Annotated in this window: 54 protein-coding genes and 1 pseudogene (1 of these 55 cut by a window edge); 32 read left to right on the plus strand and 23 right to left on the minus strand. The window is 73.9% G+C overall.

Features of this window, described 5'->3' with window-relative positions; genetic code table 11:
* Window positions 1–13 precede the first annotated feature (13 nt).
* The 6 genes from AB0G79_RS14130 to AB0G79_RS14155 all read right to left on the minus strand — a co-directional run bounded on the left by AB0G79_RS14130 (window position 14) and on the right by AB0G79_RS14155 (window position 4565).
* Window positions 14–358, minus strand: coding sequence for a hypothetical protein (locus AB0G79_RS14130; RefSeq protein ID WP_360805466.1), 345 nt, complete (start codon window positions 356–358; stop codon window positions 14–16).
* A 68-nt stretch (window positions 359–426) separates the two neighbouring features.
* Entirely contained in the window at window positions 427–846 is a 420-nt protein-coding gene (locus AB0G79_RS14135) for an FKBP-type peptidyl-prolyl cis-trans isomerase (RefSeq protein WP_360805469.1), read from the minus strand.
* A 93-nt stretch (window positions 847–939) separates the two neighbouring features.
* The gene (locus tag AB0G79_RS14140) at window positions 940–1785 is read right to left on the minus strand and encodes an aldo/keto reductase (protein WP_360805472.1); all 846 of its coding nucleotides are present in this window, start codon (window positions 1783–1785) and stop codon (window positions 940–942) included.
* Window positions 1786–1905: 120 nt separating this feature from the next.
* Window positions 1906–2343, minus strand: a complete 438-nt coding sequence (locus AB0G79_RS14145; RefSeq protein WP_360805475.1) for a heme-binding protein — start codon at window positions 2341–2343, stop codon at window positions 1906–1908.
* 46 nt (window positions 2344–2389) lie between these two features.
* Complete coding sequence (locus AB0G79_RS14150) at window positions 2390–3658, minus strand: MFS transporter (protein ID WP_360805478.1); 1269 nt, start codon at window positions 3656–3658, stop codon at window positions 2390–2392.
* A gap of 439 nt (window positions 3659–4097) precedes the next feature.
* Entirely contained in the window at window positions 4098–4565 is a 468-nt protein-coding gene (locus tag AB0G79_RS14155) for a MarR family transcriptional regulator (protein ID WP_360805481.1), read from the minus strand.
* 187 nt (window positions 4566–4752) lie between these two features.
* On the opposite strand from AB0G79_RS14155, the gene AB0G79_RS14160 reads away from it, so the two are divergent.
* The gene (locus AB0G79_RS14160) at window positions 4753–5712 is read left to right on the plus strand and encodes a LysR family transcriptional regulator (protein WP_360805484.1); all 960 of its coding nucleotides are present in this window, start codon (window positions 4753–4755) and stop codon (window positions 5710–5712) included.
* Between the two features lie 454 nt (window positions 5713–6166).
* Window positions 6167–6604 carry a hypothetical protein gene (locus AB0G79_RS14165; RefSeq protein WP_360805487.1) on the plus strand — a complete coding sequence of 146 codons (438 nt, stop codon included), beginning with the start codon at window positions 6167–6169 and terminating at the stop codon, window positions 6602–6604.
* Between the two features lie 99 nt (window positions 6605–6703).
* On the opposite strand, the gene AB0G79_RS14170 is transcribed toward AB0G79_RS14165, so the two are convergent.
* Window positions 6704–7492, minus strand: coding sequence for an NUDIX domain-containing protein (locus AB0G79_RS14170; RefSeq protein ID WP_360805490.1), 789 nt, complete (start codon window positions 7490–7492; stop codon window positions 6704–6706).
* A 98-nt stretch (window positions 7493–7590) separates the two neighbouring features.
* Between AB0G79_RS14170 and AB0G79_RS14175 the strand changes: the two genes are divergently transcribed.
* From AB0G79_RS14175 to AB0G79_RS14205, 7 genes are all read left to right on the plus strand, one after another.
* Complete coding sequence (locus AB0G79_RS14175) at window positions 7591–8352, plus strand: DeoR/GlpR family DNA-binding transcription regulator (protein ID WP_360805493.1); 762 nt, start codon at window positions 7591–7593, stop codon at window positions 8350–8352.
* A 72-nt stretch (window positions 8353–8424) separates the two neighbouring features.
* Window positions 8425–8766: a hypothetical protein gene (locus tag AB0G79_RS14180; RefSeq protein WP_360805496.1), complete on the plus strand. Its 342-nt coding sequence runs from the start codon at window positions 8425–8427 to the stop codon at window positions 8764–8766.
* 558 nt (window positions 8767–9324) lie between these two features.
* Window positions 9325–10050 (plus strand): HD domain-containing protein, encoded by a 726-nt coding sequence (locus AB0G79_RS14185; protein WP_360805499.1) that lies wholly within the window; start codon window positions 9325–9327, stop codon window positions 10048–10050.
* Window positions 10051–10133: 83 nt separating this feature from the next.
* A complete protein-coding gene (locus tag AB0G79_RS14190) occupies window positions 10134–10784 on the plus strand; it encodes a hypothetical protein (protein ID WP_360805502.1) in 651 nt (216 codons plus the stop codon).
* 239 nt (window positions 10785–11023) lie between these two features.
* Window positions 11024–11221, plus strand: a complete 198-nt coding sequence (locus AB0G79_RS14195; protein ID WP_360805505.1) for a hypothetical protein — start codon at window positions 11024–11026, stop codon at window positions 11219–11221.
* 8 nt (window positions 11222–11229) lie between these two features.
* Window positions 11230–12099, plus strand: coding sequence for a hypothetical protein (locus AB0G79_RS14200; RefSeq protein ID WP_360805508.1), 870 nt, complete (start codon window positions 11230–11232; stop codon window positions 12097–12099).
* 11 nt (window positions 12100–12110) lie between these two features.
* On the plus strand, window positions 12111–12701 hold the full coding sequence (locus AB0G79_RS14205; protein ID WP_360805511.1) for a hypothetical protein: 591 nt from the start codon (window positions 12111–12113) through the stop codon (window positions 12699–12701).
* Here the strand turns inward: AB0G79_RS14205 and AB0G79_RS14210 are convergent.
* Both AB0G79_RS14210 and AB0G79_RS14215 read right to left on the minus strand, forming a co-directional pair.
* Complete coding sequence (locus AB0G79_RS14210) at window positions 12589–13968, minus strand: cytochrome P450 (protein ID WP_360805514.1); 1380 nt, start codon at window positions 13966–13968, stop codon at window positions 12589–12591. The genes AB0G79_RS14205 and AB0G79_RS14210 overlap by 113 nt on opposite strands.
* Complete coding sequence (locus tag AB0G79_RS14215; RefSeq protein ID WP_360805517.1) at window positions 13965–15326, minus strand: wax ester/triacylglycerol synthase domain-containing protein; 1362 nt, start codon at window positions 15324–15326, stop codon at window positions 13965–13967. The genes AB0G79_RS14210 and AB0G79_RS14215 overlap by 4 nt, the downstream gene beginning before the upstream one ends.
* A gap of 36 nt (window positions 15327–15362) precedes the next feature.
* Here AB0G79_RS14215 and AB0G79_RS14220 point away from each other — a divergent pair, with 36 nt between their 5' ends.
* The 5 genes from AB0G79_RS14220 (at window position 15363) to AB0G79_RS14240 (ending at window position 20415) form a co-directional block, all read left to right on the plus strand.
* The gene (locus AB0G79_RS14220) at window positions 15363–16673 is read left to right on the plus strand and encodes a cytochrome P450 (RefSeq protein WP_360805520.1); all 1311 of its coding nucleotides are present in this window, start codon (window positions 15363–15365) and stop codon (window positions 16671–16673) included.
* Window positions 16670–17203, plus strand: a complete 534-nt coding sequence (locus AB0G79_RS14225; protein ID WP_360805523.1) for an NUDIX domain-containing protein — start codon at window positions 16670–16672, stop codon at window positions 17201–17203. The genes AB0G79_RS14220 and AB0G79_RS14225 overlap by 4 nt, the downstream gene beginning before the upstream one ends.
* A gap of 94 nt (window positions 17204–17297) precedes the next feature.
* Entirely contained in the window at window positions 17298–18959 is a 1662-nt protein-coding gene (locus AB0G79_RS14230) for a prenyltransferase/squalene oxidase repeat-containing protein (protein WP_360805526.1), read from the plus strand.
* Window positions 18956–19189, plus strand: a complete 234-nt coding sequence (locus AB0G79_RS14235; RefSeq protein ID WP_360805529.1) for an acyl carrier protein — start codon at window positions 18956–18958, stop codon at window positions 19187–19189. Before AB0G79_RS14230 ends, AB0G79_RS14235 begins: the two co-directional genes overlap by 4 nt.
* Complete coding sequence (locus AB0G79_RS14240; protein ID WP_360805532.1) at window positions 19189–20415, plus strand: beta-ketoacyl-[acyl-carrier-protein] synthase family protein; 1227 nt, start codon at window positions 19189–19191, stop codon at window positions 20413–20415. The genes AB0G79_RS14235 and AB0G79_RS14240 overlap by 1 nt, the downstream gene beginning before the upstream one ends.
* Window positions 20416–20587: 172 nt before the next feature.
* On the opposite strand, the gene AB0G79_RS14245 is transcribed toward AB0G79_RS14240, so the two are convergent.
* From AB0G79_RS14245 to AB0G79_RS14265, 5 genes are all read right to left on the minus strand, one after another.
* Window positions 20588–21445: a universal stress protein gene (locus tag AB0G79_RS14245; RefSeq protein WP_360805535.1), complete on the minus strand. Its 858-nt coding sequence runs from the start codon at window positions 21443–21445 to the stop codon at window positions 20588–20590.
* A complete protein-coding gene (locus tag AB0G79_RS14250) occupies window positions 21442–22137 on the minus strand; it encodes a CBS domain-containing protein (protein ID WP_360805538.1) in 696 nt (231 codons plus the stop codon). The genes AB0G79_RS14245 and AB0G79_RS14250 overlap by 4 nt, the downstream gene beginning before the upstream one ends.
* Window positions 22138–22319: 182 nt before the next feature.
* A complete protein-coding gene (locus AB0G79_RS14255; protein WP_360805541.1) occupies window positions 22320–23747 on the minus strand; it encodes an MBL fold metallo-hydrolase in 1428 nt (475 codons plus the stop codon).
* A gap of 51 nt (window positions 23748–23798) precedes the next feature.
* Window positions 23799–24815, minus strand: coding sequence for a nitroreductase family protein (locus AB0G79_RS14260; protein WP_360805544.1), 1017 nt, complete (start codon window positions 24813–24815; stop codon window positions 23799–23801).
* 19 nt (window positions 24816–24834) lie between these two features.
* Window positions 24835–25458: a CBS domain-containing protein gene (locus AB0G79_RS14265; RefSeq protein WP_360805547.1), complete on the minus strand. Its 624-nt coding sequence runs from the start codon at window positions 25456–25458 to the stop codon at window positions 24835–24837.
* 339 nt (window positions 25459–25797) lie between these two features.
* On the opposite strand from AB0G79_RS14265, the gene AB0G79_RS14270 reads away from it, so the two are divergent.
* The gene (locus AB0G79_RS14270) at window positions 25798–27531 is read left to right on the plus strand and encodes a GAF domain-containing protein (protein ID WP_360805926.1); all 1734 of its coding nucleotides are present in this window, start codon (window positions 25798–25800) and stop codon (window positions 27529–27531) included.
* A 6-nt stretch (window positions 27532–27537) separates the two neighbouring features.
* On the opposite strand, the gene AB0G79_RS14275 is transcribed toward AB0G79_RS14270, so the two are convergent.
* The 5 genes from AB0G79_RS14275 to AB0G79_RS14295 form a co-directional block, all read right to left on the minus strand.
* On the minus strand, window positions 27538–28260 hold the full coding sequence (locus AB0G79_RS14275; RefSeq protein ID WP_360805550.1) for a response regulator transcription factor: 723 nt from the start codon (window positions 28258–28260) through the stop codon (window positions 27538–27540).
* 118 nt (window positions 28261–28378) lie between these two features.
* Complete coding sequence (locus tag AB0G79_RS14280) at window positions 28379–30229, minus strand: NAD-binding protein (RefSeq protein ID WP_360805929.1); 1851 nt, start codon at window positions 30227–30229, stop codon at window positions 28379–28381.
* 125 nt (window positions 30230–30354) lie between these two features.
* A complete protein-coding gene (locus AB0G79_RS14285) occupies window positions 30355–31884 on the minus strand; it encodes an SPFH domain-containing protein (protein WP_360805553.1) in 1530 nt (509 codons plus the stop codon).
* A 52-nt stretch (window positions 31885–31936) separates the two neighbouring features.
* Window positions 31937–32443 (minus strand): hypothetical protein, encoded by a 507-nt coding sequence (locus AB0G79_RS14290; protein ID WP_360805556.1) that lies wholly within the window; start codon window positions 32441–32443, stop codon window positions 31937–31939.
* Between the two features lie 171 nt (window positions 32444–32614).
* Window positions 32615–33676 carry a helix-turn-helix domain-containing protein gene (locus tag AB0G79_RS14295; RefSeq protein ID WP_360805559.1) on the minus strand — a complete coding sequence of 354 codons (1062 nt, stop codon included), beginning with the start codon at window positions 33674–33676 and terminating at the stop codon, window positions 32615–32617.
* Between the two features lie 331 nt (window positions 33677–34007).
* Between AB0G79_RS14295 and nhaA the strand changes: the two genes are divergently transcribed.
* The gene (gene nhaA / locus AB0G79_RS14300) at window positions 34008–35306 is read left to right on the plus strand and encodes a Na+/H+ antiporter NhaA (protein ID WP_360805562.1); all 1299 of its coding nucleotides are present in this window, start codon (window positions 34008–34010) and stop codon (window positions 35304–35306) included.
* Window positions 35307–35454: 148 nt separating this feature from the next.
* Here the strand turns inward: nhaA and AB0G79_RS14305 are convergent.
* Together AB0G79_RS14305 and AB0G79_RS14310 are read right to left on the minus strand one after the other, a co-directional pair.
* Window positions 35455–35613: pseudogene (locus AB0G79_RS14305) on the minus strand (CBS domain-containing protein); the annotation flags it as partial.
* Window positions 35610–36704 (minus strand): Lrp/AsnC family transcriptional regulator, encoded by a 1095-nt coding sequence (locus AB0G79_RS14310; RefSeq protein ID WP_360805565.1) that lies wholly within the window; start codon window positions 36702–36704, stop codon window positions 35610–35612. The pseudogene AB0G79_RS14305 and the gene AB0G79_RS14310, both read right to left, overlap by 4 nt.
* A 130-nt stretch (window positions 36705–36834) precedes the next feature.
* Between AB0G79_RS14310 and AB0G79_RS14315 the strand changes: the two genes are divergently transcribed.
* The 3 genes from AB0G79_RS14315 to AB0G79_RS14325 all read left to right on the plus strand — a co-directional run bounded on the left by AB0G79_RS14315 (window position 36835) and on the right by AB0G79_RS14325 (window position 40554).
* On the plus strand, window positions 36835–38043 hold the full coding sequence (locus tag AB0G79_RS14315; protein ID WP_360805568.1) for a M20 family metallopeptidase: 1209 nt from the start codon (window positions 36835–36837) through the stop codon (window positions 38041–38043).
* The gene (locus AB0G79_RS14320) at window positions 38040–39587 is read left to right on the plus strand and encodes an MFS transporter (RefSeq protein ID WP_360805570.1); all 1548 of its coding nucleotides are present in this window, start codon (window positions 38040–38042) and stop codon (window positions 39585–39587) included. The genes AB0G79_RS14315 and AB0G79_RS14320 overlap by 4 nt, the downstream gene beginning before the upstream one ends.
* A 127-nt stretch (window positions 39588–39714) precedes the next feature.
* Window positions 39715–40554: a PhzF family phenazine biosynthesis isomerase gene (locus AB0G79_RS14325; RefSeq protein WP_360805573.1), complete on the plus strand. Its 840-nt coding sequence runs from the start codon at window positions 39715–39717 to the stop codon at window positions 40552–40554.
* Between the two features lie 46 nt (window positions 40555–40600).
* Here the strand turns inward: AB0G79_RS14325 and AB0G79_RS14330 are convergent, their stop codons facing one another.
* Complete coding sequence (locus AB0G79_RS14330; protein ID WP_360805575.1) at window positions 40601–41266, minus strand: NAD(P)-binding domain-containing protein; 666 nt, start codon at window positions 41264–41266, stop codon at window positions 40601–40603.
* 182 nt (window positions 41267–41448) lie between these two features.
* Entirely contained in the window at window positions 41449–42222 is a 774-nt protein-coding gene (locus tag AB0G79_RS14335) for a DUF4232 domain-containing protein (RefSeq protein ID WP_360805578.1), read from the minus strand.
* Window positions 42223–42576: 354 nt separating this feature from the next.
* Here AB0G79_RS14335 and AB0G79_RS14340 point away from each other — a divergent pair, with 354 nt between their 5' ends.
* The 13 genes from AB0G79_RS14340 to AB0G79_RS14400 all read left to right on the plus strand — a co-directional run.
* Window positions 42577–43239: a hydrolase gene (locus AB0G79_RS14340; RefSeq protein WP_360805581.1), complete on the plus strand. Its 663-nt coding sequence runs from the start codon at window positions 42577–42579 to the stop codon at window positions 43237–43239.
* 5 nt (window positions 43240–43244) lie between these two features.
* The gene (locus tag AB0G79_RS14345) at window positions 43245–43769 is read left to right on the plus strand and encodes a DoxX family protein (RefSeq protein WP_360805584.1); all 525 of its coding nucleotides are present in this window, start codon (window positions 43245–43247) and stop codon (window positions 43767–43769) included.
* Window positions 43770–43814: 45 nt separating this feature from the next.
* Window positions 43815–44393, plus strand: coding sequence for a DNA starvation/stationary phase protection protein (locus tag AB0G79_RS14350; RefSeq protein ID WP_360805586.1), 579 nt, complete (start codon window positions 43815–43817; stop codon window positions 44391–44393).
* Window positions 44393–45817 (plus strand): NAD(P)/FAD-dependent oxidoreductase, encoded by a 1425-nt coding sequence (locus AB0G79_RS14355; protein ID WP_360805589.1) that lies wholly within the window; start codon window positions 44393–44395, stop codon window positions 45815–45817. Before AB0G79_RS14350 ends, AB0G79_RS14355 begins: the two co-directional genes overlap by 1 nt.
* A 101-nt stretch (window positions 45818–45918) precedes the next feature.
* Window positions 45919–46761, plus strand: coding sequence for an alpha/beta hydrolase (locus AB0G79_RS14360; RefSeq protein ID WP_360805592.1), 843 nt, complete (start codon window positions 45919–45921; stop codon window positions 46759–46761).
* Between the two features lie 44 nt (window positions 46762–46805).
* The gene (locus tag AB0G79_RS14365; RefSeq protein WP_360805595.1) at window positions 46806–47759 is read left to right on the plus strand and encodes an alpha/beta hydrolase; all 954 of its coding nucleotides are present in this window, start codon (window positions 46806–46808) and stop codon (window positions 47757–47759) included.
* Window positions 47756–49699 (plus strand): amidohydrolase, encoded by a 1944-nt coding sequence (locus AB0G79_RS14370; RefSeq protein ID WP_360805598.1) that lies wholly within the window; start codon window positions 47756–47758, stop codon window positions 49697–49699. The genes AB0G79_RS14365 and AB0G79_RS14370 overlap by 4 nt, the downstream gene beginning before the upstream one ends.
* Window positions 49700–49712: 13 nt before the next feature.
* Complete coding sequence (locus tag AB0G79_RS14375; protein WP_360805601.1) at window positions 49713–50417, plus strand: GPR1/FUN34/YaaH family transporter; 705 nt, start codon at window positions 49713–49715, stop codon at window positions 50415–50417.
* A 45-nt stretch (window positions 50418–50462) separates the two neighbouring features.
* A complete protein-coding gene (locus AB0G79_RS14380) occupies window positions 50463–50822 on the plus strand; it encodes a GNAT family N-acetyltransferase (protein WP_360805603.1) in 360 nt (119 codons plus the stop codon).
* 124 nt (window positions 50823–50946) lie between these two features.
* Window positions 50947–52278: an extracellular solute-binding protein gene (locus AB0G79_RS14385; RefSeq protein WP_360805606.1), complete on the plus strand. Its 1332-nt coding sequence runs from the start codon at window positions 50947–50949 to the stop codon at window positions 52276–52278.
* Window positions 52275–53243 (plus strand): sugar ABC transporter permease, encoded by a 969-nt coding sequence (locus tag AB0G79_RS14390; RefSeq protein WP_360805609.1) that lies wholly within the window; start codon window positions 52275–52277, stop codon window positions 53241–53243. The genes AB0G79_RS14385 and AB0G79_RS14390 overlap by 4 nt, the downstream gene beginning before the upstream one ends.
* Window positions 53240–54127, plus strand: a complete 888-nt coding sequence (locus AB0G79_RS14395; protein WP_360805612.1) for a carbohydrate ABC transporter permease — start codon at window positions 53240–53242, stop codon at window positions 54125–54127. Before AB0G79_RS14390 ends, AB0G79_RS14395 begins: the two co-directional genes overlap by 4 nt.
* Window positions 54124–56401: the 5' portion of an AAA family ATPase gene (locus AB0G79_RS14400; protein ID WP_360805615.1), read on the plus strand. Its footprint extends 494 nt past the window's final position; only the first 2278 of its 2772 coding nucleotides appear in the window; its start codon is at window positions 54124–54126; the stop codon falls past the right edge of the window. Before AB0G79_RS14395 ends, AB0G79_RS14400 begins: the two co-directional genes overlap by 4 nt.

The raw sequence follows: 56401 nt of genomic DNA on the forward strand, positions 1-56401 counted from the left end.
CGAATTCGCAAGGTCAATCTGCCCGGAGTCCGGCGATCTGGGTGTGCGCCGGACCTGAGTCGTAGCGGTCGAGGAACGCGTTCACCGGGACCTCGAGTGCGTGCAGTTGGGAGAACACCTCCGTACCCGCGCCCAGCTCCTCGTCGCCGTCGGCGATCCGGTAGGCCTGCACCAAGTCGAGGACTTCGAGGCCTCCTTCCCTGGCGTACGCGGCCGACTCCCGCTCGGCCAGGTCGATGGCCTCGTCGAGCGACCGGGCGCGGAACAGCACGACACGCTCCTCGAAGGGGCGGTCCTCCCAGGTCAGCCACCTGTAGAAGGTTCTGGCGCTGTACCACGCCTTCGGCTCTTGCCTCATCGCCGGTCCGCCGTCCCCTCGTGCGAAAAGCGTGATCATCCCACAGGCGGATCCGCCCCGGCGCGGTGTCAGACCGCCACCGACAGGAGGTCCACGACGAAGACCAGCGTCGAGCCCGGCGGGATCGCCGGGGTGGGGGACTGGTTGCCGTAGCCCAGGCGCGGGGGGACGACGATCTCCCGCCGGCCCCCGACCTTCATGCCCCTGATGCCCCGGTCCCAGCCCTTGATGACCCGGCCCCCGCCCACGGCGAACTTGAACGGCTCCCCGCGGTCCCAGGAGGCGTCGAACTCCTTGCCCGACGCGAACGTCACCCCCACGTAGTGCACCCGTACGACCCTGCCGGGCTTCGCTTCCAGGCCGTCGCCGACGACGAGGTCGCGGACGGTCAGCTCGGTCGGCGCCTCGCCCTCCGGGAGAATGATCTCGGGCTTCGTCGGCTCGTGGGGGTCGGGGGCGGGGTCGTGGTTGTGGTCGTGTTCGGTCATCGCTGCGGCCTCGCTTCTCGGTGCGCCTGGTCGCGCCACGCGGCCAGGTGCACACGCTAACCGCCCCGACCCCTCCCGTGCCGGACGGTCGGGTCAGTTGAGGTCGTCCGGGTGCGGGCCCGTCCGCAGGTCGTCGTCGAGGGCGGACAGGGCCCGCATCTCCTCGTCGGCGAGCGTGAAGTCGAAGACGTCGAAGTTCTCGCGGACGCGTGCGGGGGTGACCGACTTCGGGATGACGATGTTCCCGAGCTGGAGGTGCCAGCGCAGGACGACCTGCGCGGGCGACTTGCCGTGGCGGGCTGCCAGTTCGCCGATCGCGCGGTCGTCGAGGACCGCACCCTGCGCGAGCGGGCTCCACGCTTCCGTGGCGATGCCGTGCTCGGCGTGGAAGGCGCGCAGTTCGGCCTGCTGGAGGGCCGGGTGCAGTTCGATCTGGTTGACGGCCGGGGTCAGCGTCGAACCGGAGAGGAGCCGCTGCAGGTGGGCCGGCTGGAAGTTGGACACGCCGACGGCGCGGACGCGGCCTTCCTGGGCGAGGCGTTCGAGGGCGCGCCAGGAGTCGGCGTACTGGTCGCGGGCGGGGGCCGGCCAGTGGATCAGGTACATGTCGACGTAGTCCAGGCCCAGCTTGGCGAGGCTGTCGTCGAAGGCGCGCAGCGTGGCCTCGTACCCCTGGTCGGCGTTCCACAGCTTGGTGGTGACGAAGAGTTCCCCGCGCGGCAGCCCGGAGGCGGCGAGGGCGCGGCCGACGCCGGTCTCGTTGCCGTAGATGGCGGCGGTGTCGATGCTGCGGTAGCCGGTCTCGAGCGCGGTGGTGACGGCGGCGGTGGTCTCGTCGTCGGGGACCTGGAAGACGCCGAAGCCGAGCTGGGGGATCTCGACACCGTTGTTCAAGGTGACGGTGGGGACGGCGGGGGTGGTGGGCGTGGTGGAGGTCATGGGGGTGCCTTCTCGGGTGCTGGGCGAGGGGGAGGGGGAGGGGGGAGGGAGAGGGGGAGGAGGTGGAAATGGAGGGGGTACAGGCTTCCGCGCGGTGCGGGGTTCCCGCGCGGTACGGGGCTACCGCGCGAGGCCCTCCAGGGCGGTGGCGGCGAACGCGTCGTCCTGTTCGGGCGCGCCGCCGCCCACGCCGATGGCCCCGACGAGACGGCCGTCGCGGTGGATCGGGATGCCGCCGGCGATGAACAGCAGGGGCCGGTCGAGCGCGGTGGGCAGGGAGTGGAACGGACCGTCGGGCTTGACGAGGTCGACGAGCTCCGCGGTCGGGGCGCCCAGCTGGAGCGCGGTGTACGCCTTGCGCGTGCTGGTCTCGCCCGATATCAGGACCGCCCTGTCGTCGCGGCGGAAGGCGAGCAGGTGACCACCCGCGTCCAGGACGGTGACGCTGACCTGTACGCCGGCCGCTTCGGCGGCGCGGTGGGCGGCGTCGACCAGGACGTCGGCCTCCACCGTCGTGAGGGGCGTGACGGATGCGACGGAGGCGAGGGGCGTGGACATGGCGCTTTTCCTTCGAAGGGGGAGAGGGGGGGAAGGGTGGGGGTGGTCAGTGGCGTACGGGGATGCGGGCGGAGCGGACGGCACCGTCGGTGCCGGTAGCGGTGCCGGTAGCGGTAGTGGTGCGGGCACCCGCGCTGTTCCGCGCGTCCGCCGCCCTGTCGCGGCGCTCCAGCGCGGCGGACAGGAACGCGAGGCCGAGCGCGGAGGCGGCGAGGAGGGCGCCGACCCAGTTGGGTGCGGTGTAGCCGAGACCGGCGGAGATGACGAGCCCGCCCAGCCAGGCGGCGAGCGCGTTGCCGAGGTTGAAGGCGCCGATGTTGACGGCCGAGGCCAGGGTCGGAGCGCCGTGCGCCTGGTCGAGGACACGCTTCTGCAGCGGCGGTACGGTCGCGAAGCCGAGCGCCCCGACGAGCAGGACGGTGATCGCGGCGAGCACCTTGTTGTGCGCGGACACGGTGAACAGTGCGAGGACGAGCGCGAGGCCGCCCAGGGTGACGTACAGGAGGGGCATGAGCGCGCGGTCGGCGTACCGGCCGCCGAGCAGGTTGCCGAGGAACATGCCGACGCCGAAGAGGACGAGCAGCCAGGTCACGGCGCCGTCGGAGTAGCCGGCGGCGTGGGTCATCATCGGCGCGATGTAGGTGATCGCGGCGAAGACACCACCGAAGCCGAGGACGGTCATCGCCATGGCGAGCAGCACCTGCGGGTTGCGCAGGGCGGCGAGCTCCGCCCGGACGTGCGCGCCCTCGGGACGGGGCATGGCGGGGATGAGCCGGGCGATGCCGAGCAGCCCGACGAGGCCGAGCGCGGCGACGATCGCGAAGGTGGTGCGCCAGCCGACCGTCTGCCCGATGTACGTGCCCAGGGGAACGCCGACGATGTTGGCGACGGTCAGGCCGGTGAACATGGTCGCGATGGCGGCGGCCTTCTTGTTCGGGGCGACCAGGTCGGCGGCGACGACGGAGCCGATGCCGAAGAACGAGCCGTGGGCGAGGGAGGCGACCACGCGGCCGGTGAGCATGAGGCCGAAGGTCGGGGCGAGCGCGGACAGCAGGTTGCCGAGCACGAACAGGCCCATGAGCAGCATGAGCATGCGCTTGCGGCTGACCTTGGCGCCGAACACGGTCAGGAGGGGCGCGCCGACGACGACGCCGAGCGCGTAGCCGGTGACCAGCAGTCCGGCGGTGGGGATGGTGACGCCGTAGTCGGCGGCGATCTCGGGCAGCAGGCCCATGATCACGAACTCGGTGGTCCCGATGCCGAAGGCCCCGATGGTCAGCGCGAGGAGAGCGAGGGGCGTGGAGGGCCCCTTCACGGAATTGCTTGAACGATCCCTTTGCATGCTTCGACAATAGTTGCATACGCGCTATAAAAGCAAACGCGGGTCAGTGGTCCGGGTCGCGCGGGAGGCGGTGGGTGGGAGGCCGGACACGGGACGCAGCACGCACTCCCTCCCGCGCCCGGGCGGGCGCCGGGCGGGGGTACGGGCGACGCCTCCCCGGCGGTCCGAGGGGTGCGGGGGAGGGGGATCACGTTGCCGAGGGAGCTGCTGGCGGCTACTGGGGCCTGGCACGGCCGGAAAACGGCACGACTGAACCGTCGACCGCGCTGTGCGGCGATCGGCGGTCAGCGGTCAGCGGTCGGCGGTCGGCGGTCTGCGATGCGAGCGGGCTCGCGCCAGGAGCGCCGGCGGGCTCGTGTCAGGAGCGAGTCGCGGTCGGCGGCGACGACGTCGCCGGGGCGGCGGGACCGTGTCAGGCGCGGAGCGACGGGGCCTCGACGGCCTCGACGGCGGCGACCAGGGAGGCCAGCTCGGGGTTCTTCGCGGCCTCGTCGAGGGCCTCGCGGAGGGCGGCGTCGTTGGTCGGCCGGGCCTCGTCGAGGAGCTTGAGCCCGGCGTCGGTGACGTTGGTGTAGATGCCGCGGCGGTCGGTCGGGCACAGGTAACGCGAGAGCAGTCCGCGGTCCTCGAGGCGGGACACGAGACGCGTGGTGGCGCTCTGGCTCAGGACGACCGCGTCCGCGACCTGCTTCATCTGCAGGTGTCCGCCGTCGCCGTCGTGCTGGCGGCTGAGCACGTCGAGCAGGGAGTACTCGCGCACGCTCAGGTCGTGCCGGGACTGCAGGGCGCGCTCGATGTGCGACTCGATCCGGCCGTGCAGCAGGAAAAGGGCACCCCAGCCACTGGCGAGGGCGGTGAGCGCGGGGTCCGTGGCGGTCATGGGGCCTGTCTCCTCTCTCGTACGACGCCACCAGCATAAGCTGCCGACGCAAATACAGGCCAGTGTCAATAGAAGGCGGCTGCAAACAATCGCGGCGGGGAAGGAGCCGGCTCGGGCGGGGCGGCGTCGGGCCCCGAGCGGTGACCAGCCCCGTCGGGCGTAACCGCCGCCTGCATATGCTGCTGAAGTGCAGCTGGAATTGAGACATCTTGAAGCTGTCTGCCGGATAGCGGAGGCAGGCAGTCTGAGCCGTGCGGCGGCCCTGCTCGGGGTGTCCCAGCCGGGTCTTTCGGCCCAGCTCCGGCGGATCGAGCGGGTCGCGGGCGGTGAGCTGTTCGTGCGCGGCCAGCACGGTGTGGTGCCGACTCCTCTCGGCAAGTTCGTGCTCTCCAAGGCGGAGCGGGTCCTGCGCGAGATGGACGCGCTCGCGGCCGGCACCCGGGCGGCCGTCCCGCATCCGACCCTGAGGCTCGGCTCCATCCTGCTCGTCCTGACCGACGGGCTCTTCGGCCACCTGGAGCGGGAGCTTCCGGGGCACGAGATCGAGTTCAGCATCGAGCAGTCGGTCACCACGCTCACCCGCATGCTCGGCGCGGAACAGTACGACGCGATCATGTACGGCGAGGTCGCCGAGTACGAGGTGCCGTTGCCCGACGGCATGGCTGTTCGCACCCTCATCCCCAAGGAGCCGGCCTGCGTGCGCGTGGCGGCCACCCACCCCCTGGCGGGGCGGGAGCAGGTCGCCCTCGCCGAGTTGGCGGAGGAGACCTGGCTGTCGTCCGCCGAGGACGACGACGGCAGTCCGGAGGCCATGGTCGAAGCCTGCCGCAGGGCCGGCTTCGTGCCGAGGTTCCGCTACCGGATCGCCGACCGCAAGATGCGCTACGACCTGATCGCCACCGGACGGTTCGTCTCCCTGAGCCAGCCGACCTCACCGTACGCCGAGGGCACGGTCCTGCTCCCGCTGGCGGGCGACCCGATCACCGGCCGCATCCGCGTCGCCTGGAACCGTGCCGCGCTTTCCGACGACCGAGCCCGCCTCCTGTACCGCGCGGCCGGACGCGCGTACCTCGACGGCGTCCCGTACAACACCTTCTACCGCTCCTGGTGGGCGTCCCGGCCGGAGCTGCACCCGAACCTCGACTGACGGGGAGAGCCGCGCCGCCCGCCCCGGCGCGCACGCTCCGTCGGCGGCGACCCGCCTGGCCGGGAGGGAGAGCGGCCCGCTTAGTGTGGCGCTGTCGGCCAGGCGGTGAGCGCCGGCTCCACGGCCGCGGCCAACTGGTCGGCGGTGGCGCCGTCCTGGGCCCCCTCCGAGAGTCCCTGCAGGACGACGGCGAAGTGGTCGGCCGGCGCCCGAGGGCCTGCTCGGGCGGGTAGTTCTCCCGCTCGCCGCGCCTCCCGCAGGCGGGGTTTGGGACCTCTTGTCCCCGAAGGCCGCGTAGAGGCTCCCCGAGCGGATCCCCGTCGCCTCGGTCAGGTCGCCGATGGACACGCGCACGCGGCCTCCCGCCCGCGGGGACTCGCCGGTCGGAACGCTCGGAAGCCTGGGACGGACGCCCCGCTTGCGCCGACTCCGCCGAGCCCCGCCGGTCCTCGACGTGGACGACGTGGACGACGTGGACGACGTGGACGACGTGGACGACGTGGAGTTCGGTGCCGTCCTGGTGCCGCCTGGCGCGACCGAGCAGCCCGACAGCGAGCTGGGACTGATCCCTGGGCTCGTCGGGCGGGCGCCGGGGACGGCCTCACCGAGTCCACTCGATGAAGCGCGGTCGCTCAGGTCCGCACGCACCGCCGGCGAGGGCTTCCTCATGACTTCGCTGCACGGCGGCGTCGACCGCGGCCTTCGGTGCGCCCACGGGGATGTACGACCCGGAGTAGGCGACGCACGCCGAATCGCGGACCGGCCACAGCGCCCACGACCCGAACGCGACGACGACGGCCGTCAGCGCGAGCGCGACTGCGATGCGGCGGCCTGGTGCGGGGAGGAGACGGGATGTCACCAGCGAATGGTACGGAGTGAGGCGTCGGGCTGAGGGGCTCACCGGCAGACGATGGCGTCTGAGGGAGGGCGCTCGATGTCTCAGCGGGTGCTCGCGGGTGCGGGCATGGTTCTCTTCCCCCTCGGTGGCCGGTCAGGCGTCGTGCCTCGCGAAGGGGCCGTGGAGTGCCGCCCATTGCAGGAGCAGGATCGTCTTTCCGTCGGTGATGCGGCCGTCGCGCGTCATGTCGAGGGCCTCCGTGAAGGGGAGTTCGAGGACCTCGATGTCCTCGCCGTCCTCTTCGAGTCCGCCTCCCGCACCGGTCCGGTCCGCCGGTGTGTAGGGCGCGGCGAAGAAGTGCAGGCGTTCGGTGACCGAGCCGGGGCTCATGTAGGCGTCGAGTACGTGCGTCAGCGCGCCGAGGGTGACGCCGAGTTCCTCGGCGCTCTCGCGGCGGATCGCCGTGTACGGGTCATCCGCGTCGAGCAGGCCCGCCGCGGCCTCGACGAGCATGCCGTCGGGGTGGTCGTTGACGTAGGCCGGGTAGCGGAACTGGCGGGTCAGCAGCACCCGGCCGCGCGCGGTGTCGTACGGCAGGACCACGGCGCCGTTGCCCCTGTCGTAGGTCTCGCGCTGCTGGGTTTCCCACCGGCCGTCGGACCTGCGGTAGTCGAAGGTGGTGCGCCTCAGGACGTGCCAGCCCTGTGAGGTGACCTCGACGTCGCGCACGCGGACGTGGGGGTTGCGGTCCAGGTCCCGTCCGGCGCGGTCGAGGCCGGTGCGTCCGCGGTGGTCGGGGGTGTCGACGCCTGGGCTACCGGCGGGGCTGGGGCAACTGGGGCGGCTCAGGTGGCTCGGAGCGCCCGGATCGAGCGGAGCGCTCGGAATGCTCGGAGCGCTCGGGTCGGTTGCAGCGCTCGGATCGTTCGGATGGCGGGTCATGCGTTCTCCTGCGGTGTGTGCGTGGGGCGGGGCTCCGTCGCGTACGACGGAGCCGCTAAACTACACGCATAATCGTGCAAGAACAGGAAGGAACGTGCATGCTCGCTGCTGAACGGCGTGACCACCTGCTCGATCTCCTCGCCCGCCAGGGAAAGGTCGTCGCCAAGGACGTCGCCGCCGAACTGGGCATTTCCGAGGACAGCGTGCGGCGCGACCTGCGCGATCTCGCCGCGGAGGGTCTGTGCCAGCGGGTGTACGGGGGCGCTCTCCCCGTCTCCCCGGCGGTCGCCGACTACGCCGCGAGGCAGACCGTCGCCCTGGACGGGAAGCGGAAGGTCGCGCAGCTCGCCGTCGGGCTCGTGCGGCCGGGCGCCGCGCTGATCCTCGACGGCGGCACCACGGCCCTCGCCGCGGCCCGCGCCCTTCCGCGCGATCTCGCCTGCACGGTGATCACCCACAGCCCGACGATCGCGGCGGCGCTGCTCGACCATCCCCAGGCGGAGCTGTTCCTGCTCGGAGGCCGGGTCTTCAAGCACTCGGCGGTCACGTGCGGCGCCGCCGCCGTCGAGGCCGCGCAGAACGTCTCCGCCGACCTCTGTCTGCTCGGCGTCACCGGCGTCCACCCCGAGGCCGGCCTGACGACGGCGGACGCCGACGAAGCCGCGATGAAACGCGCGCTGTCCGCCCGCGCCGCGGACACCTACATCCTCGCCTCCTCCGAGAAGATCGGCACGGCCTCCCGCTTCCGGGTCCTGCCCTGGGAGAACGTCACGGCTCTCCTCACCGACGCCGACGCCCACGACCCCGTGGTCGAGCAACTCGTCGCGTCGGGTGTCGCGGTGCTGACGGCCGACGCCTGACGTGTCAGGGCCTTCCCGACCTGCGCCCTGGGCGTCAGCGAGCCCGTGATCTACGGCGTGACGCTGCCGCTCGTGCGACCCTTCATCACCGCCGACATCGGAGCCGCGGTCGGCGGTGGCCTGGTCGGACTCTTCAGCCGGCTCGGCGTGACCACCGGTTCGACCGCCATCGGCCCGGCCGGCCTGGTCCTCGTCCCGCTCCTGGACGGCAGGAAGGGCATCGGCCCGGCCGCGCTCGTCTACACGGGCGCGTGGTTCGTGGCGGCGGGCGTGGCCTGCGCCGTGACGTACTTCTTCGGCTTCTCGAAGTCGATGCTCGCGGACCTGAACACGGACGCGCCGGAGACGGCGAAGGACGCGACGGACACGAGGAGCACGACGGGTACGAAGGAACGCGAACCGGCCGCCGTCTGACCCCACCGGCCGCGCATCCGACGCCCGCCCGCCGGCGCCGGATGCCCGGCCCGGCCACGTACCCGACCCGAGGACGGAGCGGCCGAGACGGCTTCGCCCACGACCCCCCCACCGACGCCTCCCGAGCCTCCGAGGCTCCTCACGCCTCCGCCGATTCCGCGTCCCCTACGACAGTGGCGAGGAACCGGACCCCCGCTTCCCCGTTTCCGCGCGGCCCTGGTCATCCCCGCCACGATCCTCGGCGCCGGGGTGCTCGTCGTCCTCATGGCCGTACGGTGAAGGGCGCACCGCCCGGCCCCTGGGACCCTGGCCTCCGGCCGGAGCGCACGGCACTCGCCTGGCACCGTACGGCGCTGGCCACCGCGGTCGCCGCGCGGTGCGGAGCGCGGTCAGGAGTTCGTTCTCGTACCGTTGTGCGCCCCGCTCACCGGGACGAGGGTTTTCCCGTCGCGCGCTACGACAATCGAGTGAACGCGACGGGCCCCTTAGCGATCTTCCTGATGGCATGAGCAGCCGTGGTGCCCTTCCTCGGCGGCGCCTCCAGGAGGAAGGCAGTACGTGTCTCACGGCCAGCACGAGCATGTCCGGGTCATCTGTCCGCCGGCGGTCGCGACCCTCGGTACCGCCCGCCACCGGTCCGGCGACGGATGGCTGGCCTCACGCGGACCGGGACAGGTGTTCATGATGGGCGACAACACCACCCTCCCGGCCATGCCGGAACGCCCCACCCTCGCCGACTTCTTCCGCCGGCGGCTCGCGCTCGACCCGTTCACCACGCGGCACATGCTCCAGAGCGCGCGCCGGGCGCGCGAGCAGGGGATGGACGACAGGGTCGTGCTCGCCTGCCTGTTGCACGACATCTCGGTCGCGGTCCTGATGCGCAGCCACCACGGCCACTGGGGCGCGCAGCTCGTGGAGCCGTACGTGGACGAGGAGGTCGCGTGGGCCGTCCGGGAACACGAGACCCTGCGGTACTTCCCCGACGAGAGCGTGGGCTACGGCTACCCCGAGGCCTACAGCGACTTCTTCGGCGCCGAGTACCGGCCGCCGGCGCACACGAGGACCGCCTACGAGGCGGCCCGCCGCCACCGCTGGTACATGTCGGCCCGCATGGTCACGGTCAACGACCTGTACACCTTCGATCCCGAGGCCGAGGTCGACTTCCAGGAGTTCGAGGACGTCGTCGGCCGCCACTTCCGCCAGCCCGCCCAGGGCCTGGGCTTCGACGGCTCTCCGGTGGCCCACATGTGGCGCACCATGATCTGGCCGAACAACTTCCTCTGAGGGGAGGCGTCCCGGCGGCCCCGGCCACTACCCTGTCGTGATCAACCCGCCGGGGCACATGCCGCGTCAGCAGGAGGACAGCGATGGGCACGGACGCGTCGAGCGCGGCGGACGGTGGTGACGTCGTCCGGGCCAGGGCCCGCACCAACCCCTACGCCTACATGTTCAGCGACAGCGAGCTCGACCAGCTGTTGCTGGACCTGGGCCGCCGCAGGGCGGCGAGCATCCGGCGCAACCGTACGGCGGCCGGCTCGGTCCCGTCCCGGGGCGTCTACCCCGAACCCGGCATGGGCTTCGTCATCATGGACCCGACCGCTGACCCGTGGGTGCCGCACGACGCCGCCGTGCTGGGCGTCGTCACGGTCGGCGCCGACGGCCACCGCTGGCTCGTCAACGCGGCGGCGAAGGCCGCCGGCCACCGCCGCCTGGGCCGCAACTACGGGGAGGCGGTCCTCACCGACCCGCACCTCTGCGGGTCCGGCGCGTTCCGCTGGGGCCACTCGGTCGAGGTCCGCGGCGTGATCGTCGGCGCGAGTTCGCAGACCTCCGACCAGGACGCCTTCGAATCGACGCACCTGGCAAGCGAGTTCGTGGCGGCCGTCACCGCACGCCACCTCGCGTGGGAACAGCAGGCGAAGGGCGAGGACTGGCTCTCCCCGGACGACCGCCCGTCGTCCGGGTTCAGGAGGATGGTGGCGGAGTTCCTCCCCGCCGAGGAACCCCTCACCGACTGAGCCAGGAGCCAGCAGCCAGAAGCGAGGAGGCGACCCCCGACCGCCGTCAGTCCGTCGCCCGCAACCGGTCGACGGGGGAGACCCGGGCCGGCCGGTCGCGCCGAGCCCGAATCCCGCCCGTCGGGTCCGGGCTCCGACTTGCGGCACCTGACTCAGGACCACATCCTGAAATGAGGGCGGTGGACTTATCCCAGTCAACGCCCACTGCCCCGACGGAGGCAGGAATGTCTGGACAGCGCTTGACCGAGGAACACGTCGCAATCCTCAGGAAGTCCGGGCTCATCAACTCGGACATCACGATCGATCAGCTCCTGCAGGCCGCGGTCGAACTGGACAAGCTCAATCCGATCGACGAGGTCGCCGTCCCGACGCTGATCGGGAACTGGTACGTCTACCACACGATGAAGGCCGGCGAAGCCGCCGTCCTGGAGCGGTAGTCGCAGCCGTGGCCCCGGAGCTCCCGGTCGGTCTCGCCGCGACCCTGGCCGGGTGGGTCGACCGGGAGCTCGAAGAGTTCACGCCGTGGGCGGGGCCCGGCGTGACGACCTCCCGCTCGTTGCAGAGGTTCGCGGAGCTGGCGATCCTCTACGACGTGCTGGACCGCTCGCCTCTGGACTTCGCCGTGCTCGAGGACCACTGGCGGCCGTTCCTCGAACGGCACCTCGCCGACCCGGCGTTCGGACAGCTCGCCCGGACACGGCTCCCGTGGGCCTGGGCCCTGCTGGTGCCCTACCTGATCCTCCGTCGACGTGGCCTGCGCAGCGTCTATCACGAGGCGACGCTGGCCCACGCGACGCGGGCCGGCTTCCCGTACGCCGCCGAAGTCGTCCCGTACCGGGTACTCGACCAGGCCTACTTCGCGCGCGCCAGCGGCTCCGCCGACGTGCCCCAAGCGGTCTTCGACGAGCTCCTCGGCCGGACCTTCGCCGCCCGCTCGGCGTGCCGCCTGCTGCTGGACCGCGAGGCGACGTACGCCCTCACGCACGCGCTGCTGTACGCGAGCGCGTTCGGTCAGGAGCCCGTGCCCCGGGACGCGTTGCCGAACGTCGCCGCGATCGTCGACAGCATGACCATCGACTGCGCCGTGCACGAGGAGTACGACATGCTCGGCGAACTGCTCACGTGCGGTGCCGTGGTGGAGGGCTGCCGGCCCGAGGTGCGGGCGCTCGCGCTGCCGGTCTTCCTGCAGAGCCTCGACGACACCGGCAGCCTGATGCCGAACGGCCGGGAGACCGAGCGGTCGTTCGCCGCCTGCTACCACACCACCATCGTGGGACTGATCCTGTGTGCATCGTTGACCCGCATGACCTCCTGACCCGACTCGACGTGACCGCCCGCGCGACGCTCCGGTCGCTGGCCGGCGCCCCGCCGGAGATCGCGGCGACCGCCGGGCAACTCGCGCACCTCCTCGCGGAGTCCCGGCCGCTCGTCGCGCCGCTGCCGGGCCCGCGGCCCGGCCAGCTCACGCCCGCCGCCGTGCTGCGCCGCGAGATCCGCGACTACCCGCGGCTCCTCGACGAATCGATCGGAGCGGTCGGCCCCGACCCGGTACTCGGCTACGTGACCGCCGAGTGCGCCCTGGCGGCGTTGCGCCACCAGGACCTGCAGGGAGCCCTCGCGATGCTCTTCCTGTCCACCCTGTGCTCGCGGGAGTGGGAGGAAGGCGCCGTCGAGGCGCTGCACCACGTGCTGGTGTCCACGGACGCCGACGGCGCGGTGGGACTGCTCGAACTCGGCGCCCGGCGCGCCGGAATCGACGCGGCGGAGGAGGCGATGGCACGGCAGGGCCTGGGCCTGCGGTTCGTCACGACGGCGGTGCAGATCCGTGGCGTCGCGGCGCCAGGCGCATCGGGAGGGGGCCCGGGGAGAGGACGATGCGGGGCGCTGGGCGCGGCGGCCGGGTGGAGACCGGGGTGAGGTGCCAGCGGGCGGCGAGGGTGGCGAGGGCGAGGACCGCCTCGGTCATGCCGAAGACGTCACCGATGCACCTGGTCGCGCCGAGACCGAAGGGGACGTAGGCGTCGCGGGGGACCAGGCCGGTCGTCCAGCGGTCCGGGGCGAAGCGGGCAGGGTCGTGGAAGAGGTCGGCGCGGCGGTGGACGAGGTAGAGGCAGCACATGACGGTGGAACCGGCGGGTAAGGGGCGTCCGGCCAGCGTGGTGTCGCGGACGGCCGTCCGGGTCACCGACCAGGCCGGCGGATAGAGGCGCAGCACCTCGCGGACGACGTCGGTCGTGAAGGGCAGCGTGGCCAGGTCCGTGTGGTCGGCGGTCCGCCCGTCGAGGACCGCGTCGACCTCGGCGTGCAGGCGGGCGGAGGCGTCGGGGTCGTCGGCGAGCAGTCGCAGCGCCCAGGCGATGGTCGACGAGGTGGTCTCGGCCCCGGCGAGGACCAGCGTGGCGACCTGGTCGCACAGGTCGGCGTCGGTCAGCGGCCGTCCGTCGGCGTCGCGGGCGGCGAGCAGCAGGGACAGGGCGTCCTCGTGGTCGGTGCCGGTGGCCCGGTAGGCGGCGACGATGTCGGCGACGCCCGTACGCCAGACGGCCAGCGCACGCCGGTAGCGGCGTCGTGCGGGCGAGGGCACGTGGTCGACAACCGGTGCGACGACGCGCGTGTAGACCCCGGGGAGCAGGACTTCGAGTGCGGTACGGAGGTGCTCGGCGGCCCGGTCGGAGATCCCGGCCGAGAACAGGGTGCGTACGGCGACGGCGGTGGTGAGCCGGAAGGTCTCCCGGGTCAGGTCGACCGTGTCGCCGGGGCGCCAGCGGGCGGTGAGCGCCTCGGTCTCGGCCGCCATGGTGGTCGCGTACCGCGCCATGAGGGCCTGCCGGAAGGCGGGTTGGAGGGCGCGCCGCTGCCGGCGGTGCTCGGCGTGGGGGCAGGTGGCGAGCCCGTTGCCGAGCACCGCGCGGATCTTGTCGTAGAGCACACCGCCCCGGTCGAAGTCGTGCCGGTCGGTGAGGATCCGGCGCACGAGCGCGGGTTCGTGCACCACGTGCAGGGTGCGGGTGCCCATGCGGACGCGGACGACGTCGCCGTGGGCGGGGAGCGAGTCCAGGAAGGCGAGGGGCCGCGCCGCGAGGTACGGGAGGTGACCGAGGAGCGGCAGGGCGCCGGGGGCGTCGCCGAAGGCGACGGTGGGGTCGGAGGGGGAGGAGGCGGTGGTGCGCGGGGGGTTGATCACGACGCTCCCGTCGCGGCGGCAGAGGCGGCAGAGGCGGCAGAGGTGCCAGCGGTGCCAGAGGCGGCTGCGGTATCGGACCTCCCGGTGGTCTCCCCGGCGTCCGCCCGCTGTTCGAGCGCGCGCAGCGCCGCCTCCCAGTACTCCGGCAGCCTCGCGGTGTCAGGGAGGGCCGCGTCCGCCAGGAACGTCGTGTGGAGGCGGCGCCGGTGGACGGTCCAGGCGACGAAGAGCGGCTGCCCCGGTACGCGTACCGGCAGGGCGTACACCCCTTGGGCGGGTGTCCCGTCGAAGCCGAGAGGGCGGCGGATCCGCAGGTCCGCGACCATCAGGGGCGTGTAGCGGGCATCGACGGCGCGGGTGAGCGCGAGCCTGCCGAGGCGGTACGGGAGACGGCCGAGCAGCATCCGGTGCGCGTCCGCGAGGGCGGCCAGGCGCGGGTAGTCGACGGCCCGTCCGACGGCGTCGAGCCGCCGCCCGGGGTCGGGTTCGCCGCAGGGCAGGTCCACGCCCGCGACCGCGACGCGGTTGCCGAGAAGGGGAAGGGGCGCGTCGGGGTCGCGGACGTCGATGGCCAGGTTGGCGCGCAGCGTCCGGCCGCGGCCGCCGGGCGTCCAGTCGTCGGGATGCCAGGCCCGGACGGTTTCCGCGGTCAGCGCCAGGCACAACTGGGGCACCGTGGCGCCGAGTCGGCGACCGACGGCGTGCAGCCGCGCCAGGCCGGTGTCGGCGAGGGCGACCGCGGGGCGGTGGGACGGCGGGGTGTCCAGCGCCGACCACCACGTGACCCGGCGCGGCGGCCGGAACTCGGGCAGGACCGCGCGCCAGCGCACCGGCCGCCGACCGGCGAGCCCCGCCCCGGCCCGGACCCGCCGGCGGTCCTCCCGGTCGCCGAGCAGGTGCTCCAGCGTGGCGGAGGCGGCGGCTCCGTCCTGGAAGGCGTGGTGGGCGCGGTAGCAGAGCCCGTAACCCGTTCCGACCCGCCGGATGAGCCACACGCCCCACAACGGCCTGTCACGGGGCAGGGGTTGCGTCATCACCTCGGCCGCCGCCGTCGCCGGATCGGGTGAACCTGGCAGCTCGTACAGATGACGTACGGCATCGAAGCCGGGGTCCGGTTCCCATCGGGGGCGCGCGGCACTCCCCGCGAGCCGGTGGGACAGCTCGGGCAGGGCGGCCGCGCGCTCCCCGAGCCACCGCGCGAGGCGCTCCCGGGAAGGTGGCGGACCCTCCAGGGTGACGAGCGCACCCAGGTGGAGCGCCGAGTCCGTGGGGTGCAGCGCCGCCGTGTCGAGGGAGAGCCGGTCGAGGACCGAGAGGGGGACGGATGGGGCCGGCCGGGGGGAAACCGAAGATCGCACAGATGACTACTATACGTGTTCGTGCGATCACAGAAAATGACGTCAGAGGTGCCGCTCCCCGCCCCGGCGCCCCCGCCCCCGGGCAGTTCCGACGCCCGCCGCATCGAGTTCCTCGACGACCGCGTCGTCGCCGAATGGGCGGCGGCCAAAGCCCCGTTGATCGACCTGCTGCGCCGCGCCTGGACCCCCGGGCGGCTCACCGGATTCCGGCGCGGCGGCCGGGACGCCGTCCTCGTCGCCGACCCCCGGCACGTCCACGAGGTGCTCGGCACCGGCGGCGACCGCTTCGTGAAGAGCGGCGGCCACCGGGCCCGCCCCCTCATCGGCGACGGCATGATCAGCGCCACCGGGGAGCGGTGGCGCACCCAACGCAAGGTGCTCCAGGCGCCGTTCACCGGGCGCGGCATCCAGCGCTGGGAACACCACATCGAGGGCGCGGCCCGGGTCGTCGCCGACCGCTGGGCGGCCAGGGCGCGCACCGGCGAACCGGCCGACCTCGCCGAGGACGCCCAGTTCTTCACCGTGGACACCATCTGGCGCTCCCTCACGGACCACCCGCTCGACGCCGAGACGTACGAGGACCTCGCCGGCGTCCAGGACATCGTCGCCGCGCTCCCCGCGGACGTCGGCGGCGGACAGGGACTGCCCGCCCCGGCAGCCGAGGCCCTCGCCGCCCTCGACGAGCGCATGCACCGGGCCATCGCGGACGCGCGGTCCCGCCACCGCACGGACGCCGCCGGCGCCGGCCTCCTCTTCCGGCTGTTCGACGCGGCGGAGACCGACCCCCGCTACGACGACCGGCTCGTCCGCGACGAACTCGTCACCCTCCTCGTCGCCGGTTACGAGAGCAGCGCACGGACGCTGACCTGGGTGTTCGTCCTCCTCGACCGGCACCCGGAGGTCGCACGGCGGGCGGCGGAGAACCCGGCGCTGATCGAAGGGGTCGTCGCGGAGACCCTGCGCCTCTACCCGTCCGGATGGCTCCTGCCCCGGCAGACCGCCGCCGACGAGACCCTGGACGGCGTGCCCGTCCCGGCCGGCACGGACCTCCTGGTCTGCCCCTACCTCACCCACCGCGACCCCCAGGTGTGGCCGGACCCCGAGGCGTTCGTTCCGGAGCGGTTCCCGGCCGAAGAGCCGCTGCCCCCGGGGGCGTACCTCCCCTTCGGCATCGGCCCCCGCGCCTGCCTCGGCACCCGGTTCGCCATGCGCGAGATGGACGTGCTGCTCGGCGCGCTCCTGCCGCGCTTCGCGATCGAGTCGACCGCACCCGCCGGCGACCCGGTCTTCGGCCTGAACCTGCGCCCGGCGGGCCCCTTCCACGCCGTCGTCCGCGAGCGCCGGTGACCGTCCCCACGGGCCTGCCGACCGCGGACACGGAACGGATCGACCTCGTCGGCCCCGACGACCGCGTCGTGGCCCAGGCCGACCGTGCGGGCACGGCACCGTCCGGTCTGCTGCGCCGTTACGCCGCCACCGTCTGCACCGACCCCTCCGGCCGGGTCCTCCTCTACCGGCGCCCCGCGACGGCCCGCGCCTATCCGGGCCACTACGACATCCTCGTCGGCGGCGCGGTCCGTGCCGGGGAGACCTACCGGGACGCCGCCCTGCGCGAGCTGCGCGAGGAGCTCGGGTACGACACCGCGCCCGCGCTCACCGAGGTCTACCGCGTCCGCGTGGAGGACCCGCACGGCGCGGGCTTCCTCGCCGTCCACGCGTGGCCGGCGGACCGGCCGCCCCGCCCCGACCGGGACGAGATCACCTGGTGCGGCTTCGTCGACCCGCACACCCTCCTCGCCGACGACCGCACCCCCCTGGTCCCGACCGGCGAACAGGCGCTCCGCCGCCTCTTCCCCGGCACCCCACCGCTGCCGTGACGACCCCTCGCCCCCCGGCCCGGCACGGGCCGGGGCGCCGGCCGGGCCCCCGGCCCGGCCCCTCCACCCCCCGACCCCGGAGAGCGCATCCTTCATGCCCCCCTGCGCACCGCCCCTGCGTGACGCCTCCCTCGCCTTCCCCCGTACCAGCGGCGACGTCCCCACGGACGGCCCCGCACTCGACCGGGCCAGAAGCAGCCTGGCCGCCCGGGTCGCCGCCGCGACCGCCCCGGACGGACTGCTGCGCGCCCCCTGCGACAGCCGCCTCCTGGAGTCCTCCCTCGCACTCCACCTGCTCACGGCCCTGGACGTCGACCCGGGCACCCAGGAGCGGCTGGCCCGCCACCTGAAGACGGGTGTGGACGAGGGCGCCCCCGATCCCTTCCAGGAAGCCACCGCGCGCGCGGCCCTCGGCGAGTACGTGGACGGCGCCGCCGCCGTCGACCGGCTGCTCGGCCGGTTCCCCCACTTCACCGCCGGACGCAAACGGCTGATGTTCGGCACGATCCTCGCCGAACTCGGTGCCCACCCACACCTTCCGCTCACCGAATCCCCGGCACCCTTCGACGCCCGCGGCCAGCAACGCTGGCTCGTGACCGAGATGACCGCCCTGAAGGTGCTCCACGCCGTCGGTACCGGCGCACCCGGCACCGTCACCGAGGACGACTGGCGCACCCTCGCCCCCAGCGCCCGGCCGGGACCGCCCCCGTACGGCAACCACCTCGCCCGGCTCCTCGGCCTCCTCGCCCTGCGCCACAGCCCACGGCACGCGCCGCCGGTCCGGGCGCGCGCCGCGGAGGTGCGCGAGTGGCTGCGGCCGGACGGCGGGATGCCGTTCATCACCGGCATGGACGTCTTCGCCACGGCCACCGGAGGCCTGGCCCTCGCGGGTGCGGGCGCCCCGCCGCACACCCTGCTGCCCCTGGCCGAAGCCCTGACCCGGCAGCAGAACCCGGACGGCGGCTGGGGGTTCGACCGGTCCGTCGCCCAGAGCGACATCGACGACACCTCCTACTGCGTCGAGTTCCTCCGCACGACGGCACACCGCGTCCGGCCCGACGGGGTGACCGACGTCGTCCGCGCGGTGGCGGCGGGGGAGGGCTACCTGACGGTCCGGCGGGGCGGGGACGGCGGCTTCCCCACGTTCGAACGCGGCACCGACTCCGAGCCCGCCATGACCGCCGCCGCCGTCAACGCCCTCGCGCCCCGGCCCGGGTTCGCGTCGGTGGTCGAGCCGGCCGTACGGTTCCTGCTCGACCGGGAGGCCGCGGGCGGCCCGTACGAACGGAGCTGGAGCCTCAACGAGAGCAACGCCCTGTTCCGTACCGTCCTCGCCCTCGACTCCTTCCGTGCCTCGGTCCCCTCCCGCCACCCGGCGCTCGCCGACGTCGCACGCGCCCGCGCTCGGGCCGTCGCCCGACTCGTGTCGACCCAACGGGAGGACGGGGGCTGGGGCCACGTGCCCGGCGAACCGAGCGACCCGATCAGCACGGCGTACGCGCTGATCGCCGTGGCCCGCACGCCCTCGGCCCGCGACCACGCGCGCCGCGCCGTCCGCCACCTGCTCGCGCGGCAGCGGCCCGACGGCGGCTTCGACTCCCGCCCCGACCAGGCGGGGCCGCGCCCGCTCGCGTACCACGTACCGCTCCTGACGGACGTGTGCGTCCTGCTCGGCCTCAACCAGGCGGCAGCCACCCCCACGACCCCTCACGCCCCCACCACCCCTCCCACCCCCATGACCGAGGAGACCCGATGACCTTCGACGAACTGAAGCAGCTGCTCACCGAACTCGGCCTCGACGCCGACGACATCACCCCGGAGGCCACCCGCGAGGAGGCCGGACTCGACTCCCTCCTCGTCGTCGAACTGTCGCTGGTGCTCCGCAAGGAGCGGGGCATCCCGGTGCCGGAGGAGGACCTGTACGCCGCCGCGACCGTCGCGGACATCGAGCGGCTCGTCTCCCGCTTCGCCCCGCAGGCCTCCTGATGGCGCCCGGAAGCGGCCGGTCGCGCGGAGCGGGCATCGCGGTCACCGGCGTCGGGCTCTTCACCCCCGCGGGCCCCGACCGGGCGACCACCTGGGAGGCGGTGCGCACCGGGAAGCCCACGGCCGTCCTCGCGGACGCGGACGGCGTCCCGTTCGTCGCCTGCCGGGCCCCGGAGCCGCCCGTACCGCGCGGCGCGAAGGCCCGGCGCCCGGACCGCTCCGCGCTCCTGGCCCTGTGCGCGGCCGGCGAGGCGCTCGCCGACGCCGGCCTCACGGACCGGGCGCGGGACGGAGTCCGTACCGGCGTGGTCGTGGGTACGGGGACGGGAGGCGCGACCACGTACGAGCGGGAACTCGCGGTGCTGCGGGCGGACGGGCCGCGGGACCTGTCGTCCTTCGCCGTACCGGCGGCGCTGCCGAACGGCGTCGCGGGACAGCTCGCCGTCGAGTTCGGGCTCCGCGGCCCCTCGCTCGCGGTGGCGACCGCGTGCGCCGCCGGGGCGAGCGCGATCGGCATCGCCCTCGGCCTGCTGGCCACGGGCCGGTGCGACGTCGTCCTCGCGGGCGGCGCGGAATCCAGCCTCACCCCCTTCTACGTCGCGGGTTTCGACCGGCTGCGGGCCCTGTCGCACCGCTTCCACGATCCGGCCGGGGCCTCGCGGCCCTTCGACGCGGGGCGGGACGGCTTCGTCATGGGCGAGGGCGCCGGATTCCTCGTCCTGGAGCGGGCCGCGGACGCGGCGGCGCGCGGCGCGGCGGTCAGGGCCCTGATCGCGGGCTACGGCGAGACCTCGGACGCCCACCACGTGGTGGCTCCCCGGCCGGACGGCGAGGGGCTGCGCACCGCGGTACGCCTGGCGCTCGCCGAAGCCGCCCGCGAGCCGGGCGACGTCGACCTGGTGAACGCGCACGGCACCGGGACCCCGCTCGGTGACCGCGTGGAGGCGGCCGTCCTGTCCTCCCTCCTCCCGCACCGGCCGCCCGTGACCTCCACCAAGGGCGTCACCGGGCACCTCCTGGGCGCCGCCGGAGCCGTGGAGGCGGCGCTGACGGTGCTGTCGCTCGGGGAGGGGACGGTGCCCCCGACCGCGAACTTCGCGGAGCCCGGGGAGGGCATCGACCTGGACGTCCCGACGACGGCCCGCGCGGCCCGGCTCCGCACGGCGGTGTCGACGTCGGTCGGCTTCGGCGGGCACAACGCGGCCCTCGTCGTCACCACGCCCTGACCCGCGGGAAGGACTCCGTCTCCTTCCCGTGCCGTCGCGAGCGGCAGGGCGGTCCGTGCGGACCGATGGCCGCGGGGCGCGGGCCGGCCCTGCTCGACGGCGTCGTGGGCCCGGGCGTCCGGGACGCCTTCGGCTGTCCGTCGCTCCGCGAACCGACGGTGAGGCACCGGCGTCAGTCGTGGGGCACGACCGCCACCGGCACCGGGCTGTGGTGCAGCACCGCGTGGGCCACGCTGCCGATGTGCGCGCCCAGCGCCGAACGGTGCGACCGCCGGCCCACGACCACGAGCGAGGCGCCCGCGGCGGCCCCGACCAGTTCGAGGGCCGCCGATCCGATCACCACGCGCGGGGCGGCATCGACGTCGGGGAACTTCGCCCGCCACGGGTCCAGGCGCTCGTCGAGCGAACGCCTGATCTCCGGTGCCACGGCGGCGCGCACGTCCGGGACCATGGCCGGTCCCAGCCCCGCGAAGAGCGGAAGCTGTTCCGCGTACACGACGTCCGTCCGGGAGCGCCTCCGGGAGGCTTCCTCGAACGCGAAACCCAGGACGGCGTCCACGGGCTGCCGCACGTCCACCCCGACCACGACGGGCCCCCTCGGCGCCGGCGCCTCGCCCCCCGCCCGTACCAGCACGACGGGCCGCTCGACCGCGGCGGCGACCGTCAGTCCGACCGAGCCGACCAGATAGCCGGCCACCCCGCCGAGCGCCCGGGAGCCGAGGACCAGCAGCTCGCTCTCCTCGGCCGCGGCGACGAGCCCCGGCACGGGCCCCGTGAGCAGCAGACGCGTGGTCACCGACAGTCCGGGATGGCGTCCGCGCAGGTCGTCGGCGACGCGCGCCATCATCCTCTCCGCCCACGCCTCCTTGGCCTCCGGAGTCAGGAACGGTACGAGGATGGCCGGCACGGGTTCCCGCGCGTGCACCAGACACACTCCGGTGCCGCGCAGCGATGCCTCCTGGGCCGCCCACTCCGCGGCGGCGTCCGCCTGCCCCGTGCCGTCCAGACCGACCACGATGCTCCGCGTCATGATCGTCCACCTCCTCGTTCGATGCCGTCGTCGATGCCGTCGTCGACGTCGTACGTGAGTCCGGCGCGGGAGACCGAGACCACGCCGTCCACCATGGCGCACAGGTGCTCCACCGTCGGGAGCATGGCGCGGAACGGCACTCGCCCGGCGAGCTCCACGCGTCCGTCACGCACCTCGACGGCAACGGCGGCCGGCGTGAGGCGGAGCGCGTCGCCGAGCACGTCCCCGACGATCTCCCGGCGGATGTCGTCGTCCTCGCGGAGGAAGACGCCCAACAGGTCGCGACGGCTCACGATGCCCAGCACGTGGTCGTCGGCGTCGACGACGACGAGTCGCTTCACCCTCTGGACCTCCATGAGACGTGCCGCCTCGGCCACGGTCCACTCGGGACGGGCGCACACCGCCGGCGCCGACATCAGCTCCTCCGCCCGTGTCCCGTCGGCCTTGGCCCGCTCCCACGCCTCCAGGTCCGGCACGGCCGGCAGGCCGTCCGGTGCGGCGGCCCGGTCGGCGGTCTTGCGCAGCAGATCCGCCTCCGACACGACCCCCACCACCCGGCCGCCGCCGTCCACCACGGGAGCGGCGGTCACCCGGTTCCGCGCGAGCGTGCGGACGATCTCCTTGAACGGCGCGTCCCCGCGGACGCTCACCACGTCACGGGTCATCAGCCGACCGATCCTGCGGTGCCGCATGACGGTCCTCCTTCGCGGGGCACGGCGGCCCCGACAGCACCCATCCTGGTACGCGGAGCCGGTCCCGGGCAGTGCTGAACGGTCCCCTTCCGGGACGGTCGGCCCCGTTCCCGCCGGGACCGACCGGCCCCCGGGGCGGTGAACAGCCGTGCGGTCACGGCTCTCTCCCCGGCGGGTGTCGGTCAGCGGACCAGGACGGCCTCGCCCGAGCGGGGGACCACGGCCGTCCAGCCCAGCTCGTGGTCGATGCGGTCGCGCAGGGCGGCGGACGCGCCCGGTTCGCCGTGGACGAGGTACGTGGTGTGCGGGGGAGGCGCGTCGCGCAGCCAGCCGATGATCTGGTCGGCGTCGGCGTGGGCCGAGAAGTGGGGGAGGTCGGCGACCTCGGCCCGTACGGGCACGTACTCGCCGAACATCTTCAGGGCGCGCGCCCCGTCCACCAGATCCCGGGCCCGCGTGCCCGCGGCGGCGAAACCGACCACGACGACGGTGTTCCGGGGATCGGGGAGCAACCGGCGCAGGTGGTGCAGCACGCGCCCGCCGGTGGCCATGCCCGCCGACGAGACGATGACGGCGGGACCCTTGGCCTCGTTGATCGCTACGGACTCCTGGACGGTACGGGCGGCGAGGAACGGTGCCGGGCTCAGTGCCGCCTCCCCTTGGGCGAGGACCTCCGGCCGCAGCTCGGCCGACCGTTCCCGTAGCGCGTCCCGGTACACGTCGAGCGCGGCCAGCGCCATGGGGCTGTCCACGTACACCGGTACCGAGCGGGGAAGGACGCCCGTCTCGCGCAGCCGGCCCAGCTCGTGCAGGACGACCTCGGTGCGGTCGACGGCGAAGGCGGGGACGACGACGGTGCCGCCCCGGGCGAGGGTCCGCGCGATCACGGAGGAGAACTCCGACCTCGCGGATTCCCGCTCGTGGTGCCGGTCGCCGTAGGTGGACTCCATCAGCAGGACGTCGGCGCCGCTGAACCGCTCGGGCGGCAGCAGCAGGGGATGCCCGGGGCGTCCGAGGTCCCCGGAGGCGGCAAGGGTGTGGCCGTCCTCCAGCGTCAGGTGCGCCCAGGCCGACCCGAGGATGTGGCCGCCGTGGTGCAACCTGAGCCTGGTCCCGTTCGTGATCTCCACTTCGTCGCCGATCGCGACGGGGTCGAGGAACGACAGGGTCTTCTCGACGTCCGATTCGTCGTAGAGGGGCCTGGCGGGGCGGTGCTTGGACCAGCCGTGCTCGTTCGCGTGCCGGGCCGCCTCCATCTGGAGCCGTGCGCTGTCGCGGAGCACGATCGCGGCGAGCCGGGCGGTGGGGGCGCTGGTGAGGATCGGCCCGCGGAAGCCCTGCCGGACCAGGCGCGGCAGGTAGCCGCAGTGGTCCAGGTGGGCATGGGTGACGACCACGGCGTCGATGTCGGCTGCGTCGCGGGCGAACCGCTCCCAGTTGCGACGCCGCAAGGTCGCGAAACCCTGGAAGAGACCGCAGTCGACGAGGATCCGCGCATGGTCGCTCTCGACCAGGAACTTGCTGCCCGTGACCGTACCCACCCCACCCAGGAAGCTGAGCAGTGCCGGGCGCGGGGGCGCGGGCGACGTGAGCGCCGTTGCTTCGGACATGGTCGTCCCTCCTTCGGAACGGTTTCCGCGCCGGTCGCGTCCTCGGGGACGTCAGTCGACGACGAGTACGTCGGAGACGGGACGGCGGGGCGTGGCGCGCCCGGCAGGGCCGTAGCCGAGGCGGAACAGCATGTGGACGTAGCCGATCCCGGAGCCGGGGTCCCGTGCGTCGAAGCGGAGTTCGGGCCACTCCAGCGGCTGCGACATGAGGGAGGTGGCGAGGCCGTCGAGGGTGGCCCGCAGGAGGACGCGCTGCATGGCCTGTCCGGCCCGCAGCCAGTCCTCCGGTGTGTCGCCGACCGTGCCGAGCAGCGCGATCTGCGGGCTCTTCTCGAAGCGCGCGGAGTCCCGGCCCGGCAGATGGCGGGGCGAGTCGAAGTCCCTGACGGGGGACGTCACGTCGTACTGCCGTGGCCCGAAGGCGTACGCGGGGACGCCGTCTCCGGTCTCGGGATCCTCCGCGGAGCCCGTGCGGGTCCAGGAGGCGATCTCCGCGCGTACCGCCTCGTCGGCGGCCTCGAACAGTTCGGAGGCGTGGACGAGATCCATGACGGTGTCGGCGTGCCAGTCGCCCGGCACGACCAGGCGGCAGCCCTCGAGGAGCGCGGCGGCGCGCAGCCCGTCGAGCACCTCGGCGGGGATCCGCTCCTCGGTGAAGGGGAACCGGCTGGTGTGCCGGCGCGCCAGGGCGGGGTGGAGTTCGTCGAGTGCCGCGTCGTCGTCCTCCGGGGCGCCGATGCGCACGTCTGCCAGGTGCCAGGGGTCACCGGGCGAGGGGAACGGCAGGACCTCGGCGTGGCGGGCCCTGTGCGCCGCGGCGACCCGCAGCCCGAAGAGCGCGGCGCCGCAGCCGAGGTGGAGGGCGCGGTGGTCGGGGTCCTGTCGTGGCATGGCGCGCAGGGGATCCCCGTACAGCGCGATGACGTCGTCGCCCCTCCGATGCACCTGGTGCAGGCGGGGCATGTGGTGAACGAACCTCCAGGGCTGCGCGTTGTGCATCGAGGGTGCCGTGGCGGCGTCCTGGACCAGCGACGTCACGAGTGAGCGGGACAGTCCGGTGGTAGTCACGGTGCTTCCTGTCTGTGGGTCACCAGGAGATGTCGTACGGGGTCCGGCCGGCGGAGGCGACGCGGGCGTCGTCCTCCGCGCAGGACAAGCGGTTCACTACGGCGACGACGCCGTCCACCCTTTCGGCGAGCCCGACGAGGGCCAGGGCCTGGCTCCGTCGCCGCACGCGTCCGGCGAGCGTCACGACGCCGTCGAGGACGTGCACGTCCACCGCGTCGGGCGGCAGGTCCATGGCGTCCGTGAGGACGTCCGCCCGCACGCGGTGCCGTATCTCAGCGTCCGGGCGGAGGTAGACGCACAGGAGATCGCGCCGGGTCACGATGCCGACCAGACGTTCCTCCTCGTCCACCACGGGGAGCCGCTCCACTCCGCGACGCACCATGAGCCGTGCGGCGTCCGCCACCGTCTCCTCCGCGTGGACCGTGATGGCCGGCGCGGTCATGAGGTCGCGGGCGACCAGCGCGTGCCGGGACAGGAGATCGCTCTCGGAGACGACCCCGAGGACGCGGTCGTCCTCGTCCATGACGGGCACACCGCTGATGTCGTGCTCGGCCAGCAGCTTCGCCACGTCCCGGAACGACGTCGCGGGGACGGCGGAGACCACCTCGTCGGTCATCAGACCGCCGACCTTCATGTGCTTCATCGCCGCGCCTCCTGTCCGGGCGTCCGGGCCGCCGACGTCCCGCGTCACCACCCTCCTCCGCGCGCGGGGGGCCCGACGAGGGCCGAACGGTCCACCCTGCGGCCCGAACGGTCTCGCCGTCGCCGGGCCGCGCGCCCCCGACCGCCGCAGGCCGGACACCGGGGCCTCGGCGGGTTCCCCTCGCCGCCGCTCGGGTCGGTCGGTCTCCAGGTGGCCGCCGAAGCAACCACCCCCGTGGCCGTGGTGCGCGTCGTCGGCTGGAGCGTCCGGCATGCCGGATCTACCGTGAAGGAAGGTCCGGCGGCGATGCCCGCCCGCCGGAGGTGGCCGGAGGTGGAGATGGTGCCGGAGAGCCCCGGTCCTGAGGACAGCAGGCTCCCGCGGCTGCGTCTCGACGAGCTGCTCGACGAGCTCCAGGGGCGCATCGACGAGGTACGGAGCACCCGGGACCGGCTCAACGGGCTCCTCGAAGCCGTGATGGCCGTGGGCAGGGAACTCGACCTGCCCCAGGTCCTCCGCGACATCGTGGAGGCGGCCGTCACCCTCGTCGACGCCGAGTACGGAGCTCTGGGCGTGATCGGCGACGACAGCAGCCTCTCCGAGTTCGTCCCCATCGGCATCGGGGACGACCTGCGGAGCCGGATCGGCGCGCTGCCCTCGGGGCACGGCCTGCTCGGTGAGCTGATCCGCAACCCCCGCCCGCTGCGGCTGTCCGAGCTTTCCGACCATCCCGCCTCGTACGGCTTCCCGCCGCACCACCCGCCGATGCACTCGTTCCTCGGCGTCCCCATCCGGGTACGGGACGAGGTGTTCGGCAACCTCTACCTCACCGAGAAGCGCGGAGCGTCCGACTTCGACGCCGAGGACGAGGCCGTCGTGACGACCCTCGCCGTCGCCGCCGGCATCGCCATCGACAACGCCCGCCTCTACGAGGAGGGAAGGATCAGGCAGCGGTGGCTCGCCGCGAGCTCCGACCTGACCAGCGCCCTGCTGTCCGGCGCGGAGGAGCGCGAGGTCCTCGAGGCCATGCTGGAGCAGGCGGTCGACATCGCGGCGGCCGACATGGGGGTCTTCTACCTGGTGGGCGCCGGCGGCGAACTGCGGGGCTCGCTCGCCCGGGGAGCCGGGGCCGAGGCCCACCGGGACGTCGTCCTGCCGACCAGCGCGGGAACGCTGGCCGAGATCGCGCTCTCCCAGGACGGTCTGGTCGTGGTCGCCGACGTCGAGAAGGAGCCGCGCATCACGGTGCGGCCCGAACGCTGGCAGGGGTTCGGACCGGCGGTGGCCGTCACCGTCGGCACCAAGGAGCGACTCAGCGGGGTGCTGATCCTGGCACGGCGGCACGGACGGCCGCCGTTCACCGGCGCGGAGGTCACCGCGCTCCCCGGCTTCGCGGGACAGGCGGCCCTGGCGCTCGAACTGGCCGACCGGCGCAGGGACGCCGAGCAGGTGAGCCTGCTGGAGGACCGCGACAGGATCGCCCGCGACCTCCACGACCTGGCGATCCAGCGGCTCTTCGCGACGGGCATGACCTTGCAGAGCGCCCGTCGGCTCGTCGAGCACCCCGAGGCCGTCGACCGCCTGTCCCGGGCGATCGACGACCTCGACGCCACCATCAAGATCATCAGGTCGACCATCTTCGGGCTGCGGGAACACGAGGTCCCCGGCGCCGTGCCCAAGCTGCGGAACCGGGTGGTCACGGCCGTGAACGAGGCCGCGACCGTGCTCGGGTTCACCCCCGCGCTGCGCATGGAAGGGCTCCTCGACACCGAGGTGTCGGCGCAGGCGGCCGATCAGGTGATCGCGGTCATCGGTGAGGCCCTGACCAACGTGGCCCGCCACGCGCGAGCCCGGCGGGCGGAGGTCGCCGTCGTCGTCGACGGCGGGGCCCTGGCGGTGACGGTGAGCGACGACGGCGTCGGCATCCGGCCGGGCGGTGCCCGGAGCGGCCTGCGGAACCTCCGCGAAAGGGCGGAACGGCTGGGCGGCACCCTGTCGGTCCGGGCGAGGGAGGAAACGGGTGGCGGCACGGTGGTGGAGTGGCGGATCCCCGGTCCGGACGAGCGTGCGTGAGGCCGACTACCTCGTGGTGCCGTCGTGCCCGCGTGCGCGCCCGGCCTCGCCCCGCTGGTCGTGCTCGTGCGCCTGCGCGGCGATGACGGCGGCCTGCACACGGCGTTCCACACCGAGCTTGCCGAGCAGCCGCGAGATGTGGTTCTTGACGGTCTTCTCCGACAGGTACAGCCGCTTGGCGATCTGCCGGTTGGTGAGTCCCTCGCCGATCAGGTCGAGCACGGACCGCTCCCGCTCGGACAGGACGGCGAGGCGTTCGTCCTCCGGTGGCCTCGCCGCCTCCGGGGCGCGCAGCGAACGCATCAGCCGCGCGGTGGTGGCGGGATCCAGCATCGACTGCCCCGAGGCCACGGTCCGAACCGCCGACACGAGGTCGGACCCGTTGATCTGCTTGAGGACGTACCCCGACGCCCCCGCGACGATCGCGTCGAGCAGGGCGTCCTCGTCGTCGAACGAGGTGAGCATCAGACAGGCCAGCCCGGGCATCCGGGAGCGCAGCTCCCGGCAGACGGTGATCCCGTCGCCGTCCGGCAGCCGTACGTCGAGCACCGCGACGTCCGGCCGCAGCGCGGGCCCCCGGGCGACGGCCTGCTCGGCGGTGGACGCCTCACCGACCACCCGCAGGTCCGGCTCGTCGTCGATCAGGTCGCGGAGGCCCCGCCGGACGACCTCGTGGTCGTCGACGAGGAAGACCCGGGTCAGCTCGGCTGCTGCCGGAAGGTCGGACATGGCGATCCCTGCGGTCGGTGGCTTCGTACCGGCCCCCACAAGGATTGTCCGTCACGGGGCGGGCCTCCCGCGAGCGTGACGTCCGTCCGTCCGTCCGGACGGGCCGCGCCTCGCCCGGTCACCCCGGTGGCGTGTCCGGGGCGCGGTGCCTCCCGGGGGACGGGGCGAGCAGTTCCGCGAGGCCGCGGCGGGTCGCGGCGATGACGACGCGGTCCTCGGGGCGCAGGACGTAGCCGGGGTGGAGGTCCCACAGGAGCTGCGGTGCGTCGCCCTCCTGGTGGGAGGAGGCCAGGTCGGGGCGGCGTGCTCCGGGGGAGGCGGTGTCGAGGGCGAGGACGCGCCAAGCGCCGGGCCGGAAGGACTCGGCGACGGTACGGCCCTCCAGCTGCGGGTGTCCGGCGACGAAGACGGCGGCGAAGAGCAGCACCTTGCGTTCGACGGGGACGGCACCGAGGATCTGGCGGCCCATCATCGCCCCGGCGAAGGCCGGTGCGGCGAGGTGGGAGACGCTGCGGCTGCGGGTGAGGGCATCGGGATGGGCCGAGCGCAGCGTGCGGTAGACGGCGGTCGCGAAGTCGTCGTCGTACAGCCGGAGCGCGACGCGGAGGTCGTTCCTGAGCGCGCGGGCGACGAGGGTGACCTCCAGGTTGGTGGTGTCGGAGCTGGTGAGGGCGAGCAGGGCGTCCGCCCGGCGGATACGGGCCGCGTCGAGCACGCCGTCCTCGGTGGCGTCGCCGAGGACGACCGGGACGCCGAGGTCGCGGGCGAGCGGGACGCCGCGGGCGTCGGGGTCCTGTTCGACGCAGACGACGGGGACGTCGAGTTCCTGGAGCCGGGCGAGGACCCGGGCGCCGACCTTGCCCAGCCCGAGCAGCACGATGTGCCCCGACAGCCCCCGCGGCGGGCGGCGCAGGGCCCCGCTCGTGCGGAAGGTGCCGAGCGCCTCCAGGGCGCCGGCGACGAGCAGCGGGAGCAGCGCGAGACCGGTGAGCCCGGACAGCAGCTGGAGCACCTGCCGCGTGGGCGACTCCTCCAGCGCCGGGTCGTTGATGGAGAACAGGTCGAGCAGGGTCAGGTAGGCGGCGTGGACGGGGTCGGCGTCGGTCAGCACGGCCGTGGTGGCGGTGAGGGCGAGGACCGCGCCGACGATCCCGGCGAGTGACCGGCGCAGCCGGGCGGAGAACACCTCGCCCAGCGGGGCGCCGCGCCGGGCGAGCCGGCGCGGCGGCAGGGCCGGGCCGGTACGGCGGAGGGCTTCGAGGACGACGCTGCCACGACCGGTCGATCCCGCCGCGGTCCTGTCGTCGGGCAGGAGTTCCGGGCCCCGCGCGCCGCTGGCGTCCGAACCCTCGGAACCGGCCGGGTCGGTGGTCGTCGAGGACAGCAGCGCGAGCGTGCACAGCCCGGGATCCGCCACCTCCCCCCTTCCCGGGGCCGGGCGTTCGGCGGAACGGAGGAGCAGCCCGTCTGCCTGGACGACCTTGTGGGTGCCGGCGATCGCGGTCGCCACGAGCGCCGGCGCGGCCGTGTCCGCGTCGGACAGGACGGTGGTGGACGCCTCCAGGGCTGCCCGGTCGGCGCCGCGTCCGGCCACCAGGGCGGCCTGGTCGAGGAGTTCCTCCAGGTGGTGGCCGAGCCTGCGGTTGTACATGCGGACGACGAGCCGCAGTCCCGGGTCGAGCCTGCGCGCCGCGAGGGCGGCCCGGAGGTTCGTCTCGTCGTCCTCGTACAGCAGGGCGAGGGCGGCGGCCCCGTTCACCCGGGCCCGGAGCAGCACCGCCGGCGTGGGGCTGCCCGCGGTGTCCACGCGTACGGGAGGGACGGCGCTCCCGCTCGACGCACCTGGCGCGGCGGTCTGTTCCTCCGCCGCCGCGTCGGCGGGGACCACGAGGATCACCCGCTGCCGGTAGACCTCCCGCAGCTCGACCGCGAGCCGGCGGGCCAGCCCGTCGTCGCCGCAGACGACCATGTGGCCGCCGTCGCGAGGGCTCCCCTGGTGCGGTAACGCCGTCATGTGCCCCCCGTTCGATGTGCGGATTCAGCCGCCGGGACCGTGGCCGGGCCCGGCGGCTGACATCCGTGCGGCGGCCCCGGTCAGTCGGTGATCTCGATCGCCCCGTCGCCCGACCCCACGGGCTGCGCCTGGCCGGGGACCGGCTTCTTCTGCGTGAAGCCCTGGAGCACGGCGGCGAGGTCGACGCCCGTCGTGGAGGAGAGGAGCTCCATGCCCTGGGTGACGTTGTCCGTGACCGTACGGGTCAGCCGGCTCGCGCCGTCGGTGGAGATGACCGTCATCTTGTCGACGGCGGCCAGCGGTTCGGACGCCTTCGCGACGACCTGCGGAAGGACCTCGACGAGCATCTGGAGGACGGCCGCGTCGCCGTACCTCTCGAAGGCGTCGGCCCGCTTGTGCATGGCCTCGGCCTCGGCGGTGCCCTTCGCGGCGATCGCGCCGGCCTCGGCGTCGCCCTCCAGCCGTACCGCCTCCGCGATGGCCGCCCGTCGTGCGCGCTCCGCCTCGCCGCGCTTGGCGCCCTCGATCGCCTCGGCCTCCGCGAGCGCCTGGCGGCGCTGCTTCTCGCCCTCACCGGTCAGCCGGGCCCGCTCGGCCTCGGCCTCGGCGGCGGCGATCGCGGCCAGTCGCTCGGCCTCGGCCTGCTTGACGCGGGCGATGCGGCGGGCCTCGGCCTCCTGCTCGGCCTGGTAGCGGGCGGCGTCGGCGGGCTTGCGGACCTGGGTGTCGAGCTGGCGGTCCGTCAGCGCCGCCTGGCGGGCCGCGACCTTCTCCTGCTCGGAGAGGATGTCCTGCTGGCGCGCGGCCTCGGCGAGCGGCCCCGCCGCGTTGGCCTGGGCTGCGGCCTCGTCGGTCTGGGCCTTGATCTCGGCCTGCTTCAGGTACAGGGTGCGCTGCGCGACGGCGATCTCCTCCTCCGCCTTCAGCCGGGCCTGTTCGGCGGCGCGGCGGGCGACGGCCTCGGCGATGTCGGCCTCCTGCTTGGCGCGGGCGGCCTCCGGCCTGCCGAGGTCCTCCAGGTACGAGCCCTCGGTGGTGATGTCCTGGATCTGGAAGGCGTCCAGGACCAGGCCCTGCCCGGACAGGCTGGCCTCGGCCTCCTCCGCGACCTGGCCGGCGAACGCGGCCCGGTCGCGGATGATGTCCTCCACCGACATGCGGCCCACGATGGAGCGCAGCGCGCCGGACAGGACCTCCTGCGTGAAGCCGACGATGCCGTCCTGCTGCATCAGGAACCGCTGAGCCGCCGCCCGGATCGAGTCCTCGGTGCCGCCGACCTTGACGATCGCCACGCCCTCCAGGTTGGCCTTCACCCCGCGCAGGGTGACCGCGCCGCGCACGGCGACGGGGATGTGCCGGCTGGACAGGTCGAGCGTGAACTTCTGCTGGACGAAGGGGACGACGAAGACGCCGCCGCCGACCACGACCTTCTGACCGCTGTTGTCGGTGAACACGCGGCCGGTGGCGGGATCCGTGGCCTGCTTGCCGCGCCGGCCCGTGATGATGAACGCCTCGCTGGGCCCGGCGACCTTGTAGCGGGTGATGACGGTGAGGGCGAGCAGCACGACGAGTACGACGATGCCCACCACAGCGGTGAGGACAGGGCTCATGACGAAACCCCCTTCGTTCAGGACGACAACGGAAAGAGAGCGGGGCGGCCGGTCAGCGCTCGACCGGGCGGACGGAGACGGCTGTCGGCGAGAGCACGGAGTCCACCCACACCTCGGCGCCGCGTGCCACGGGTACGTCGGCCTTCGCCGCGAACTTCACCGGCTGGCCCGCGAGGTACAACAGGACCTCGCCGTAGCCGCCCGAGGGGATCGCGGTCACCACCGCACCGCTCGTACCGGCCAGTTCCTCGCCCCGCGGTGCGGCCGCGGCGTCGTCGCGGAGGAGTGCCCGGCCGAACCGCCAGGTCGCCCACCCCACCGCGCCCCCCGCCACCACGCCCGCACCGACGGCGACCCCCGCCCCCGCTCCGGTGGTCCCCAGGACGATCGCGCCCGTGAATCCGAGCGCGGACACGAACCCGGCGATCACCGGCAACGACAGGAACCCGTCCAGCCCCCCGCCGATCGAGTCGAGGACGCTCTCCAGCACCCCGTCGAAGACCAGCGACAGGACGAGCAGGACGAGACCCGCGATGCCGAGACCGAGAAACCATCCCATGTACGCCACCCGCCCCGTGCTGCTCCTGCCGTTGTCACAGGATGTTTCCACGATGGGGTGACCTCGTTCACTGCCTGGTTCCGGCAATCTTTATGCGCTCTTAATGCCGCCTGCGTGCCCTGCCTGCCCTGCCTGCCCCACGTGCCCCACGTGCCCGCGGAGGCGGAGGGGTCACAGCTCCTGGTCGGGCCAGCCCAGCAGCCGGGCGCCGATGACGGCCGTCTGCAGGGTGTAGCGCTGGACGGGATCGCCCGGGTCGGCGCCGGTCAGCCGGTGGATCCTGTCGAGCCGGTACGTCATGGCCCGCACGCTGAGACTGAGGTGCCGGGCCGCCTGCGCGGTGACGCAACCGCTGTCGAAGTAGGCGGTCAGGGTCTCCAGAAGGGGCTTCGCGCCGCCGCGCGCCTCCTTGAGCGGGCCCAGCACGGTCCGGACGAGGTCGGCCATCGCCTGCCGGTCGCGGGTGAGAACGGGGTAGACGAGGAGGTCGGAGGCGTACAGGACCGGCTCCTCCAGACCCATGCGGCCGGCGAGGTCGAGGGCGTTGAGGGCTTCCTCGTAGGAGTGGACGACGCCGCCGGCGCCCGGATGCGCCCGGCCGACCGCGACCCGGCCGCCGTCGGTGGCGGCGTGCGCCCGCTTGGCGAAGTGGGCCAGCACCTCGGGCTCGTCGGCGGGCGCGATGCAGATCAGCCGCCCGTCCTTGGTGGTGAGGAGGAGCCGCCGGTTGCCGAAGCGGGCGAACAACGAGGACTCCACGGCCCGCGAGACCGAGTAGCCGTCGTCGTACGGCTCGGGGCCCTCGGCGACCGCCACGGCGTGGGCGTGCGCGAGGAGCAGGCCGAAACGTTCGGCGCGCTCGGCTATCCGCCCGAGATCGCTGCGGCCGTACAGCAGGTCGTCGACGAACTCCCGCCGCGCCGCCTCTTCCTGACGGATCGCCAGCACCTGAGCCCGCTCGTGGCCCTCCGCGAAGGCGTCGAGGGCCTGTTCGACGGCGCCGAGGAGGTGCCCGGCGGCGGAATCGGGCAGCCCCCGGAGAACCCGCCGTGCGGCGGACAGCTGGGAACGGACCAGCGTCCGCAGCCCGACTCCGCTCTCGGCCGCCCGCTCCCCGAGCGACCGCAGGGTCTCCCGTTCCTCGCGGCTGAGCCCGCGCCGGGTCCCGCAGACGCTCGCCAGGATCTCGTCGTACCCCTCCAGGTACTCCTCGGACGGCTGCCTGTCCGCCACGGTCGTCCCTCCCTCGTGCCTGAAAGCGCCCTGGTGGGTCCGTGACGCGCGGGGATCAAGGGTGCCACGCCGTTCGTGACGCCGCCGTCGCCCTTCGGTGTCGCCGGCACCCCTGGCTGTCGCCGGCACCCTTGTCTGTCACCGTCGTCCTTGGCTGTCACCGTCGTCCTCGGACGTCGCCGTCGCCGCATCGGCACCCTGGTCGGTCCCGCGCCCGGCGGCTAGGGTGTGAACAACGCATCAAGACTCACGATGCCGGTGTGCCGGGAAGTCTGGTCGGCGTTCGAGGGGCCGTGTGCCCGTCCGCCCACCTGACCGGAGGCCGTCCCCGATGACCCCGTCACGCCCGCGCAAGGTGATCCTCGGCCTGTTGCCGTGGCCCGAACGCCAGGCCGTCACCGAAGCCCTGCGTACCGAGACGATCGGCGGGCTCGTCCTGCTCACCGCCGCCGTTATCGCCCTGGCCTGGGCGAACAGCCCCTGGAGCGCGGCCTACGAACGGATACGCGACGCCCACTTCGGCATACCCGCCCTCGGCCTGGACCTCTCGGTCGCGCACTGGACGGCCGACGGCCTGCTCGCCGTCTTCTTCCTGATCGCCGGCATCGAGCTGAAACGCGAGCTCGTCGTCGGCGAGCTGCGGACCCCCGCCACCGCCGCGCTGCCCGTCATCGCCGCCGTCTGCGGCATGGCCGTCCCCGCCGCCCTCTACCTCCTCACCGTCACCGTCGGCGACGGAAGCCGTCAGGGCTGGGCCGTACCGATGGCCACGGACATCGCCTTCGCCCTCGCGGTCCTCGCCGTGCTCAGCACCCACCTGCCCGCGGCGCTGCGCGCCTTCCTGCTGACCCTCGCGGTCGTCGACGACCTCGGCGCCATCCTGATCATCGCCGTCTTCTTCACCGCCGACCTCGACTTCCTCGCGCTGGGCGGTGCGTTCGCCGGACTCGTCACCTTCTACGCCCTCCAGCGACTCCGCGTACGCGGCTGGTGGTGGTACCTGCCCCTCGGCCTCGCGATCTGGGCACTGATGTACAATTCCGGCGTCCACGCCACGGTCGCCGGCGTCGCCATGGGCCTGATCCTGCGCACCACCCGCGACGGGGGAGAGCAGGCGTCCCCGGCCGCGCGCGTCGCGCACCGGCTGCACCCGTTCTCCGCCGGCGTCGCCGTCCCGCTGTTCGCCCTCTTCGCCGCCGGAGTCAGCGTCTCCGGCAGCGCCCTCGGCCACGTCTTCACCGACCCCGAACCCCTCGGCGTCGTCACCGGCCTCGTCGCGGGCAAGATCCTGGGCATCTTCCTCGGCACCTACCTCGCCGCACGCTTCACCCGCGCCCGGCTCAACCCCGACCTCGCGTGGGCCGACGTCCTCGGCCTCGCCACCCTGGCCGGCATCGGCTTCACCGTCGCCCTCCTCATCGGCGAACTCGCCTTCCCCGACCCCGCCCGGGCCGAGCACATCAAAGCAGCCGTCCTCGTCGGCTCCCTCATCGCCGCCGCGCTCGCCGCCGCCCTCCTGCGGCGCCGCAACCGCCTCTACCGACAGCTCTACGAGGACGAGGAACGCGACGACGACGCGGACGGCGTCCCCGACATCTACCGCACCCCCGAAGGTGGCGGCAGCGCGTGAGGGCAGGGAAGAGAGGGCGATCTCGCGGGGCGCGGCGAGGCACCCGCTCGAACGCCGTCAGCGAGCGTCTCCCGGGCCGGCGAGATCCATGCGGACGTCGACGACGCCTTCGACGGCCTGCACGGCGCGCGCGACCAGGGGCACCAGGGAACTCGACCTTCGGCAGCAGGTCGGCCTCCGACACGACGCCGACGACCAGCCCCTCACCCGCGAGTACGGGGAGGGCGTTCACCCTCCACTGGTCCATGAGGGCGACGATCTCCTTGTACGCCGCGTCACGCCCGATGGCGGTCGCGGTCTGCGTCATGAGGGCCGGACGGGCCCCTTCCCCTGACCGGCCGACGGACCGCGCAGGCGGTCGAGGAGGAGGGCCTCGGCGACTTCGGAGCGCGGGTCGTGCCAGAGGTCGAGCGGGACGGGGCGGAGATGGAGGCCGCGCGGGTCCAGGAGGTGACCGCCCAGTTTGATCTGCCAGAGCGTCAGGGCGCGGTCCGCGACGGCGAGTTCGGGGAAGCGGGCGACGAGCCGCGACTCGAAGGCGGCGATGTCGTCGACCGAGCGCAGCCAGGCGGCGAGCAGCAGGTTGTGCGGACCGGACAGCGAGGCGCAGAGGCGGATCTCGCGCAGGGCGCTGATGCGTTCCGCGAGCCGGACGGCCTGGCTCTGCGGCACGGAGGCCCAGAGCGACACCGAGACGGGCCAGCCGGAATGTGCCCGGGCGACCTCGCAGCGGTAGACGAGGGCGTGCTCGGCGTCGAGCCGGTCGAGGCGGCGACGGACGGTCGTCGGGCTGAGCCCGGTGCGCTCGGCCAGCCGCGCGGCGGACTGCCGGGGGTCCTCGCTGAGTGCCCGGACGAGTTCCAGGTCGCGGCCCCGGAGGAGCCGGCCGCCCTGCGGCCGGGCCCCGGCGCCGGATGCGGGGGCGAGCCGTCGGCGCTGCTCCTCGGAGAGCCGGTCCAGACGCCAGCGGCTGCCCTCGGTGTGGAGGGTGGTGGCGATCTGCGTGCGGGAGGCGGCCACGCCGTCGAGGGCGCCGAGACGGAACCCGACGTAGCGGGCCAGCTCGGCCTGGTCGGCGAAGACGGCGGTGACGAGCAGGTCCCGGCCACCGCTGATGTGCTCCAGGTTGAACACGTGCGGGTCCTGGGCGATCTCGGCCGCGACGCCGTGGAGCCGTCCGGGCACGCAGTCGACCTCGACGAACGCGACGACGGAGGGCGCGTGCGCATGGGCCCTGGGATGGACGCTGATCCAGGCGAGCCCCGTCTCCGTCAGCCGCGCCCACCGGCGCGCGACGGTCGAGGCGTCGAGGCCGAGGACGTCGCCGATCCGCTGCCAGTCCGCGCGGGGCGCGACCTGGAGCGCCGTGACGAGCAGGAAGTCGAGTTCGTCGAGCACGGGACCGCTCCTCGGGTGGTGAGCTCGGCAGGCGCGGAGCAGGTGGTTCGTTCCTGCAAACGATCACAGGATTCCGGTGGATTCCTGCGTGACGGGGGCGCCGGGCAGAGGAATCGGCACTATACCCGCCATGTTCCAGCACAGCGACGCCCTCGTCCTCGCAGACTCCCTCACCCGCCTGAGGCACGCCCTCCACCGGGAACCCGAGCTCGGCCTCGACCTCCCGCTCACCCAGCGGAAGGTCCTCGACGCGCTCGACGGACTGCCCCTGGAGATCACCCTGGGGAAGCGGCTCAGCTCGGTCACCGCCGTCCTGCGCGGGGGCCGGCCGGGCCCCGCCGTCCTGCTGCGTGCCGACATGGACGCCCTGCCCGTCCAGGAGGAGAGCGGTGTCCCGTACGCCTCCGAGATCCCGGGCCGCATGCATGCGTGCGGGCACGACCTGCACACCTCGGCCCTCGTCGGCGCCGCACGGCTCCTCGCCGGGCGGCGGGACGAGCTCGCCGGCGACGTCGTCCTCATGTTCCAGCCGGGGGAGGAGGGCATGGGCGGCGCCGCGCTGATGATCGAGGAGGGAGTCCTCGACGCCGCGGGCAGCCGCGTGGTGGCGGCGTACGCGCTCCACGTGACCTCGACGCTGCTCCCCACCGGCTACGCGGCCGTCCGGCCGGGCCCCATGCTGGCCGCCTCCGACGCCGTCACGGTCCGGGTCGGCGGCGCGGGAGGCCACGGCTCGTCGCCGCACGCCGCGAAGGACCCTGTACCGGCCGTGTGCGAGATGGTCACCGCCCTCCAGACCATGGTCACCCGTACCGTGGACGTCTTCGACCCGGCGGTGATCACGGTCGGCTCGCTGCACGCCGGCTCCGCGGGCAACGTCATCCCCGAGCACGCCGAGTTCGAGGCGACGGTACGCACCTTCTCCGACGCGACCCAGGCCACGGTGAGGGCCGGTGTCGAGCGGACCGTCCGCGGCGTGGCCGACGCGCACGGCCTCGACGTCGACATCGACTACCGGGAGAACTACCCGGTCACGGTCAACGACCCCGGCGAGGCCGCCCACGCCCTGCTGACCGCCCGGGAGCTCCTCGGGGCCGACCACGCCTTCGAGGCGCCCCGCCCGCTCGCCGGATCGGAGGACTTCTCCTTCGTCCTGCGCGAGGTCCCCGGGGCCTATCTCGGCGTCGGCGCCTGCCCGCCCGACCGCGACCCCGCCACCGCCCCGTACAACCACTCGCCCCGCGCGGTCTTCGACGACCGCGCCGTCCTCGACTCCGCCGTCCTGCTCGCCGAACTCGCCGCCCGCCGCCTCCAGGGCGCGACCGAGGAGCGCCCGTGAGACCGACCGATTCCTCCTCCGGACCCGCTGATCTCCACGCCGCCCCCGATGTCTCCGTTCCCCCCGGCTCCGTACGAGCCGTCGTCGGCCTCCTCGTCCTCTTCGAGCTGACCAGCGGGTTCCTCCAGGGCGGGATCACGCCCCTCCTGCCGGACATCGGGCGGGAACTCGGCATCCCCGACGCCGAGCTGACCTGGGCGATCTCCGCGCAGCTCCTCGCCGCTGCCGTGTCCGTCCCCGTCCTCGGCCGCCTTGGTGACCTGTACGGCCACCGGCGGGTGCTGCGCTTCGCGCTCGTCTGCGTCGCCGCGGGCACCCTGCTCACGGCGCTCGCGCAGTCGCTGCCGATGCTGTTCACCGGCAGGGTGCTGCTGGGGCCGCTGGCCGCCCTGCTGCCCCTGGAGATCGCCCTCGTCCGCGACCGGCTCCCGGTCGACCAGGCCCGCTCCGCGATCGCACGGCTCGTCGGGGCGCTCGCCCTCGGCACGCTGATCGGCGGGGTCGCCATGGGCGCGGTCCACCAGGCCACGGACGACCTGAGGACCACGCTCCTCGTCCCGGCCGTGCTCGCCGTGGCCTGCGTGCCCGTCTCCTTCCTCGTCGTCCCGGAGTCGGCGCGCCGGGCGGTGGGCCGGCTCGACTGGCCCGGCGCGGCGCTCCTGGGCGTGACGGTGGTGCTGCTCCTGTCCGGCGTCTCCGGTCTCTCCGGCGGCGCCGGCGGTTCCGGGGGAGCCGGCGGCTCCGGAGCGGAGGGCGGGGGCGGGCTGCCCGTGACGGCGCTCGGTCAGCTGCTGCTCGCGGTGCTGTTCGGGCTGGCCTGGGTGGTGGCCGAGCTGCGCACCCCCGATCCGCTGGTGGACGTGCGGGCGCTCGCCGACCGCAGGGTCGCGCCGTTCTTCCTGTGCGCGGTCGTCTACGGCGTCGTGTACTTCGGCAGCCTGTCGCCGGAGGCCACGTTCCTGGCCGCCGACCCGGACCGTACCGGGTACGGGTTCGGACTCACCGCCCTGCAGATCTCCCTCGTGACCGTGCCCGCCGCCGTGATGGCGGTCGTCACCTCCTCGCTCACGGCGCGCATCGCCGGGCGCCTGGGCTACGTCCCCGCGCTCGCGCTCGCCTTCTCCCTCATCGGGGCGAGCTTCCTGACCACGGCCGTGCTGCACGCGGAGGTGTGGCAGGTGGTGGCGGCGAAGGTGATCGCCGGGCTGGGGATCGGGGTGGCCCTCGGCGCGCTGCCGACCGTCATCGCGGAGGGCAGCGACCCGTCCCGTACCGGCGTGACCACCGCCCTCTACAACAACGCCAAGACGCTCGGCGGCGCCGTCGCGGGCGGGGTGATCGTCACGCTCCTGGCCGCGTCGGCGCGACCGGCTCCGGGACTGGGACCGGCATCGGGACCGGGGCCGGGTCCGGGCGACGCGGCCCCCTCCGAGTCGGGGTACGTGACGGTCTGGCTGCTGCTCGCGGTCCTCTCCTTCGCCGCGGCGGCGGTGACGGCGGTGGCCCGCAGGCCAGGGGAACAGAGGAGTGCGTTCCGGTTGTGACGGGCCCTCACAACGGCTTGCTCTCCCGCGGCGCGGCACCCGGACCGGACCCCGGCGTCACCTTGCAGCCGTGGGGGCCGGGCCACCCGGCTGTCGGACGTCGTCACGGAGCGGCTAGGTTCGGGTGATGGACATCCTTCGATACGTGGCCTTCAGCACCGACCCCCTGGGCGGCAACCCGGCAGGTGTGGTGCTGGACGCCACGGGTGCCGACGACGCGACCATGGCCGCCACCGCCGCCGAAGTCGGCTACTCGGAGACGGCGTTCGCCGTCCCGCGCGCCGACGGGGCGCTCGACATCCGCTACTTCAGCCCGCAGAACGAGGTCCCGTTCTGCGGGCACGCCACCATCGCCACCGCCGTCGCCCACGCGCACCGGCACGGCGTCGGCGAACTGCTCCTGCACACCAAGGCCGGACCGGTCCCGGTGACCACCGCGACCGGTCCGGACGGGGCCGTCGTCGCGACCCTGGTCAGCGTCCCGCCCCGCAACGAGAAGATCGACGACGCGGACCTCGCCGAACTCCTCGACGCCCTCCACTGGTCCGCGGCCGACCTCGACCCCGACCTGCCGCCCCGCGTCGCCTACGCCGGCGCCAGGCACCCCGTGATCGCCGCCGCCACGCGCGCCCGGCTGGCCGACCTCGCGTACGACATGGCGGCCCTGGGCGACCTGATGGCGCGCCGCGACTGGACGACCGTCGTCCTCGTCCACCGCGAGTCGGACACCGTGTTCCACGCCCGCAACCCCTTCCCGCCCGGCGGCGTCGTCGAGGACCCGGCGACGGGCGCCGCGGCGGCCGCGTTCGGCGGCTACCTCCGCGCCCTCGGACTCGTCGACACACCGGCCAGCCTGACGATCCATCAGGGCGTCGACATGGGCCGTACGAGCCTCCTGACCGTCGGTGTGCCTACGGGGGAGTCGAGCGGCATCGAGGTCACGGGGACGGCCGTCCAGATCGGCTAGGGACTGTCCGGCCGATCAGGGTCGGACAGGCCGTAGGGGGCTTCTGTCAGCCGCGGAACGTCTCCGGGCGCTCGGGAGACGCCTCCGCGAGGGCGCGCTCCACGGCCGCCACGCCGTCGCGGAGCCCGTACACCGGGGTGTCGGGCTGCTGGCGCCAGGAGTCGTCGATGCCGCCCGCGTCGACCGTGTCGAAGCCCAGCTCGTCGATGAGTTCGCGCACCAGCTTCTTCGCCTGCTCGTCGTCGCCCGCGACCGGCAGGGCCATGCGCTCCGGGTCCCCGGCCGGGCGCGGGCGGTCGAGGATGTCCTCCGCGTACGTGCCGTTGAACGCCTTGACCACCGGGTGCCCCAGGTGGCGTTCGGTCCACCGGCTCTCCGTCAGACCCTCGTCCTCGATGGCCGCGATGCGGCCGTCACGCTGCCGCGGGTAGTAGTTGCCGGTGTCGACCACCGCGAACCCCTCGGCGGCACCGTCGAAGAGACCGGCGGCCGGAAGGTCCGGGATCGCCTTCAGCGGGATCGTCACGACGACGATCCGCGCGCCCCGGGCGGCTTCCGTGACGTCCACGGGAGTCGCGCCGGTCTCCTCGGCGAGGGCGGTCAGCGTGTGCGGGCCGCGGGAGTTGGCGACGTGCACCTCGTGCCCGAGAGCGGTGAGGCGACGGGTGAGGTTGCCGCCGATGTTGCCAGCCCCGATGATGCCGATCCTCATGGCAGTCCCTCCTGGTGACGTGAACGGACGGCGCGTCACGCCGTCGTGTCAGTCAGCAACAGGGGCTGCTCCGTCCACTATTCCCCCACGCGTGAGGCGACGACGTCACGGCGGGCTTCGAAGCCGCCGCGGTCTCCGGGTGCGGGAGACGCGGCGGCGTACGTGCCCGTGGGGGAGGAGCGTCAGAGCTGGGTGATCGGGCGCATCGCCAGGCCCTCGGTGCCGGCCCAGCCGTTCAGCCGCGCCGCGTCGTCGACGGAGACCGTGTCGAGACCGTCGGGCAGGTCGAAGACGAGCGTGCCGCTGAGCTCGGTGCCCTCGCCGGCGACCAGGGTCGCGGTGAACCGGTCGGACTGGTCGTACTCGGCTTCGCCGCCCTCGTCGTTGCCGAAGACGTACAGGCCGGCGTAGGCCTTGCCGCCGCCGGCGACGACGACCGGCTCGGTGTCCGGCTCGCCCAGCGTCTCGACGATCGGGGCGTCGTTGCCGGCCTTCAGCCGGACCAGCGGCGCGTCGTTCAGGACGCAGGGCGTCCTGGACCCGTTCGTGACGGTCAGGAGGAAGTGGCGGGGAGTCTCCCCGCGCGGGTCCTGGAGCTCGACCTCGGTGGTGAGGCCGTCGGCCTCGCAGTCCGGGTACTTCGTGCCGTTGCCGCCACCGGTCTCCCCGCTGTCACCGGTCTCGGTGCCCGTGGGGCCGCTCGTTCCGGTTCCGGAGTCCTGGGAAGGGGTCCTGCCCGCCGGGGTACCGGCCCCGGTCGAGGCGGAGCCCGACGGCGCGGTGGTCGTCGGCGTGCCGCTCGGCGACTCCGTGGCCGGCGGTGCGGCGACGGACGAGGAGGCGGCGGGCGGCGCGCCGGCCCCGTTGTCGCCCCCGGAGGGCTGGCAGGCGGTGGTCGCGAGCAGAGCCGCGATCACGGACGCGCCCAGGGCCGCGCCGCGCAGTCCTCGACGCACTGAACCACCTCTGGCCGTAGTGGAGTTCATCTCTCGTTCCTCTTCCCCCGTGACCGGACCGGAGCCGGTCCGCGTGCAAGCGACAGGACGATTCTTGCCACGCGGGGAACCGGTGAAGAGGGGCAACCCGGTTTCGTTACAGCCTCAGCACGATGCGGCGACCATGGCGTGACCATGACGGGACGGCACGGGGGTTTCGTGGCGGGACCGCGCCGGATGCGCGCGGTTGTGCGCTGTCGTGCCAACCCCTGGGCGCAGGAGGTCACATCGGACGGCCGGGTCGCTCGTAGCTTGAGGAGGTGCCGGGCCGCGGAGGCGGCGGGCACGCTTCCGACCGCTTCGAAAGGACTCCTCATGTTCGACGTCTCCACGGTGCAGGCCGCCCCCAGCAAGGACCTGCTCACGCCCGACAACGCCGTGATGCTCTTCGTCGACCACCAGCCGCAGATGTTCTTCGGCACCGGCAGCGGCGACCGCGCCGCGATCATCAACAGCACCGTGGGCCTCGCCAAGGCGGCCCGGGCGTTCGACGTTCCGGCGGTCCTGACCACGGTCGCCGCCGAGTCCTTCTCGGGACCCCTGCTGCCGCAGCTCGCCGAGGTGTTCCCCGGGAACGAGGTGATCGACCGGACGACCATGAACGCCTGGGAGGACGAGGCGCTCGTGGCGGCGGTCAGGGCGACCGGGCGCAAGAAGATCGTCCTGGCCGGCCTGTGGACCGAGGTCTGCCTCGTGCTGCCCGCCCTCTCGGCGCTCGAGCAGGGGTACGAGGTGTACGTCGTGACCGACGCCTCCGGCGGCGTCAGCCCGGCGGCCCACGAGCACGCGCTCCAGCGGATGATCGCCGCCGGCGCCGTGCCGGTGACCTGGGTGCAGGTGCTCCTGGAGCTGCAGCGCGACTGGGCGCGCCAGGAGACCTACGGCGCCGTCATGGAGATCGTGAAGGCCCACGCGGGCGCGTACGGCCTGGGCGTCGTGTACGCGCAGAGCGTCATCGGCGCGCACGCGGCCGGCTGAACCCCTTGGACACCGGCATTCTGATCCTGCGTCTGCTGGTGGGCCTGCTCGTGGCCGGGCACGGGGTGCAGAAGGTCAGCCACCACCTCGGCGGCAGGGGCCTCGCGGGCGGCACGGAGGAGTTCCGCGCCGACGGGTTCCGGGGCGGCGCCCTCACCGCCCTGGCCGCGGGCGGCGGCCAGATCGGCTCCGGTCTGCTGCTCGCCGCCGGCCTGCTCACCCCGCTCGCCGCGACCGGCACCGTCGGGGTCATGACCGTGGCCCTCACCGTGAAGTGGCGCCACGGCCTGTGGGTGCAGAACGACGGGTACGAGTACCCGCTCGTCCTCATCGGCACCGCGACCGCCCTCGCCGCCACCGGCCCCGGCGCCCGGTCCGTCGACGCGGCCCTCGGCCTCGCGCCGTACCCGTCGTGGTGGGCCGCCCCGGCGCTCGCCGTCGGCCTCGGCAGCGGACTCCTCGCCCGGCTCTTCCTGCACCGGCCCGCCCACCCCTCCGGCCCGCGCCGCGCGCCGGGCCCCCGGCTGTAGCCGCACAGCGCTCGCGCGCCCCTCCCCCTCCCTCAGGAGCATTCGATGGACACCTTGACGACCCCGCACGGCGGCGGTCAGCCCCTGCTGCACCAGAAGGGTGCCGAGACCCAGGCGTTCGGCACGCTCAAGCAGCTGCCGATCGGCCTCGGGCACGACACCCGCATGTACGCGTGCCAGCGGCTGAACCGCGTACTGGCCGACACGCAGATCCTGTACGCCCTCTACAAGAAGCACCACTGGCTCATGCGCGGTGCCACCTTCTACTCGCTCCACCTCATGCTGGACAAGCACGCCGACGCCCAACTGGCGATCGTCGACGCGCTGGCCGAGCGGGTGCAGAGCCTCGGCGGCGTCGCGGTCGGCGACCCGCGCCACGTCGCGGAGCTGACCGCGATCCCCCGGCCGCCGGACGGCGTGGAGCCGGTGCCCGTCATGCTGTCGCGCCTCCTCGACGCCCACGAGCGGATCCTGATCGACGCGCGGGACGCCGCCGCCCGGATCCAGGCGGAGGGCGACGAAGGCAGCACCGACCTGCTCGTGTCCGAGGTCATCCGTACCGGCGAGGCGCAGGTGTGGTTCCTGGCCGAGCACCTCGTGGACACCCCGCTGGTGCGCGGCTGATGGACACCTACGACGTCGTCGTGGTCGGCGGCGGACCCGGCGGCGAGGTCGTCGCCGACCGGGTCGTCCGGTCCGGCCTGACCGCCGTCGTCGTCGAGGCCGACGCGGTGGGCGGCGAGTGCTCCTACCGTGCCTGCGTCCCGAGCAAGGCCCTGCTGCGACCCGGCGCCGCCCTCGCGGCGGCCCGAGCGGTCGACGGGGCCCGGCAGGCCGTCACGGGGGACGTCGACCCGGCGCGGGCGCTGGCCCGCCGCGACCGCTTCACCGGGCGCGGCGACGACACCGGGCAGGCCGACTGGCTCGACGGCGCGGGCGTCGCGCTCGTACGGGGCCGCGGACGGCTCGCCGGCGAGCGCCGGGTGGAGGTGACCGGGTCCGACGGCGCGGTCCGTACCCTGTCGGCCCGGCGTGCGGTCGTCGTCTCCACGGGGACGGAACCCGCCCTCCCGGGGGTCGAGGGGATCGACCGGATCGGCGTGTGGACCAACCGGCAGGCCACCACCGCCGACGCGGTGCCGGAGCGGCTCGTCGTCATCGGCGGGGGAGTGGTGGCGTGCGAGACGGCCACCGCGTGGAGCTCCCTCGGCTCCTCCGTGACCCTGCTGGTCCGCGACCAGGCCCTGCTGACAGGCTGGGAGCCGTGCGCCGGCGAAGAGGTCACCCGGGGGCTGAACGACCTGGGCGTCACGATCCGCTTCGGGACGTCGGCCGTGCGGGTCGCCCGCGACGACGACACCCGCGCGGTGACCGTGCACACCGACGACGGCGCCGCCCTCGTCTGCGACGAGGTCCTCGCCGCCGTCGGACGGCGGCCGCGCACCGCCGACCTGGGCCTGGACTCCGTGGGGCTGCCCGCGGGCGGGCGGCTCCCGGTCGACGACACCTGCCGGGTCACCGGGGTCGCGGGCGACTGGCTCTACGCCGTCGGCGACGTGAACCACCGCGCGCCGCTCACCCACATGGCCAAGTACCAGGCCCGCGCCTGCGCGGCGGCGATCGCCGAGCGGGCCGCGGGACGCCCCGCCACCACCGGCGGCCGACAGCCGTGGAACGCGGAGTCCGACCGCACCGCCGTCCCGCAGGCCGTCTTCACCCGCCCCGAGATCGCGAGCGTGGGCCTCACGGAACACGCGGCACGTGAGGCGGGGATCGCGGTGCGCGCGGTGGAGTACCGCGTCGACGACGTCGCCGGCGCCGCCCTCCACGCCGACGACTACCGAGGCTTCGCCAAGCTCGTCGTCGACGAGACCCGGGGCGTCGTCGTCGGCTGCACGCTCACCGGCCCGATGGCCACCGAGCTCATCCACACCGCCACCGTGGCGATCGTGGGGGAAGTCCCCCTGGAGCGCCTGTGGCACGCCGTGCCCGCCTTCCCGACGGTGAGCGAGGTCTGGCTGCGGCTCCTCGAGGCGTACGGCCTGTGAGGCGCCCACCCGGCCGGTCGCCGGACACGCGCGGCCCGACCGGCGCACCGCTCCGCCACCCGGCGGAGCGCACCGATCCACCCTCCGACAAGGACAACCCCATGCATCTCACGAGGCGCTCCCTTGCCCTCGGTCTCGCCCTGCCCGCGACACTGGCCGCCCTGGTCGGCGCCGGACCCGGGCGTGGCCCTGCCGCCACCGGCGACGCCCGGCGCGGGCGCGAGCCCGAGGCCAAGCCCACCGTCGTCCTGGTCCACGGAGCCTTCGCGGACGCCTCCAGCTGGAGCGGCACGATCCGGCGGCTCCAGCACGCCGGCCACTCCGTCCTGGCCGCCGCCAACCCGCTGCGCGGCCTCGCCGAGGACACCGCCTACCTGCGCGGTGTCCTGGCGGCCGTCGACGGCCCCGTCGTCCTCGTCGGCCACTCGTACGGCGGCGCCGTCATCAGCGGCGCCGCCGTCGGGAACAGCCGGGTGAAGGCCCTGGTCTACATCGCCGCGTTCACCCCGGACCAGGGCGAGAGCGCGGCCGAGCTCGCCGCCAGGTTCCCCGGCTCCACCCTCGGCGACACCGTGATCCCGCGCCCGTACCCGCTGCCCGGCGGCACCGGAACCGGCACCGAGCTGGTCATCGAACCGGCGAAGTTCCACCGGCAGTTCGCCGCCGACGTCCCCGGCGCCGACGCGGCCGTCCTGGCCGTGAGCCAGCGCCCGGTCGCCACCGCCGCGCTGGAGGAGAAGGCCGGCGAGGCCGCCTGGCGGGCGATCCCGTCCTGGGCGCTGATCGCCACGGCCGACAAGAACATCCCTCCGGCCGCCCAGCGGTGGATGGCCCGGCGCGCCCGTTCCCACGTCACCGAAGTGGACGCGTCGCACGCCGTGGCCGTCTCCCGCCCGGCCACGGTCGCCCACGTGATCCTCGCCGCCGCGCGGGCGACCCGCTGAAGCCCCGGCCGCCCCGTTCCGCAGAACCCCAAGGAGAACCCCTCATGAACAACCGTCCCGTCCTCGAACCCGCCGCCCAGGCCTTCGCCGACGCCACCGCCCAGCCGCCGTACCTCTACGAGATCCCCGTCGCCGAGGGCCGCGAGGCCGTGGACGGCGTCCAGAGCGGCGAGGGCGTGCCCCTGCCCGAGGTCGACGAGGAGTGGATCACCGTCCACGGCGGCCCGACCGGCGACGTCCGCGCCCGGATCGTCCGCCCGCGCGGCGCCACCGGCCCGCTCCCCGTCATCCTCTACATCCACGGCGCGGGCTGGGTCTTCGGCAACGCCCACACCCACGACCGGCTGGTCCGCGAACTCGCCGTCGGCACCGGGGCGGCCGTGGTCTTCCCCGAGTACGACCTCTCGCCCGAGGCGCGCTACCCCGTGGCGATCGAGCAGAACTACACCGTCGCCCAGTGGGTCGCCCGCGAGGGCCTGCACAAGGACCTCGACGGCACGCGGATCGCGGTCGCGGGCGACTCGGTCGGCGGCAACATGAGCGCGGCCCTCACCCTCATGGCCAAGCAGCGCGGCGACGTCACGCTCCTCCAGCAGGTCCTGTTCTACCCGGTCACGGACGCGGCCTTCGACACCGACTCGTACCACGCCTTCGCCGAGGGCTACTTCCTGCGCCGCGACGCGATGACGTGGTTCTGGGACCAGTACACGACGGACGAGGCCGAGCGCGCCCGGATCACCGCCTCGCCGCTCCGCGCGACCACCGAGCAGCTCACCGGCCTGCCGCCCGCCCTGGTCGTCACCGCGGAGGCGGACGTCCTGCGCGACGAGGGCGAGGCGTACGCGGCGAAGCTCCGCGCCGCCGGGGTGCCCGTCACGGCCCTGCGCGTCCAGGGGGTCATCCACGACTTCGTGATGCTCAACGCGCTGCGCGAGACGCGCGGCGCGGAGCTCGCCATCGGTGTCGCCGTCGACATCCTCCGCAAGGTTCTCGCATGACCACGACCGGACCTTCGACGCCCGGCGCCTCCGCGAGCATGCCGGTGGCCGGCCTCGTGCCCGCCTCCCGGCGCGAGCCCGAGCACGCCGATCTCCTCGTCCGCAACGCCAGGGTGTTCACGGGCGATCCCGACCGACCCGGGGCCCGCGCCGTCGCGATCCGCGACGGCCGGGTCGCGGCCCTCGGCGACGACCACGACCTCGCCCGGCTCGTCGGGCCCGGCACGAAGGTCGTCGACGCCCTCGGCCGCCGCGTGATCCCCGGCCTGAACGACTCGCACCTGCACGTCATCCGGGGCGGCCTCAACTACGTCCTGGAGCTGCGCTGGGACGGCGTACGGAGCCTTCGCCAGGCGCTGGCGATGCTGCGGGAGCAGGCGGGCCGCACCCCCAAGGGGCAGTGGATCCGGGTCGTCGGCGGCTGGACCGCCGAGCAGTTCGCCGAGCGCCGGATGCCGACCGTCGCCGAGCTGAACGCCGCCGCGCCCGACACCCCGGTGTTCGTCCTTCACCTGTACCAGTCGGCGCTGATGAACCGGGCCGCGGTGAAGGCCGCCGGGTTCACCCGGGCCACCCCCGATCCGCGCGGCGGGCAGATCGTCCGGGGCCGGGACGGCGAACCCAACGGCGTGCTCCTCGCGGCGCCGGGCGCGCTCATCCTCTACTCGACCCTGGCGAAGGCACCGGCACTCGACGCCGGTGACAAGCGGACGTCGACCCGCCACTTCCTGCGCGAGCTGAACCGCTTCGGTCTGACGTCCGCCGTCGACGCCGCCGGCGGGTTCCAGAACTTCCCCGACGACTACGCCACCGTCGTCGACCTCGCGAAGGCGGGGGAGCTGACCCTCCGGATCGCCTACCACCTGTTCCCGCAGACGGCCGGCCAGGAGCTCGCCGACCTCAAGCGCTGGACCGAGACGGTCAAGCCGGGGGACGGGGACGAGTGGCTCCGGCTGAACGGCGCCGGAGAGAACCTGACCTGGGCCGCCGCCGACTTCGAGAACTTCTCCGAACCCCGGCCCGAGCTCGCCCCGGGCTACGAGACCGAGTTCGAGGACGCCGTACGGCTCCTGCTGGAGAACGGTTGGGGGTTCAGGCTCCACGCGACCTACGACGAGACCATCCGCCGCGACCTGGCCGTCTTCGAGAAGCTCGCCGCGGAGGGACTCTTCCCCGGTGGCGCCCGCTGGCTCTTCGACCACGCGGAGACGGTCTCGGCCGACAGCCTCGACCGGATCGCCGCCCTCGGCGGAGCCGTCTCGGTCCAGAACCGGATGTCCTTCCAGGGCACCGCCTTCCTCGACCGTTACGGTGCCGAGGCCGCCGCCCACACCCCGCCGGTCCGGGCCATGCTCGACCGCGGCCTGACCGTCGCCGCCGGAACCGACGCGACCCGCGTCTCCTCGTACAACCCGTGGGTCGCCCTCCACTGGCTGGTCACCGGACGCACCGTCGGCGGGACCGCGCTCCACCCGGCCGGGAACCTGGTCGACCGGGAGACCGCCCTCGGCCTCTACACCCGGGGCGGGGCGGAGCTCACCGGCGAGCAGGACGTCAAGGGCATGCTGCGAGAGGGCTGGTACGGCGACCTCGCGGTCCTCTCCGACGACTTCCTCACCGTGCCCGAGGACGTCATCCCCGACATCGAGTCGGTCCTCACCGTCGTCGGCGGCCGGATCGTCTACGCGACGGCGGAGTACGAGGGACTCGACGAGGCCGTGCCGCCGGTGAGCCCCGCCTGGAGCCCCGTCGCCCGCTTCGGCGGCTACCAGGGCGGTCATCAACGCGGCTGCCAGGGCGGCTACCAGGGCGGCGCCCGCCAGGCCTCGCTGGTGGCCGAGGCCGTCGCCGAGTCCGAGCAGCACCGCCGGTGGCGCGTCGCGCGCGGCACGGGCCCCGACACGGAGCCCTCGTTCGTCGACCCCTGCTTCGCGCACTGAGAGAGAGAACCCGATGACCGACGCGCCTCCGCCGACCGGCCTCCCGGAACGCCGATTCGAGCCGGACCTCCGGTCGATGACGCGGATCAACCTGCGCCCCATCGCCTCGCCCATGCCACTCGGCTTCTTCACGATCGCCCTCGCGTCCGTGATGACGGCCTGCCTCCAGCTCGGCATCCTCGGCGAGGAGGCCCGGGCGGCGGTCGCCTTCACCGTGCTGCCGGCCTTCGTCCTCCAACTCCTCGTCAGCTACCTGGCCTTCGGAGCCCGCGACGTGATCGCGGCCACCCTGATGGCGGTGTTCGCCGGCAGCTGGCTGCCCTACGCGCTCATCATGCTCACCGGCGCGGCCGAAGGCCTGAGGGTCCTCGGCGTCTTCAACCTGGCGCTCCTCTGCTTCGGCGCGCTGATGACCGCCGTGACAGGACCCAAGCGGGCGCTGTGGCTGGTCCTCGCGGTCTCGCTGCCCCGCTGGGCGGCCACCGGTCTGGCGGGCGTCACCGGTGCCGAGTGGCTCACGCGCACCTCCGGGGTCCTCGGGATCGTGGTCGCGGCGGTCGCGATGTACACGGCGTTCGCCCTGATGCTGGAGGACATGCGCAGCGAGCAGGTCCTGCCGATCGGCCGCAGCGGTCCGGCCCACCTGGCGGTGGAAGGCGACCTCGCCGTCCAGCTCCGCAACCTGGAACGCCAGGCGGGCGTGCGCCGCACCCTCTGACCCGGGCCACCGGCCCCGTGACACCCACGACCCGACAGGAGCCCCATGGAACCCGAGTACCGCGTCATCGACCGCTCCGAGAAGTCCCGTTACGAGATCCTCGCCCACGCCCGGACCGGTGACGAAGCCCGGGGCGACAGCGCCCGGGGCGACGGCGCCGAGACCGCCGGCTTCGCCGAGTACCACCTCTCCGAGGGGGAGATCGCCTTCATCCACACCGAGATCGATCCCCGCTTCGGCGGCCGGGGCCTGGGCGGGCTGCTCGCCCGCGGCGCCCTCGACGACGCCCGCTCCCGGGGGCTGCGCGTCCTGCCGTACTGCCCCTTCATCCGCGGCTGGATCGTCAGGCACCCCGAGTACGCCGACCTGGTACCTGAGCCGCACCGCGCCCGTTTCGGCCTGTGAAGGGGCCGCGAGGCCGCTGACCAGGCACTTGAACATCGAACGATTGGTCTAAGTCGTTCGAACCCGGTAGCTTTCCGAAACGCCCGCCGAGAACGCGCGGCGGGCGATCGGAGGAAGCACACCCATGAGGTTCGGCGCGAGGCTCGCGCTCGCCGTCATCACCCTCGCCGCCACCGCCACCGCCTGCGGCACCCCGCAGGAGAACGGCTCGCGGTCGCACACCCCCGCGGACTGCGCGCCGTACGCACGCTACGGCGAGCACCCCGGCACCCGGGTCACCGTGTACGCGGAGAACCGCGACCGGGAGGCGGACCTGTTCGAGGAGACGTGGGCCGACTTCGCCGCCTGCACCGGGATCGACGTCCAGTACGAGGGCGACGGGGAGTTCGAGGCGCGGATCCAGCTCCGGGTGGACGGCGGCACCGCACCCGACGTGGCGTTCTTCCCGCAGCCCGGCCTCATGGAACGCTTCGCGCGCGCCGGGAGGCTGGAGCCCGTGAGCCCCCGCGTCGCCGCGCTCGCGGAGCGCGGGTGGTCGGCGGACTGGAACGGCTACAGCACCGTGGACGGCACCCTCTACGGCACCCCGCTGGTCGCGAACGTGAAGTCGTTCGTCTGGTACTCGCCGTCGTTCTTCCGCGACAGGGGCCTGAGCGTTCCCCGTACGTGGACCGAACTCATGGACCTCAGCGAGAGGATCGCGGAGTCGGGCGTCACACCGTGGTGCGCGGGCGTCGAGTCGGCGGAGGCGACCGGCTGGCCCGTGACGGACTGGATCGAGGACGTCCTGCTGCGCCAGCAGGGCACGGACGTCTACGACCAGTGGGTCGCCCACGAGATCCCGTTCGACGACCCGCGGGTGATCGGGGCCATGGACACCGTGGGGTCCGTGCTCAAGAACGACCGGTACGCCAACGGCGGTTTCGGTCCCGCGAAGTCGATGGCGTCGATCTCCTTCCAGGAGGCCGGCGGCCCGGTCCTGACCGGCGACTGCGCCATGCACCGGCAGGCCTCGTTCTACGCCGACATGTGGCCGAAGGGCACCGAGATCGGCCCCGACAAGGACGTCTACGCCTTCCTCCTGCCGGGTGCGGACCCGGCGAGCCGCCCCGTCCTCGGCGGTGGGGTGTTCGCCTCGGCGTTCGCCGACCGCCCCGAGGTACGGGCGTTCCAGGAGTACCTCGCCTCCGTCGACTTCGCCGAAGCGCGGATGGAGAAGGGCCCGTTCGTCTCGGCGAACAAGGGCGTGGATCCGGCCGACGCCGCCAACCCCGTCGACAGGCTCTCCATCCAGCTGCTCCAGGACCCCAGGACCCAGTTCAGGTTCGACGGCTCGGACCTCATGCCGGCGTCGGTCGGCGCCGGGACCTTCTGGAAGGGAGCCGTCGACTGGATCGGCGGCGCGAGCACCCGGCAGTTCGCCGCCTCCGTCGAACGGTCCTGGCCGAGGCGATGATGTCGTTCGACGCCGTCGCCCAGCAGCCCAAGGCGCTGTTCCTGCTCCAGGGCCTCGCCGCCTTCGCGGCTGTCGTCGCCCTGGTCCTCCTCGCCCTGCACCGGGGGCCGGTACGGCGGCGGGCCGCGGCCCTGATCCTGCTGGCCCCGGCGCTCCTCCTCCTCGCGATCGGCCTTCTCCTGCCCGCTCTGCGCACCCTGGCGCTGTCGTTCACCGACAGCGGGGGAGACGCGTGGGTGGGCCTCGACAACTACGTGTGGACGGTCACCGACCCCGGGGCGCTGATCGTCCTGCGCAACACCCTGACGTGGGTCGTCCTCGTGCCGCTGACGTCCACCGCGGTCGGTCTGGCCTACGCGGCGGCCGTCGCACGGTCGCGGTTCAGGACGTTCGCGCTGGCCTTGGTCCTGACGCCGATGGCGATCTCCCTCGTCGGCGCCGGTGTCGTCTGGAAGTTCGTCTACGCCTACCGCCCCGCGGAGGCCGGCCAGATCGGACTGCTGAACCGGCTCGTCGTCGCGTTCGGCGGCGAACCGAGGCAGTGGCTCGTGGAGTCCCCCTGGAACGTCCTGCTCCTCGTCGTCGTGACGGTGTGGACGCAGACCGGCTTCGCGGCCGTCCTGCTGGCCGCCGCGATCAGGGCCGTACCCACGGAGCTGACCGAGGCCGCCCGGCTCGACGGGGCGTCCCCCGGGCAGATCCTCCGCCGGATCACCGTGCCGTCGATCAGGCCCACGCTGCTCGTCGTCCTCCTCGCGCAGGCGATCGGCACCCTCAAGGCCTTCGACGTCGTCAGGACCATGACCGGGGGGCAGTTCGACACGGACGTCATCGCGCACGCCATGTACGACCAGGCCTTCCGCTACGGGGAGACGGGCCGGGGCGCCGCCCTCGCCGTGCTCCTCTTCCTCCTCGTCACCCCCTTCGTCGCCCACCAGGTCCGGGCGCGGCGGAGGACCGGGTGAACGGCGTCCGGGAGCGGCTGGCCTCCCGTCCCCTCACGGCGGTCGCCGTGGTGATCGCCCTCCTCTGGACGACGCCGACCCTCGGCCTCCTGCTCTCCTCCTTCCGCCCCGAGGACGACATCAAGACGACGGGCTGGTGGACCGTGCTCGGGGCGCCGCGCTTCACGCTCGACAACTACGGCGAGGTGCTGTCCGGCGGAGGGAACGGCCCGGGGCGGCTCGCCGACCACCTCGTCAACTCCGTCGTCATCACCGTCCCCTCGGTGCTCTTCCCGCTCGTCCTGGCCTTCTTCGCGGCGTACGCCCTGGCCTGGATCGACTTCCGCGGGCGCGACGCGCTGGTCGTCGGCGTCTTCGCGCTCCAGGCCGTGCCGCTCCAGATGGCGCTCGTCCCGCTCCTCGGGCTCTTCTCCCGGGGCTGGCTGTTCCTGCCCGCGTGGGACCTCACCGGACCCGCCAGGTTCGCCCAGGTCTGGTTCGCCCACACGGCCTTCGCGCTGCCGTTCGCGGTCTTCCTCCTGCACAACCACCTGGCGGGCCTGCCCCGGGACGTGATCGAGGCCGCCCGCGTCGACGGCGCGTCACACGGGACCCTGCTCGTCAGGATCGTGCTGCCGCTGGCCCGCCCGGCCCTGGTGGGTTTCGCCGTCATCCAGTTCGTCTGGGTGTGGAACGACCTCCTCGTGGCCCTCACCCTGTCGGGCGGAACGGCCGAGACCGCGCCGATGACGGTCCGACTGGCCAACCTGGCCGGGACCTACGGCAACGACTGGCAGCGGCTCACCGCGGGAGCCTTCGTGGCCGCCGTCGTCCCGCTGCTCGTCTTCTTCCTCCTCCGGCGGCACTTCGCCGGGGGCCTCCTCGCCGGGTCGGTCAAGGGATGAGCCGGGACCGGACCGGGGCGACCGGGCTCAGCCGCCCCGGCTTCCGCGGGCGCGAAGCCGAACTGGGGCGGCTGCGCGCGCTGGTGGAGGAGGTGCGCGACGGCGAGGGGGGCGCGGTCGCGCTGCTCCTCGGCGAGCCCGGGATCGGGAAGACCTCGCTGCTGCGCGAGACCCTCGCCTTCGCGCGGGCCCGCGGGTTCGTCGTCAGCCACGGCCGTGCCGAGGAACTGCACGAACTGGCGCCGCTCGCCTCCCTGGCCTCGGGCCTCCTGCACGGCGACCCGCCGTTGCTCTCCGGCTCGGACTTCGCGGACCTCGCCGGCCACCACGACCAGCGCATCTGGCTCGTCGAGCGGCTGGCCCAGCTGATCGAGGAGCGCGCGACGGGCACACCGGTACTGATCGCGGTCGACGACGTCCAATGGGCCGATCCGCTGAGCCGGTTCGCCCTCGGCGTCCTGCCGGCACGCCTGCTCAGCTCTCCCGTCCTCTGGCTCCTCACCAGCAGGGAGAACCCGGAGGCGTACGGGCAGGAGCCGCAGGCGACGACCCTGCCCCTGCGGCCGCTGTCCGGCACGGCCCTGAGCGAGCTGGCGCGCGACACCCTCGGCGGACACGTGCCGGCGCGGGTCGAGGAGCTCCTCGACGGGACCGGCGGCAACCCCTTCCTCGCGACCGAGCTGCTCGCGGCCCTCGCGGCGACGGGCGCGGCGGGCACAGGGCGCGAGGGGGGCGCGGACGGACCGGAACCGCCCGAGCGGCTCGTCCACGGCGTACGCGGCCGCATGGCCGACCTCCGGCCGGACACCCTGCACTTCCTGCGGATCGGCTCGGTCCTCGGCCGCGCGTTCTCGCTCGCCGACGCCGCGGCCCTCTGCGGCCGGCCCGCCTCCGCGCTGAGCACCGAGGTGGACGAGGCGCTCGCCGCGGACCTCCTCGACGACGACGGCGACCGCCTCCGGTTCCGCCACGACCTGCTCCGCCAGGCGGTGTACGCCGACCTCGCCCCCTCCGTACGCCGGGCGCTGCACCGGGAGGCCGCCGGCCGGTTCGTCGCGGCCGGCCGAAGCTCCGGCGACGCCGTCCCGCACCTCCTGAAGAGCGCCGAGCCCGGCGACACGGAGGCGATCGGACTGCTGGGCCGGGCCGCCGACGACGCGCTCGCCGTGATGCCCGACCTCGCCGCCGACCTGGCCGTACGCGCCCTGGAACTCGTACCGCCGCGCACCCCCCTGGCCTACGAGGCGGGGGAGCGGGCCGTCGTCGCGCTGACCCGCGCCCGCCGCTACACCCGCGCACGGGACACCGGCGACGCGCTGCTCGCCCGCCGGCCGCCCATGGACGTCTTCGCCCGCCTGCAGTGCGTCCTCGGCGACGCGCTCTGGCACCTCGACGACGTCCACGAGCTGACCCGCCGCACCACGACGGCGCTGGCCGCCGTCACCGACCCGGTGATCCGAGCCCGGCTGACCGCCCGGCTGGCACTGGCCCGGTCCCGGGGCAACGACCTCGGGGCCGCCCGGGAGACCGCGGAACGGGCCCTCGCCGAGGCCGAGCGGGCCGGCGACCGCGAGGCCCGCGTCCTCGCGCTCTGGGGCCTGGGCGAGATCGCCCTCAACGCGGGCGACTGCGCCGCCGCCGTCGCCCACCACACGGCGCTGAGCGTGTTCGACGCGGCGTTCCTGCCGGAGGAGGCCGTCGCCCTGGTCCACGCGGACGACGTCGACGCGGTACGGCGCCTGCTCCGGGCGGCCGGCGACGAACCCCCGCGTCCCGCCATGCTCCTGTGGGCCCAGGGCACCCTGAACCTGGCGCTCGGGCGGCTCGACGACGCGGACACCGACTTCGTCACCGCCGAGCGTCTCGAAGCGGACCTCCAGGTGCCCGGCAACCTGGTCAACATCCGCGTCAACCGAGGTCTCCTCGCCCTGTCGCGCGGCGACCGCGAGGCCGCGGCGGAACACCTGGACGTGGTGCGGTCGGCCGTCGCCGACCGGCCGAACACGGGCAACCACGCCACGCACCGGTACCTGGAGGCCGCCGTCGCCGACGCCGACGGCGACCACGCGGCGGCGGCCGAACACCTCCGGTCGGCGCAGCGCGACCACCCCTTCCTGCGGTGGCGGCTCCTGCGCCCGCACCTCGTCCAGGCCGTGCGGATCGCCCTGCGCGGCGGCGACCGGAAGCTTGCCGAGGACCTCGCCGCCCAGGCCGCCGCACACGCCGCCCGCAACCCCGACGTGCCGACCGCCCGGGGGACGGCCCTCCACGCGT

It is taken from the genome of Streptomyces sp. NPDC020807 (assembly GCF_040641575.1).
Classification (GTDB): domain Bacteria; phylum Actinomycetota; class Actinomycetes; order Streptomycetales; family Streptomycetaceae; genus Streptomyces.

Bases quoted from the DNA above. Each gene is read 5' to 3' on its own strand.
- AB0G79_RS14130 (WP_360805466.1), bottom strand. From the start codon at position 358: ATGAGGCAAGAGCCGAAGGCGTGGTACAGCGCCAGAACCTTCTACAGG.
- AB0G79_RS14175 (WP_360805493.1), top strand. From the start codon at position 7,591: ATGCTCGCTGCTGAACGGCGTGACCACCTGCTCGATCTCCTCGCCCGC.
- AB0G79_RS14365 (WP_360805595.1), top strand. From the start codon at position 46,806: ATGAACAACCGTCCCGTCCTCGAACCCGCCGCCCAGGCCTTCGCCGAC.
- AB0G79_RS14350 (WP_360805586.1), top strand. From the start codon at position 43,815: ATGGACACCTTGACGACCCCGCACGGCGGCGGTCAGCCCCTGCTGCAC.
- AB0G79_RS14140 (WP_360805472.1), bottom strand. From the start codon at position 1,785: ATGACCTCCACCACGCCCACCACCCCCGCCGTCCCCACCGTCACCTTG.
- AB0G79_RS14135 (WP_360805469.1), bottom strand. From the start codon at position 846: ATGACCGAACACGACCACAACCACGACCCCGCCCCCGACCCCCACGAG.
- AB0G79_RS14370 (WP_360805598.1), top strand. From the start codon at position 47,756: ATGACCACGACCGGACCTTCGACGCCCGGCGCCTCCGCGAGCATGCCG.
- AB0G79_RS14190 (WP_360805502.1), top strand. From the start codon at position 10,134: ATGGGCACGGACGCGTCGAGCGCGGCGGACGGTGGTGACGTCGTCCGG.
- AB0G79_RS14245 (WP_360805535.1), bottom strand. From the start codon at position 21,445: ATGACGCGGAGCATCGTGGTCGGTCTGGACGGCACGGGGCAGGCGGAC.
- AB0G79_RS14250 (WP_360805538.1), bottom strand. From the start codon at position 22,137: ATGCGGCACCGCAGGATCGGTCGGCTGATGACCCGTGACGTGGTGAGC.
- AB0G79_RS14220 (WP_360805520.1), top strand. From the start codon at position 15,363: ATGACGTCAGAGGTGCCGCTCCCCGCCCCGGCGCCCCCGCCCCCGGGC.
- AB0G79_RS14355 (WP_360805589.1), top strand. From the start codon at position 44,393: ATGGACACCTACGACGTCGTCGTGGTCGGCGGCGGACCCGGCGGCGAG.
- AB0G79_RS14390 (WP_360805609.1), top strand. From the start codon at position 52,275: ATGATGTCGTTCGACGCCGTCGCCCAGCAGCCCAAGGCGCTGTTCCTG.
- AB0G79_RS14265 (WP_360805547.1), bottom strand. From the start codon at position 25,458: ATGAAGCACATGAAGGTCGGCGGTCTGATGACCGACGAGGTGGTCTCC.
- AB0G79_RS14325 (WP_360805573.1), top strand. From the start codon at position 39,715: ATGGACATCCTTCGATACGTGGCCTTCAGCACCGACCCCCTGGGCGGC.
- AB0G79_RS14275 (WP_360805550.1), bottom strand. From the start codon at position 28,260: ATGTCCGACCTTCCGGCAGCAGCCGAGCTGACCCGGGTCTTCCTCGTC.
- nhaA (WP_360805562.1), top strand. From the start codon at position 34,008: ATGACCCCGTCACGCCCGCGCAAGGTGATCCTCGGCCTGTTGCCGTGG.
- AB0G79_RS14280 (WP_360805929.1), bottom strand. From the start codon at position 30,229: ATGGTCGTCTGCGGCGACGACGGGCTGGCCCGCCGGCTCGCGGTCGAG.
- AB0G79_RS14230 (WP_360805526.1), top strand. From the start codon at position 17,298: ATGCCCCCCTGCGCACCGCCCCTGCGTGACGCCTCCCTCGCCTTCCCC.
- AB0G79_RS14340 (WP_360805581.1), top strand. From the start codon at position 42,577: ATGTTCGACGTCTCCACGGTGCAGGCCGCCCCCAGCAAGGACCTGCTC.
- AB0G79_RS14170 (WP_360805490.1), bottom strand. From the start codon at position 7,492: ATGACCCGCCATCCGAACGATCCGAGCGCTGCAACCGACCCGAGCGCT.
- AB0G79_RS14290 (WP_360805556.1), bottom strand. From the start codon at position 32,443: ATGGGATGGTTTCTCGGTCTCGGCATCGCGGGTCTCGTCCTGCTCGTC.
- AB0G79_RS14315 (WP_360805568.1), top strand. From the start codon at position 36,835: ATGTTCCAGCACAGCGACGCCCTCGTCCTCGCAGACTCCCTCACCCGC.
- AB0G79_RS14145 (WP_360805475.1), bottom strand. From the start codon at position 2,343: ATGTCCACGCCCCTCGCCTCCGTCGCATCCGTCACGCCCCTCACGACG.
- AB0G79_RS14360 (WP_360805592.1), top strand. From the start codon at position 45,919: ATGCATCTCACGAGGCGCTCCCTTGCCCTCGGTCTCGCCCTGCCCGCG.
- AB0G79_RS14285 (WP_360805553.1), bottom strand. From the start codon at position 31,884: ATGAGCCCTGTCCTCACCGCTGTGGTGGGCATCGTCGTACTCGTCGTG.
- AB0G79_RS14375 (WP_360805601.1), top strand. From the start codon at position 49,713: ATGACCGACGCGCCTCCGCCGACCGGCCTCCCGGAACGCCGATTCGAG.
- AB0G79_RS14380 (WP_360805603.1), top strand. From the start codon at position 50,463: ATGGAACCCGAGTACCGCGTCATCGACCGCTCCGAGAAGTCCCGTTAC.
- AB0G79_RS14235 (WP_360805529.1), top strand. From the start codon at position 18,956: ATGACCTTCGACGAACTGAAGCAGCTGCTCACCGAACTCGGCCTCGAC.
- AB0G79_RS14270 (WP_360805926.1), top strand. From the start codon at position 25,798: ATGGTGCCGGAGAGCCCCGGTCCTGAGGACAGCAGGCTCCCGCGGCTG.
- AB0G79_RS14385 (WP_360805606.1), top strand. From the start codon at position 50,947: ATGAGGTTCGGCGCGAGGCTCGCGCTCGCCGTCATCACCCTCGCCGCC.
- AB0G79_RS14155 (WP_360805481.1), bottom strand. From the start codon at position 4,565: ATGACCGCCACGGACCCCGCGCTCACCGCCCTCGCCAGTGGCTGGGGT.
- AB0G79_RS14330 (WP_360805575.1), bottom strand. From the start codon at position 41,266: ATGAGGATCGGCATCATCGGGGCTGGCAACATCGGCGGCAACCTCACC.
- AB0G79_RS14240 (WP_360805532.1), top strand. From the start codon at position 19,189: ATGGCGCCCGGAAGCGGCCGGTCGCGCGGAGCGGGCATCGCGGTCACC.
- AB0G79_RS14255 (WP_360805541.1), bottom strand. From the start codon at position 23,747: ATGTCCGAAGCAACGGCGCTCACGTCGCCCGCGCCCCCGCGCCCGGCA.